Source organism: Streptomyces sp. NPDC127119 (assembly GCF_042677425.1).
Classification (GTDB): domain Bacteria; phylum Actinomycetota; class Actinomycetes; order Streptomycetales; family Streptomycetaceae; genus Streptomyces.
Window position 1 is genome coordinate 1 of the sequence record NZ_JBHXTO010000037.1, and the last position, 57,671, is coordinate 57,671.

A 57,671-nucleotide genomic window follows, 5' to 3' on the forward strand; every position below is an offset into this window, starting at 1 on the left:
CGAACTCAGGGGCTCCGCCCCCGAACCCCCGGTCCTCAAACGCCGGACGGGCTGAGAACAGCAGGGGCGCAGCCCCGCTGTTCAGGGGCGCGGGGAACTGCGCGGCCAGCCCCCACCGGGGCCGCGGACGAAGCTACGGGTGTGGCGGGGGTCTGGGGGCGCAGCCCCCGGAACGGTGGGGCGGGGCTTCCTCAGACCGTGACGCCTGCCGCCTTCGCCGCGTCGCGGACCGCCCCCGCCACCGCACCCGCGACCTTGTCGTTGAACACGCTGGGGATGATGTAGTTCGCGTTGAGCTCGTCCTCGGTCACGACCTCCGCCAGCGCCGTTGCGGCCGCAAGCATCATCTCGGTGTTGACCGTGCGGGACTGCGCGTCCAGGAGCCCGCGGAAGACGCCCGGGAAGACCAGCACGTTGTTGATCTGGTTCGGGAAGTCGGAGCGGCCGGTGGCCACGACCGCGGCGGTCTGCCGGGCGACACCCGGGTCGACCTCGGGGTCGGGGTTCGCGAGCGCGAAGACGATCGCGTCGTCGGCCATCGCGGCCACGTCGTCGCCGTCGAGCACGTTCGGCGCGGACACGCCGATGAAGACGTCCGCGCCGCGCACGGCCTGCTTGAGCGTGCCCGTGACGCCCTCGGGGTTGGTGTTGTCGGCGATCCACCGCAGCGGCGAGTCCTCGGCGGCCTTGACCAGGTCCTCGCGGCCCGCGTGCACGACACCGTGGATGTCCGCCACGACGGCGTGCTTGACGCCCGCGGCGAGCAGCAGTTTCAGGATGGCCGTACCGGCCGCGCCCGCGCCCGACATGACGACGCGGATGTCGCCGATCGACTTGCCGGTCACGCGCAGCGCGTTCGTGAGCGAGGCGAGGACGACGATCGCCGTGCCGTGCTGGTCGTCGTGGAAGACGGGGATGTCGAGGGCCTCGCGCAGGCGGGCCTCGATCTCGAAGCAGCGCGGGGCGGAGATGTCCTCCAGGTTGATGCCCGCGAAACCGGGGGCGATCGCCTTGACGATCTCCACGATCGCGTCGGTGTCCTGGGTGTCCAGGCACAGCGGCCAGGCGTCGATCCCGGCGAACCGCTTGAAGAGCGCGGCCTTGCCCTCCATCACCGGCAGGGCGGCCTTGGGGCCGATGTTGCCGAGGCCCAGCACCGCGGAGCCGTCGGTGACGACGGCGACGGAGTTGCGCTTGATGGTCAGGCGGCGGGCGTCCTCGGGGTTCTCGGCGATCGCCATGCAGACCCGGGCCACACCGGGCGTGTAGATCATCGAGAGGTCGTCACGGTTGCGGATGGGGTGCTTGGACGCCATCTCGATCTTGCCGCCGAGGTGCATCAGGAACGTACGGTCGGAGACCTTGCCGAGCGTGACGTCCTCGATGCCGCGGAGCTGCTCGACGATCTCTTCCGAGTGCTTCGTGGAGGACGCCGCGATGGTGACGTCGATACGGAGCTTCTCGTGGCCGGAGGCCGTCACGTCGAGGCCGGTCACCGAGCCTCCGCTGGACTCCACGGCGGTGGTGATCTGGGAGACCGCGGTTCCGCTCGCGGGCACCTCCAACCGGACCGTGATCGAGTAGGAGACGCTGGGCGCCGTTGCCATGGCCGACTTCCTCTGCTTTCACCGAAGTACTGCTAGTGCTGCGAGTACTGCTGGTTCGCGGGTTTGCCGTCCGATCGTCGCACCTACCGCGGAGTACGTGGTAGCCGCCCCGGATTGCGAACCTTTTGTTCACCACGAAAGAGGTCCACGTCACCGGGTGACGTGGACCTCTTTCGTGCGACTGCTGCTGTCGCTCACGTTCAATGACACCGACCCGCCATGCTCGCCTCGCGGCAAGTGGTCGCTCGTAGCGACGAAGGTTGGGCCCGGGGGCTTGGATCGGGCCGGTGTCACGTCAAAGGTAACAAACGATCCCCGTAAGGCAATTCCCGCACCGTGGGTTCACAGGGAAGCTTTACGCGGACGGGCCCCGCGGTTCACCGGGGCGGGCCCCGCGATTCACGGGACCCGCCCCACCCGGGCCGACCGCGCCCGGTCCAGGACCGCTCCGCTCAGTCCCGCAGCAGGTCCGGCACCCCGTCCGCGTCCGGCTCGTCCCGGGCCGCCGAGACGATGGTGAGCTGCTGGGTCGCCCGGGTCAGGGCCACGTACAGGACCCGCAGCCCGGCCGGTGACTCGTCGGCGATCTCCGCGGGTGAGACGACCACCGTGGCGTCGTACTCCAGGCCCTTGGCCTCCAGGCTGCCGAGGGCCACCACACGGTCCCCGAGCCCGGCGAGCCAGCGTGCGGCCTCGCCGCGCCGGTTCATGGCGACGACGACGCCGACCGTGCCGTCGACCTGGTCGAGCAGCCGGGCGGCCTCCTCCCGGACGGTCCTCGACAGGGCCTCCCGCGCGCCGCCTGAGCCCTGGCCACCGGAGCCCTGACCGCCCGCAGCGCCGCCCGCGGGCACCGCCGTGACGAAGCGGGGCTGCACGCCCGTCGAGCGGACCGCGCGCGGCGACTCGGAGCCGGGCATGGCGAGGGCCAGCACCTTCGCGGCGAGCGCGGCGATCTCGGCCGGGTTGCGGTAGTTCACGGTGAGCGTGAATCGGCGGCGCGGACGGCTGCCGAGGGCCTCGTCACGGGCCTCGGCGGCCTCGTCCGGATGCGACCAGGACGACTGGGCGGGGTCGCCGACCACGGTCCAGGTGGCGTGCCGGCCGCGGCGGCCGATCATGCGCCACTGCATGGGCGTGAGGTCCTGCGCCTCGTCGACGATGACGTGCGCGTACTCCGTACGCTCCTGGGCCAGCCGTTCGGCCCGCTCGCGCTGCGTCTCCTCACGCTGGGGCATGAGCTCTTCCAGGCCCGTCAGCTGGTCGAGGGGGTCGAAGTCGCGCTTCTTGCGGGGGCGGGTCGGGGTGCCGACGATCGCCTCCAGCTCGTCGAGCATGGCCACGTCGTGCACGGAGAGCCCGTCCCGCTTGAGGGAGCGGGCGACCCGGCGCACCTCGCCGGGGTTGAGGATCCGCCGTGCCCAGCGCCCGAGGCGCCGCTCGTCGGCCATCGCCGCCAGGACGGCCCGCGGGGTCAGTTCGGGCCACCAGGCGTCGAGGAAGGCGATGAAGGCGTCCTCGGAGCTGACGTCCTCGTCGAACGACGAGCGCAGTTCAGCGGCCAGCTCGGGGTCGGTGTGCCGGGAGCCCGCGCCGGAGCGCGACCAGAGGGCGTCGAGCAGCAGCTTGCGGGCGCGCGGGCGCAGCAGGTTGACGGGCGCGGTCCCGGAGAGCGCGTTGTTGCGGATGCGGTCCAGCTCGGGCGCCTCCAGTTCCAGCCGGCGCCCGAAGGCGACGACCCGGAGCCGGGTGGGCGTGGCGGCGGGGGCCCGCGTGGCGGTCTCGTCGTCCTCCTCGCCCTCGTCGCCGAACGAGAGCTGCCCGGCGGAGAGCTGTCCGGCCGGGGCGGTGGCGCTGTTCCCGCCGGGCGCGCCCGGCGTCTCCAGTGCCCCGCGCGCCGCCTGCCGCAGCACCTTGAGCATCCGGTAGGAGCCCTTGGCGCGGGCGACGGCGGGTGCGTCGTACTGGGTGGCCTCGGCGCCGTCGACCAGGGAGCCGACCGCGCGGATGGCGACCTGGCCCTCCTCGCCGAGGGACGGCAGGACGCCTTCGGTGTACGCGACGAGCAGGGGCGTGGGCGAGACGATCAGGATGCCGCCCGCGTACCTTCTGCGGTCCTGGTAGAGCAGGTAGGCGGCCCGGTGCAGGGCCACCGCGGTCTTCCCGGTGCCGGGGCCGCCCTCCACGTACGTGACGGACGCGGCGGGGGCCCTGATGACGAGGTCCTGCTCGGCCTGGATGGAGGCGACGATGTCCCGCATGGTGTGGCTGCGGGCCTGGCCGAGGGCGGCCATCAGGGCGCCGTCGCCGATCACCGGGAGTTCGTTCCCGGCGAGGGTGGCCGTGAGTTCCGGGCGCATCAGGTCGTCCTCGACCCCGAGGACCTTGCGGCCCTTGGAGCGGATGACCCGACGGCGTACGACCCGGCCGGGGTCGACCGGGGTGGAGCGGTAGAACGGCGCGGCCGCGGGGGCCCGCCAGTCGATCACCAGCGGCGCGTACTCGGCGTCGAGGACGCCGATCCGGCCGATGTGGAGGGTCTCCGCGATGTCGGCGGTGTTGTCGGGGCGGACGGCTCCCTCGGCGGGTTCGACCGCCGTGTACGCGCCGTCCGGGCCCTTCTTGCCGTCCTTGCCCTGGAGGAGGTCGATCCTTCCGAAGAGGAAGTCCTCGAACTCGTTGTTGAGGCGGTTGAGATGGATCCCCGCCCGGAACACCTGCGCGTCGCGCTCCGCGAGTGCCCCGGGCGTGCCGACCTGGCCGCGCTGGGCGGCGTCGTTCATCAGGAACTCCGCCTCGTGGATCTTTTCCTCAAGACGCTGGTACACCCGGTCGAGGTGTTCCTGTTCGACGCCGATCTCCCGGTCGCGTACGGAGTCGCCTACCGGATCGAGCGCCATTTCCTGCTGAACCTGAGCGGCCACCGGGCCCCCTTCTGACGTGCATGGCAGCCGTCAACCGTACGCGAAGGGGAGCCCGTCAGGCTACGTTTCCGCTCTTGATCCACTTACCGGTCGACTTCGCGCCGGCTTTCCCGCCGGCCCGCGCGTGACCTCGTAGGCCGGTTCACGCGTCGACCTCGACCAGTTTGTCGCCGTCGAAGGTGACGACCTCGAAGTGGTCGATGTCGGCGTCGCTCATCGCCACGGCGCCCTGGAGGTAGAGCGGATTCCTGGCCAGCTCGGTGGCGGCGCCCTTGATTCCGTAGCCCCACTTCGGGACGGTCCAGGTGGTCGCCGTCTCCCGCTCGCCGCTCTTGCTGACGGCGACCAGGGAGCACTTCTGCGGGCCCTTGACGTTCTTCAGCTGGAGGGCGATACCCGTGCCGTAGGGCTTGCTCTCCATGCCGACCGCGGCGTTGACCTGGGTGCTCGCGTCGGTGGCCTCGACCTTGTCCTTCATCCCCGTGAACACCTGCTTGGCGGGGCTGACGGACGCCAGAGGCTTGGCCTCCTGCGCGGTGTCGCCGCCGGCGGTGGCCGCGATCGCGGCGATCGGGCCGCCGATGATCAGCGAGGCCGCGAGCCCGAAGAACAGGCGCCTGCTCTTCTTGGCCTTGACGCGCCGCTCGACCACTTCGCCGACCAGCCGGTCGGAGAGCTGTGGGCTCGGGCGGACGGCCAGTGTCTCGCCGATGGCCGGTGTGCCCCGTGTGCCCGGCAGATCCGCGAGGGCGGCGAGCATCGGCTCCATGCCCGCGAGTTCGTCGAGCTGCTGCCCGCACCACTCGCAGGTGGCGAGATGCGCCTCGAACTCGGTCGCCTCGGCGTCGTCGAGGATGCCCAGCGCGTAGGCCCCTACCGTCTCGTGCAGATCTCCCTGCCCTTGCGAACTTTGCATGGGTCCAGGACTACCCGTTCCGTATCCCCCGTATGTGCTCATGCCGTCACCCCCCGCTCCTCCAGTGCGAGCTTCATCGAACGCAGGGCATAGAACACCCGTGAGCGCACCGTGCCGCTGGGTATCCCCAGGGTTTCGGCGGCTTCGTTTACGGTACGCCCCTTGAAGTACGTCTCGACCAGTACCTCCCGGTGCGCGGGGGTCAGGTCGTCGAGCGCGTCAGAGAGTGTCATCAGCCACAACGCCTTGTCGATCTCGTCCTCCGCGGGAATGACCTCCAGCGGCGACGGGTCCACCTCCTGCGGCCGGGCCTGCCGGCTGCGGTGCCCGTCGATGACGATGCGCCGAGCGACCGTCACCAGCCAGGGGCGTACCGAACCGGTCGCTCGGTTGAGCTGACCGGCGTTCTTCCACGCGCGGATGAGCGTCTCCTGCACGACGTCCTCCGCCCGCTGCCGGTCCCCGGCGACCAGCCGCAGCACATAGGCGAGCAGGGGCCCCGCGTGTTCCCGGTACAGCGCACGCATCAGCTCCTCGTCGGGTTCCGAGGGCTGGGACATGCGATGTCGGGCCCTCGGCGATCGTTCATCGGCCACGGCGGAATCCTTGCGCACGCCTACCTCCGGTGTCCGGGGGATCCCCCAGTCGGTCGCTCATCTCCGGATACGGGTGCGGGCGTTGCGCTGTTCAAAGTGAATGGAATTCTTTGTGAGGAGCGTGAGGATTTCCCCTCCTCATCTGCTCCACAAGTGCTTCACGGGGGATCCACGGCAGATCCTAAGCCCGTGCGAGGGCTGCTCTGCGCCGGTGCCTGGCCACCCGCTCACGGTTTCCGCACACCTCACTGGAGCACCACCTGCGACGACGCCCTCTGGACGTATCCAGGTAGACGATGGGGCAGTTGTCTCCCTCACACTGCCGGATGCTCGCGCGGGCGGCCTGATCCGTGAGGAGCTCCACCGTGTCACGGGCGACCGCCGCGAGGAGCGCCGCGCAGGTCGGCGGAGCGCACAGGGCGCGTACGAGCGAGCCGCCCGCGTCCCACACCGCCAAGGGTACGGGCGGTGCGGCGCGGGCGAGTTCGTTGACCCGGGCCAGCGCGACGACGAAGGACCGCGAGTCCCTGGACGGCTCCTGACGCACCAACTGTCCTATATGGCCGCGCAGTTCACGAAAGCCCACGATCCAGGAGGAGTCGGCCGACGCGAGGGGCGTACCCGCCGGGACGAGTCCGGATCCGGTGATCCAGGCCCGCAGCGGCTCGGCCGAATCGAGCCGTTCCTCGGGGTGCGTGGTCGCCAGGAGATCGAGACAGATCCGCCCGGAGTCGAACCGCAGCTCGTACGGGGCCGTGGCCGTGCCCAGTGCCATGTGCCTGTCACCGCCTTGGGGTTGCCGCCAGGAGGGGCCGGTGAGGGATCGTGGGAGGTGCGTGGAAGGTGCCGTGGGAGGTCGTGGGGTGGGGGTCCGCCAGAGGGCCGCGCGTGGCCCTTGAGGGGGCCGCGCAGGGCTCGTACCCCTACAGTGCCTTCCCCCGCGCGCGGCGGGAAGCCCCACGCCGCCCCGTACCCGCCCGCGCCGTCCGGCCACCGGCCCCGCGCCGGCCGGGCGGTGGACGTCCGCTTATGCCGGTGCGCGTCCGAACCATGTCGTCCGGGTCCCGCCCGGCGCTTGACTCGACGGCATGACGACCGACACGGGGAACAAGACGGTGGAGAGCGGCGGGAAACGGGGCGGGTCCGCCGGAGGTGTGCTGATCGCGGCCACGGTGGCCATGGGCCTGATCGCCGGGCTGTTCTACGCGTTCGCGTGCAGCGTCATGCCGGCGCTGGCCCGCAGCGACGACCGTGTGTACGTCGAGGTCATGCAGAACATCAACGACGTCATCCAGAACCCGGTGTTCTTCCTGAGCTTCCTCGGCGCGCTGCTGCTGACGGCGGTCTCGGCCTGGCAGCTGCGCGGCTCACCGCGGGTGCGCGGGTGGGTGTTCGGGGCGCTCGTCGCGTACGGGCTGGCGTTCCTGCTCACCGTGGTCGTGAACATCCCGCTGAACGACGGCCTCATGGACGCCGGGGATCCGGCGACGATGACCGACCCGGCGGCCGTGCGCGAGGAGTTCGAGGACCCGTGGGTGGCCTGGAACGCCGTACGGGCCGTGCTGTGCACGCTCGCGCTGGCCCTGCTGACACGAGCGCTGACGCTGTACGGCCACCACGTCCGCCCCGGACGCCGGGCATAGGCGTATGCGCCGGACGCAGGCGTACGCGTCAGACGCAGAGGTACGCGTCAGACGCAGGCGTACGCGTCAGACGTCGGCGTATTTGGAGTCGGCGGCCGGGTCCAGGGCCAGCCGGTAGCCGCGCTTGACGACGGTCTGGATGAGTTTGGGTGTGCCCAGTGCCGTGCGCAGCCGGGCCATCGCGGTCTCCACGGCGTGCTCGTCCTTGCCGGCGCCTGGCAGCGCCCGCAGCAGTTCGGCGCGGGCCACCACCCAGCCGGGCCGCCGGGACAGGGCGCGCATCAACGACATCCCGGCGGGCGGTACGGGCCGCAGGGCGTCGTCCACCAGCACGGCGTGCCCGCGGATCTCCACCCGGTGCCCGGCGACCGGCAGGGTCCGCGCCCGGGAGGGCAGTTCCTTGCACAGCACCTGGACGAGGGGGCCGAGCCGAAAGCGTTCCGGCTGGACCGTGTCGATACCCCTGGCCTGCAGCGGCAGCGCGGTGACCGGGCCGACGCAGGCGGACAGCACGTCGTGGTTGAGGGCGGCGAGCAGTTCGGGCAGCAGCCCGCGGTCCTCGGCGCGGTTCAGCAGGGAGGCGGCGGCCGGGGCGCTGGTGAAGGTCAGCGCGTCCAGGCCGCGGCCGACCGTGGCGTCGAGCAGCCGGTCCAGGGGGCCGATGTCCTCGGGGGCCATCCACCGGTACACGGGAACGCCGACGACCTCGGCGCCCGCGGCCCGCAGCGACTCGACGAAGCCGGGCAGGGGTTCGCCGTGCAGCTGGACCGCGATCCGGCGCCCGTCCACTCCTTCGTCGAGGAGCCGGTCGAGCACTTCGGCCATGGATTCGGAGGACGGGGACCATTCCTCGGTCAGCCCCTGGGCGCGTACCGCACCTTTGACCTTGGGTCCGCGGGCGAGGAGCTCGACGTTGCGGAGCACGTCGAGCAGTTGCTCCCCGAGCCCCCAGCCGTCGGCGGCCTCGACCCAGCCGCGGAACCCGATCGCGGTGGTCGCGACGACGATGTCCGGCGCCTGGTCGAGGAGCTGCTTGGTCGCCGCCAGCAGTTCGCTGTCGTCGGCGAGGGGCACGATGCGCAGGGCGGGGGCGTGCAGAACGGCGGCTCCGCGCCGCTGGAGCAGGGCGCCGAGTTCGTCGGCGCGGCGGGCGGCGGTGACACCGACGGTGAATCCGGCGAGCGGCCCGTGGTCCTGCTGGTCGGTCCGGCCGGGTTGCTGCTGTGTCCGGTCCGGCTGCTGCGGTTCCTCGTACATGGATGGCATGGATGGCTCTCGTCCCGCTGGAGTGGTGTTCGTCCGCGTCACCCGCTGGGTTGGGGCGCCCCGCCTGCCCGCCTCACGGCGGACGACCGAGCCTGTCAATCATGCGTGACAGGCTCGGTTCCGCTTGATGTCGCCCGTGTTACGTCACGTGTCGGGCCAGGTGCCGGGTCACACCTCGGCGTAGCTGAGCTGCGTCTTCGTCTCCGACGCGGTCGTGGCGGTCGCCCCGGAGGTGGCGGGGCGGCGAAGGTATACGGCCCAGGTGACCGCGAAGCAGGCGCCGTAGAAGGCGAGGAAGGCGACGAAGGCTCCGGTGCCGGAACCGACGCTGAGGAAGGACTGCCGGAAGGCGAGGTTGATACCGAGCCCGCCGACCGCGCCCACGGCCCCGATCAGCCCCATGGAGGCACCCGACAGCCGCCGCCCGTACGACGCGGCTTCCTCCCCGGTCAGCCCTTTGGCGGCGGCCTTGGCCTGGAAGATGCCGGGGATCATCTTGTACGTGGAGCCGTTGCCGAGCCCGCTGAGCACGAACAGCACGATGAACGCGGTGGTGAACAGGGCGAGGGACTTCTCCATGGAGGCGACCACGATGACGGCGGTCGCGGCGCCCATGCCGACGAAGTTCCACAGGGTGATGCGGGCGCCGCCGTACTTGTCGGCGAGCCAGCCGCCGACGGGCCGGATCAGCGAGCCGAGGAGCGGCCCGATGAAGGTGACGTACGCCGACTCCAGCGGCGTACGCCCGAACTGTGTCTGGAGCACGAGGCCGAAGGCGAAGCTGTAGCCGATGAACGAGCCGAACGTGCCGATGTAGAGGAAGGACATGATCCAGGTGTGCGGGTCCTTCACGGCCTCCCTGGCGGCGCCGGTGTCGTTCTTCACGGACGTGATGTTGTCCATGTGGAGGGCGCCGAGGACGGCGGCGACGACGATGAGCGGGATGTAGATCCCGAGCAGCAGCCGCGGTCCTCCGTTGGCCCCGATGACGGCGAGCCCGATGAGCTGCACGACGGGCACGCCGATGTTGCCGCCGCCGGCGTTGAGCCCGAGCGCCCAGCCCTTCTTCCGCAGCGGGAAGAAGGAGTTGATGTTGGTCATGGAGGAGGCGAAGTTGCCTCCGCCGACCCCGGCGAGCATGGCGCACACGAGGAAGGTGCCGAAGGACGTCCCGGGCTCCATCACCACGAAGGCGGCGATCGTCGGGACGAGCAGCATGCTCGCCGCGATGATGGTCCAGTTCCGGCCACCGAAGCGGGCGACGGCGAAGGTGTAGGGCACCCGGACGATGGCGCCGACCAGGGTGGCCATCGAGATGATGAAGAACTTGTCGGCGGGGGTCAGCCCGTACTCGGGCCCCATGAAGAGCACCATGACCGACCAGAGGGTCCAGATCGAGAACCCGATGTGCTCGGAGAGTACGGAGAAGAAGAGGTTCCGGTGGGCGACCTTCTCCCCCGTCTCCTTCCAGAACGTCTCGTCCTCCGGGTCCCACTGCTCGATCCAGCGGCCCCCCTTGCGCGTCGTGATGCTGCTGCTCGGGGCTGTCATCTCACGCCTCCACGATTTCTCCGGGTGGTGTTCCCGAAGGTAGGGAGGTCGCGTTTCCGCGCTGTGCCTGTGAGTGACCACGGGGGAACGTTGCTCTCACCCTCGGGCGGGGGGCGTGGTGAGGGTTTTCGGGCGAGGCCGTCTTCGGGCGAGGCCGTCTTCGGGCGAGGCCGTCTTCGGGCGAGGCCGTCTTCGGGCGAGGCCGTCTTCGGGCGAGGCCGTCTTCGGGTCGGCGTCTCAGACCTCGAACCAGAGCAGCTTCCCGGCGCCGCGTCCGAGCAGACCGCTCCCCAGGGACCAGCCGCCCCACGAGGTCGCGCACTGCCGTACGAGGAGGAGCCCGCGCCCGCTCTCTGCGTCGACGGAGGCCGGCGCGACCGGGGTGCTTTTCGCGCCCCGGCCCCCGGGAGGCTCGTCGAAGGGCGCCGGGACGTGGGGGCTGCTGTCCCACACGCCCACGCGCAGGCGCCCGTCGCCCAGCGCGGTCAGCCGCAGGGAGGCGGGCCCTCTGGTGTGCCGGTAGGCGTTGGTGACGAGTTCGGACGTCAACAGCTCGACGACATCGAGGGTTTCGGCCATCCCGTGCCCGTGGAGGGCGGCCCGCACGGTCATGCGTGCGACGCGGGCGGCACGGGGGTCATGGGGCAGGCGAAGGGCGTACGTCCAGGTGTCGGGCGGGGCTACGGTGACCATGGGTGCCTCCGAAAAGAGAGGGGTTGGGTGCACTTCCGCTGGCGATGCAGGACCACCGTAGAGCAGGCGGTTAGATGGATCTAACCTTTCTATCCAGAAGCATCCATGCTTCACTCGTGTGAGGGAGAAGGACCCGTGCCACGGCCAGATAAGGAAGCGCTTTGCCGCCCACCAGTAATCCGACGCTGAGACAGCGAAGGTTCGGTGCCGAGCTGCGCAAACTTCGCGAACGGGCCGGATTGACCGCCACCGGTGCCGCCGAACTGCTCGGCGTCAACCAGGCGCGCGTCAGCATGATCGAGACCGGCCGTACACCCGTCAGCGCCGACAAGGTCCGCTCCATGGCCCGCGCGTACGCCTGCGCCGACGACCGGCTCGTCGACGCCCTGGCCGCGATGACCGGGCGCCGCACCCGCGGATGGTGGGAGGAATACTGCGAGCACCTGACCGCCGCGCTGATCGACCTGGCAGAACTTGAGCACCACGCGGCCGGTCTGCGGGTGGCGCTGATCATCCACATTCCCGCCCTGCTGCAGACGACGGACCACGCACGATCGCTGTTCCAACAAGTGGCCCCGCCCATGCGGCAGTACGAGGTCGAGCACCGCCTCACGTTCCGCATCAAGCGGCAGGGCATCCTGCACCGGGAGAACCCGCCCCCGTACGCGGCGATCATCCACGAGTCGGCGCTTCGCATGGGCTTCGGCGGTCCCGCGGTTGCCCGCGCCCAGCTCAAGCACCTGATCGAGATGAGCGAACTGGCCCATGTCACCCTCGGGGTGATCCCCTTCGGCACGGACCGCTTCCCGACCACGGGGCAGTCGTTCGACTACCTCGACGGCCCTGTTCCGCAGCTCGACACCATCCAGTTGGACTCACACCACGGTGCCTGCGAATTCCTCGACGGCGAGGCACAACTGAGCAAGTACCGCGCCGTCCTGGACCGGATGGAGTCGTGCGCCCTGAGTCCCGCCGAGTCACGGGATTTCATCCACCGCCTCATCCAGGACACCTGAGAGGGACCAACTGTGCATGCCATCGACTGGCAGAAGTCCACGTACAGCGGCGACGGATCGAACTGCGTCAACGTCGCGGCCACCCCCGGTGGAACCGTCGCCCTCCGGGAGAGCGACACGCCCGACACCACCCTCATAACCACCCGCGCCCGCCTGGGCGAACTGATACGCGCCCTGAAGGCACAGCAGCCCACTCCCTAAGATCACGGACACAGGCACAGACACAGACGCAGTTCTGACGTCAGGGAGTTCGGATGAGCGAGAGCGACCGGCCGGAGCCAGGGTTCTCGCCCGAGAGACTGGCCTTCTTCACGGACGCGATCTTCGCGATCGCGATGACACTGCTGGCCGTCGAACTGGAACGCCCCGACGAACAGGAACTGGCGTCGGCCCGCGAGCTGGGCAGCTTCCTCGTGCACCAACGGGACTCCTACCTGGCGTTCGCGCTGGCGTTCATCCTGCTCTGGTCGGTGTGGCGCCGTCATCACAAGCTGATGGACAGGATCGGCAGGCTGTCGAGCGCCTTCACGGGCTGGCACGCCCCGTTCCTGCTGCTGGTCGCGTTCCTCCCGTTCCCGACGGCGGTCATCGGCGCCTCGGCGACCAACCCGCTGGCGGACACGCTGTTCGCCGGAACCATGGCGGCGATGGTCTGCTGCGAGGCCGTCATCAGGGAGATCTCGCACAGGACGGGTCTGACGACGGGCGATCCGGCGGACACCCGGCACCAGGCGGACGGTTCCTGGGCGGTCGGCCTCTGGTTCATCCTCAGCGGCGCCCTCGCCTGGCTGCTCCCGTACGCGTTCGTCCTGTGGTTCTTCGCCCCGCTGGCCTCCCCGTACGGCGGAGCGCTGATCTCGCGCCTGCGCAGGCCGCACACGGAGCCGCTGGACGTGAACGCTCCACGGCCCTAGGGGAGCCGGCGCGGCGCACCCCGGCGTGCGGCCGATGTCAACCGATGGCGACGCCCGACCCGTTGGAGGGGCAGCACGGCCCTCGGCACATATCCCGTGTTTGCCTTGGCAATTGACAGCGGCATGAGAACTACTTGGGTACGAGGCCGAGGCAGAGGCCGCCGGCGCATCGCGGTCGCGACCGCGGCCGTGGCGGTGCTGTGCGGAGCCGGCCTCACGCAGGGCGGGACCGTCCACGCGCAGGGCGGGGTGGCGGAGACACCGTGGGTGGTGTCGCTGGGCGACAGCTTCATCTCCGGGGAAGCGGGTCGCTGGGCGGGCAACAGCAACGACAGCGCCGGCGGCTACTCCGGTACGGACCGGGCCTTCGACCCCGCCACCCGTTCGACGGACCAGCACCGGGTGTACGGCGCGTCCTACGACAACGGCTGCAACCGCTCCGACAGCGCCGAGGTCAATTCCTCGCCCGCACCGGCCGGGGCCCGCCGGCTCAACCTGGCCTGTTCGGGGGCGACGTCGACCGCGATCCTGCTGCCCGAGAACGGCGGGAGCCCGTTCAAGTCCGAGCCGTCCCAGGCCGAGCAGCTCCAGAAGGCGGTCACCGGCCGTCCCGTACGGGCGGTCGTCGTCTCCGTAGGCGGCAACGACCTCGGCTTCGAGGACGTGATCGTCGCCTGCGCCAAGGGCTTCGTCACTCCCATCGGGGCGTCGCCCTGCGCTCCCGCCCAGGCGCCGGAGGTCAAGAAACGGCTGCCCATGATGCGCACCGCGGCCGTCGCCTCCCTCGCCGACATCACCACGGCCATGAAGCGGGCGGGCCACCCGGCGGGCAGCTACCGCCTGATCCTCCAGTCCTACCCGTCACCGCTGCCCGACGGCGGGCGGATCCGCTACCCCGGGAACAAGTACGACCGCCTGACCGAAGGCGGCTGTCCCTTCTTCGACCAGGACCTCACCTGGGCCCACGACCGACTGGTCCCCGAGATCAGCACCACGCTGGCCTCGGCGGCCCGTGAGTCCGGCGCGGAGTTCCTCGACCTGTCGCGATCCTTCGACGGCCGGGAGGTCTGCTCCACGACCACGGTCCAGGCGGGCCCCGACCAACTGCCCTCGGGCCGTACGAGCGAATGGGTCCGCTTCGTGACCACGGGCGCGGGCCAGGGCCAACGCCAGGAGTCCCTGCACCCCAACCACTACGGCCAACTGGCCCTGGGCACCTGCCTCAGCCTCCACCTCACCGAAACCCCGGCGAACCACCGCTGCACGAACACCCCAGGAGAAGGCCCCCGCGCGATGCGCCTGGGCCCGGCCCTCACGAACTGACGACCGATCGCCGTGTCCCGTAGTTGTCATACGGGACACGGCGGGGCCCGCAGCATGCGATCACTTCAGGGCTGACACGCAGCACTCCCGCTCTGAGAGGTGATCTCGTGAATCACCCAGACACCCTTGTCATTCTTCTTGAGTGACGTCTGATAAGCGACGTAACTCCGCGCGGTGACCTCGGTCTTCTTGACCCGCTTGCCCTTGAGGTACATGACGAACGCCTTGCCCTGATCCTCGCAATAACTGAACGAGGCCGTCCCGTCACCGCGAACGTTCACCTTCGGGTCGTAGAAACGATAGGCACCCGTGGTCCGAGCCTTGTTCTCCACATACTCCTGAATGAACTGCTCGGTCCCCGCGGCAGCCTCTCCCTCGTAATAGAAGAGGTACGGCTCGTCCAAGGCATCCTGATGGGCGATGGCCAGATCAACCGCTTTGATGGACTGCGCACTGTCCTTGAGAACCGCGTCCTTCTCCTCGTCCCCGGTCTTCGGCCACTCGAAGGTGTAGCTCAGATCGGACGGCAGCTCGATCTTCGGCCGGCCGGCGTCAGCTGACTCGGACGCGCTCGGCGAAGCGGACTTCTCGGTGCCGGTGTCGGTATCGGCAGCCGCAACCTTGTCGTCGGCGCTGTCACCACCGCAGGCGGACAGCGTCAGGGCTGCTGCGGCCAGCGTGATCGCTGCGAGCAGGGTGGGACGGCGGGTCACGAGCAGCTCCTGGTGAAGGCGATATCAGAACAACAGAACGGCCTGCACGTCGTCGGTGACGTCGTGCAGGCCGCTCCGGGTCAGCGGTTGATCGACTGGATCTCCTGGACGATCACGTCCTGGCCAGCGCCGAACTCGCCGTTCGGGAGAGGCTGTTCACCGGCCACGCCCGTGCCGGTCCAGTGGATCCGCCAGGTGATCGTGGCCTGCAGCTGGTACGAGCCGTCGCCCGACGAGCGCAGGTACTTCACGCCGCACGGCGGGGTCTCGTTCGCCTTGCCCTTGGCGTAAGCCTCGCCGATCTGTTTGCCGTTCAGTTCGCACACACCCGAGGCGGGATACGTCGTCGCGTCGGCCGTACCCGGCTCGATCTTCAGCGACAGCGGTTCGGCCGTGGTCGTCGCCTGAACGTTCAGGAGCGGGACGGATGCCGTGACGGAGACAGGCTTGAAGTCCGCCGCGTCCAGCCATGCCCAGGTCGGCAGGTTCACCTTCGTGGTGCCCTCCGGAGCCAGCTCGACCTTGGTCGAGGGCACGCGGATCTCGGCGTACGCCAGTTGCGCCAGCATTTCAGGAGTGATCGCCTGCGGGATGTCCGGCGGAGGGGGAGCGCCGTTGTCCACCCAGAAGATGTCCTTCGTGCAGTCCAGAGCCCCGGGGTCGCCTTCCCTACCCTCGGTTACATAGGAATCCCAGAAGTAACCCTTGCCGGTTTTCTCCTTGTTGAAGTCCTTGTACTCACCGCCGTTGACATACTTCTCGCGCTGCTTGGCATCCCACTCGTACCCCGTCGACCCCGCCTCCCAAATCGGCTCCAGATACTCCTGAAGCTGCTCCGGGGTGTACCTCGGGGCGTAATAGCAGGCGGGCGGAGTCCAGTTCGAGGCACTGGACGTCACCGGTCCGGCCGACTTCCCGGAACCGTTCTTGGAACGGTCGAACACCACAGCGCCCGCCGTGGAGGAGACCGTTCCTTTGCCGTCGCTGTTGCCGGAAGCCTGCGTGTTGTCGCTTCCCTGACCGTCACCCGGTCCGTATGCCACAGCGGTACCCGGCAATACGGAAACCGCGACGGCCGTAGCCGCGCTCAGGGCCAGTATGTGGCCCATCCCTCTCATCCAGCGCACGTTTTGTCCCCCCGCTTCGAGATCAGAACAGTGGCCTGCCACACACCCTTCTCGCTCTTCTCCAGGCGTGTGTTGTACAGCACGTACGGGCTTTCGTCCGACGGCGTCCGGTCGACCTTGCCGGTCTTGCGGTTCTTGTTGAAGCCTTTACTCTCGTCCGCGCAGTAGACGACCGCCGCCGAAGTGCTGCCGCGCAGGGTGACCTTCGGGTCGAAGTAGCGAGTGGTACCGGTGAACGACAGATTGGCGTCCTGGTACTCCTGCACCCACTCCACCGCACCGGTCAATGCCTTGTCCCGGTAGTAGAAAGGAAGTCCCGGAGCACTCGCGTCGCCTCTGACGATGGCGTCGTTCGTGGCGTCGATGCGACCCGCGGTGTCGGTCAGGACGGCGTCCTTCGCATCGTCGCCGGTCTTCCAGTCCTCGTACTTGTCGATGACGTCCGACGGCAGCTTGACCGTCGGCCGGTCGGTCGCCGGCGAAGCGGAAGCGCCTGGAGTCTTCGACGCCTCCTTGCCGGTGTCGGCGCCCGCGATCTTGTCGTTGGGCTTGTCCTTGGAGTCGCTGTCGCCACCGCAGGCGGACAGCGTCAAGGCCGCAGCGGCGGTCAGCGTGATCGCTGCGAGCAGAGTGGGACGGCGGTTCACAGATGTCTCCCGTGAGGCGAAGGCGGCTTGAGGGCGCCACGCTACCGAGGGCACGGGAGGCGACACCAGTGCGAACTCCAGCAAAGCGAAGCTCGTGGCGAAACTGAGACGACCGGGTTGCGCGGGTCGGACGGGTGGGGAAACGCGCCGGGCCGGTGACGCTCGTTCAGGGCCGACACTTCGCGCTTCCCCTCTGGGAGGCAAGCTTTTCGACCACCCAGGCACCCTCTTCGCTCTTGCTCAGCCGGGCGCTGTAGAGCACGTAACTGTTCTTGGTCACAGCCGTCTTGTTGATCTTTTTCGGCTTCAGGTACATGTCGTACCCCTTGCTCTGGTCCTCGCAGTACACGAGCGAGGCACTGTCGGCGTCACTCACGTTGACGGCCTCGCCGTAGTAGCGGTACGCGCCGGTGGTCCGCGCCTTGGCCTTCACGTACGCCTCGATGTACTGCTGCGTCTGGGCAGCGGCCTCACCCTCGTAGAAGTAGAGGTACGCCTTGTCCAGCGGGTCCTGATGGGCGATGGCCAGGTCCACCGCCTTGATGGACTGCTCCCTGTCTGCCAGGACCGCGTCCTTCTCCTTGTCCCCGGTCTTCTTCCACTCGAAGGTGTACGTCAGATCAGACGGCAGCTCGATCTTCGGGCGCCCCGCGGCAGTCGAAGCGGACGCGCCAGGCGAAGCGGACTTCTTCTTGCCGGTGTCGGCGCCCGCGGTCTTGTCGTCGGCCTTGGCGTCGGCCTTGCCCTCGGAGCTGTCGCCGCCGCAGGCGGACAGCGTCAAGGCCGCAGCGGCGGTCAGCGTGATCGCTGCGAGCAGAGTGGGACGGCGGTTCACGGACGGCTCCCGGTGGGGCGAGGGGGTCATGAGCGCAGCCACGCTACCGAGGGGAGAGCCCACAGCGAAGCGCGGGCCAAGCAGAGAGCTTGGCCCGCGCAAACATCGCCGGAAGTGTGCCCGTCCGTCCGGCTGTCCCTAGCGCGCCCGCGCCCGGGAGCGAGGGCGGGAGTGGGAGTGGGACGGCGGGCCCGCGCCTGGGCGTGGGGGTGGTTTCTTCGTGCCTGTCGGCCACAGGCGCGGGCTCCGTTTCGCCGCCAGGTCCTCGATCCAGCCGACGCACACGATCGCGAGGCCTATCAGGGGCCAGACCAGGACGAACATCCACAGCGCGTACGTGGTGTCCAGCAGGCTCACCATCCCGTCGTTCATGAAGGGAAGGTCGTAGAGCTGGTCGATGATCGGGACCGTCGCCATGATCAGGAGGTTGTGCCACAGGTAGATCGTCATGGCACGGCTGTTGGAGAGGGTGACCAGTTTGTCCCAGCGCTTGAGGCGGCCGGGGAGGTCCTGCCAGGACGGGGAGTACTGGAGCAGGATGACCACGAACCCGAAGGACCAGGTGGCCTGCGCCAGCGGGATGTCGTTCAGGTCCCAGCCGTCGGGGCCCAGATGGCCCGACGCCCACCACAGGCCGAACGCCATCAGCAGGGTCGAGCAGGACACCGCCACATAGCGCGGGATCTGCTGCAGCATGCCCTCGTAGTGGGCGAACCCGAGGACCCAGCAGCCGCCGTAGACCGCGAAGTCCGAGACCGCGTTGCCCGTTTCACCGGGGATGTTGACGATGCCCGTGCCGACCACGGCCGTCAGCCCGAGCGGGGCCAGCAGCGTCGGCCACGGGGCCCTGCGGAACGCCCACAGGAGCAGCGGCGACGCGAGTACGAACCAGAGGTACGCCCGCAGGTACCAGAGCACGCCCGCCGACTGGACCGCCCAGGTCTGCTCCAGGAGGCCCGACTTGTCGCCGATGCTCCAGGGGAACGGCGGGGCGCCGATCGGGACGATGTAGTTGAAGAGCTCGATCATCCCCCAGGTGCCGCCGTTGTCGGGGTCCTCGGAGATGTTCCAGCCCGCGGCGAACATCATGGCGAGCATGACGGCGCTGAAGATCCACAGGGGTGGCAGGAGCCGCCGGATACGGCCGCGGATCACGCCCAGGGCCGGGCGCTTCAGCGAGCGCGCCATCAGGGAACCGGCGAGCGCGAACATCACGCCCATGGACGGGAAGAGGACCGTCAGCCAGGCCCAGCCGAACAGGTGGTACATGACCACGCGGATCAGCGCCAGCGTGCGCAGCAGGTCCAGGTAGCGGTCACGGCCGCTCGCCTTCTTCGGCGCGGAAGAAGCCGAAGAAGGCGAAGAAGCCGAGGGAGTGGCGGGAGTGGTGGGGGCGGGGACGGACGGTGCCCGGGACGCGGCGGACGCGGACGGGGCCTCGAACGGGGACCCCGGATTCTCCGCCGGAACCCGCGTGCCGAACCCGCCCGACCCGTCGGACCCGATGGATGCGTTAAATGAGCTGGATGCGTCGGACGCAGAAGACGTGTCCGTCGTGTCGAACGGGGACATCACCCAGCCCGCGTCGTACCGCGGCTCCTCCGGGTGGCCGCCCGGGTCGGTGTTCTGGCCATGCGTCATCCCACAGGCCTCCGATCGTTTCCGCTGCCGCTCTCCGCTCGCTGGCGGGGCATGGGGGCGGGGGCGCCCGCCGCTCCGGGGGCCGAGCCGACCACGCCGGTGCGGCGCAGTTTCTGCCAGCGCAGCCGACCGCCGGTGAGGGCGGTGATCCAGGACTGGAGCAGGACGACGTACATGAGCTGCCGGTAGAGGATCTGCTGCAGGGGCAGCGAGATGAGGTGGGTCATGCGTTCCTTGTCGAGCCGGAAGGCGTACGCGGCGCAGATCGCCTGGATGGCGAGGACGCCCAGCCAGGCGCCGATCGTCTTCTCGGTGGGGCCGAACACGATCCCGTACAGCAGGAACACGTCGATCAGGGGGGCCAGGAGCGGGGCCAGGACCATGAAGAAGGAGATCAGGGGCAGGCCGACGCGGCCGAAGCGGCCCGAGGGGCCCCGTTCGACGAGCGCCTTGCGGTGCTTCCAGATCGCCTGCATGGTGCCGTACGACCAGCGGTAGCGCTGGGACCACAGCTGCTGGACGGACTCGGGGGCCTCGGTCCACGCGCGGGCGTTCTCCGCGTAGACGACGCGCCAGCCGTCGCGGTGCATGGCCATCGTGATGTCGGTGTCCTCGGCGAGGGTGTCCTCGCTCATGCCGCCGACGCGTTCCAGGGCCGAGCGGCGGAAGGCTCCGACGGCTCCGGGGATCGTCGGCATGCAGCGCAGCATGTCGTACATGCGGCGGTCCAGGTTGAAGCCCATCACGTACTCGATGTGCTGCCAGGCGCCGATCAGCGAGTCGCGGTTGCCGACCTTGGCGTTGCCCGCGACGGCGCCCACGCTCGGGTCGCCGAAGGGCTGCACCAGTTCGCGCACGGTGGCGGGCTCGAAGACGGTGTCGCCGTCCATCATCACGATGAGGTCGTGCTTGGCGTTGGCTATGCCCCGGTTGAGGGCGGCGGGCTTGCCCGCGTTGAGCTGGCGCACGACGCGTACGTCCGGCAGCCGCAGGTCCTCCACGATGCGGGCGGTGCCGTCGCTCGAACCGTCGTCGATGACGACGACCTCGATGGGCTGTTCGCTCGCCACCAGCGAACGCACGGTGGCCTCGATGCACTTGGCCTCGTTGTACGCCGGCACCAGCACCGAGACCGGTTCGGTGACCGGCGGTCCCCAGCGGAAGTTCTTCCGGCGTACGCGGCGGGCGTGGGCGATCGAGAGGACGAGCATCAGGCCGAAACGGGTGATGACCAGCGTGCCGATGACCGCGAGACAGACGACGAGGACGTCGGTGCTCTTCTCGGAGAACTGCACCGCCCAGGTCCAGGCCTTGCCCTTCCACAGGTCGAGTCCGGTGACCTGGGTGTGGGCGCTGGGGGCACCGAGCGCTCCGGTCAGGTTGTCGAACTCGTACCCCTCCTTCTGCATCTCGGGCAGGAAGCGGTCGAGTGCCTGCACGGTCTGGTGGCGGTCGCCGCCGGAGTCGTGCATGAGGACGATGGCGCCCTTGCCGCCCTTGGGGGTGGCGTTGCGGATGATCGTCTCGACGCCGGGCTTCTTCCAGTCCTCGCTGTCGGTGTTGTTGACGACGGTGAGGTAGCCGCGGCTGCCGATGTACTCGGTGACCGGCCACGACTTGTCGTCCATGGCGTCGGCGAACGAGGAGTACGGCGGCCGGAAGAGCGACGTACGGATGCCGGCCGCGCCCGCGAGCGCCAGCTGGTTCTGGGACAGTTCCCAGTCGATACGGCTCTTCGACTGGTAGGAGAGGTCGGGGTGGTTGAAGGTGTGCAGCCCGATCTCGTGGCCCTCGTCGACCATGCGCTGGACGAGCGCCGGGTAGCGCGAGGCCATCGTGCCGGTGACGAAGAACACCGCGTGCGCGTTGTGCTTCTTGAGGACGTCGAGGACCTTGGGGGTCCACTCGGGGTCCGGGCCGTCGTCGAAGGTGAGGACGAGATGGTGCTTCGGCACGCTGAGGCTGCTGGTGCGGCCGCCTCGGGTGTCGATGACGGGACCGCCGTCCAGGATCTTCTCCGGTACGCGGTCGGTGGCGGCCTCGGGCTGGATGCGGTGGTCCGCGAGTATCTCGCTGTGTACGTACCCGCGCAGCATCAGCATCGCCATGAGGGCGATGAGGATGAGCGAGGGCAACAGGTAGCGCATGGGCAGGCGTCGGCGCCGGACGGCGCCCCGGCCTGCGCCGCGCTTGCTGGTGCGGCGTGCCATCAGAGGATGTTCTCCGGGGAGGACGGGGTGGGGGGGCTCGGCTCGATGGGAGTCGGCACCGCCGTGAGCGGGGCGTCGGCAACGTCGTTGGTGCCGCTTCCGGCGGGGGCCTCGGTGGTGGGCCCGTCCGTGACGCCGGTGTCGGTCGGTTCCGGTTCGGGATCCGGTGACGCGGGGACTTCGTCGGTGGGGTCCGCCCCGGGGTCGGGCGAGTTGTTGCTGCCCGTGCCCGGCTTGGTGGTGCTGGCGGAGGGCTTGGGGTCGGCCGAGGTGTCGGGCGCCTTCGCGCTGGCCGAGGCATCGGCCGAGAGGCTGGCGCCGGGTGACGGCGTCGTGCCTTCGGTGCCGGAGACGCTCGCCTCGGGCGAGGCGCTCGCGGAGCCGGACGGATCGGCGGATTCGGTGGGCGCCGCCGAGGGCTCGACCTGGCCGGCCGGTGAGTCTCCCTGCTGGTCCTTGATGGGGAGCCAGGGGGCGTTCGAGTTGCCGGATATGAGGGTGATGAGGATGGCCACCGCGTAGACCGCGCAGGCCAGGCCCACCGCCATGCCTATCCGGCGGTATCTGCGGCTGCGGCGGCCCGTCTCGTCGACGAAGACCGGGCCGTCCGAGCCCTCCTGGGTGCTGGGCGCACCCTTGGCCTGCTGGACGAGCCAGTCCTCCAGCTGCCGTCCCACACCGTCGAGCTGGACCGTGACCTCGTGCGGGTCATGGGTGTGCTCGGGGTGCTCGGACTCCTGCCAGGAGTCGTGGCCGACGGCGGAACCGGGGCCCTGCGCGGCGGCGGGGTCGTACCCGGCACCGGCGGTACTGCCGCCCACCGCGCTTCCGCTGCCGCTCATCGCGCTGCCGTTGCCGCTCATCGCGCTGCCGTTGCCGCTCATCGCGCTTCCAGGGAAGCGGGCCGTGTCCTGGGTGCCGGGGAAACGGTCGGTGTTCCGGCCCTCCGGGAAACGGGCGGTGTCCTGGCCGTCGTCTCTCTGCCGCGGCACCGCCGCGGCGGCCTCACGGCGGAACCAGCCGTCGGACGCGCCCGGCGCACCGGACGTACCGGACACCCCCGAAGCGCCTATGACCTCGGTCGCGTCCGTGCCGCCCGCATGGCCGGAAACGTTACGGAAGGGCTGATCAGGACCATTTCGAAGCGCCCGGTCGGCCTCGTCCCGGGCCGAGCGGTTGTCACCGCCGGCACCAGGCTGATCGGAATCATTCCGACCCGGTTGAGCGTCTTCTGGCCAACTTTTCACGCGCACGTACATCCCCCCACGGGAATCGTTCTGGGGTGGCGTGTGCGACCCGGATACTCGCACGTCATCGTCCGGAACCGGACCCCCACCCGGTCCGAGCGCCCCCTTTATCACACTGCACCCGGGCCACGAATGTATCGCACGTAGCCATGAGTGAGGGTTCTGTGTCAGATCCGACTCATCATGATGCGTGTATCTGTGGCCGGAATCCACCCCTCGGAAGGGCGCTCCAGCCACCCCTCGTCCGCCGCGAGCCGTGCCGCAGCAGCCCTCAATGCCGCAACTCCACGATGCACCAGTCCCTTCCGCCACACCAAAGACACCGGTGACAACGGGACGGGGTCGACGAGGGGTCGAAGCGTTGAACCCGGCATGGCCGGAAAGTCCACCACGGCCAGAACAGGGGTTCGTGTCTTGGCCATGATCCTCCGGAACTCCTCGGTACCGACGGCGAGCGGCGCGGGCGGAGCCACCTCGATCCCGCGTCCCTCGAAAAGCTGACGGGCCAGATCGGTCCATTCAAGCGTCCGGGGGTTCCCGGCACCCGCGTACACCCGCTCCCCCGCCAGCGCGTCGAGCGGTACGGCGTCCAGCGCGGCCAGGTGATGGCCCTCGGGCAGGACGACGGCCATCCGCTCGTACCGCACGGGCTGCTGCTCCAGGCGGGCGCGCACGGCCGGGTCGAGGCCCGCGAACCGGCCGAAGGACGCGTCGAGCCGGCCGGCCAGCAGCTCGGCCGCCGCGCCGGTGAGGCCGCTCTCGAAGCGGGCCATCAGTTCGCAGTCGGGGGCCAGTTCGCGGGCCAGGTCCAGGATCCGTCCGGAGACGAGGCCCGGACTGTTCACGTCCACGAGCAGGGGGCGCTCGGCGCCCGCCCCGCCGTACGGGCCCGTCCGCCCGAAGGCCGCGAGCAGGTCGTCCTGCGCCTCCAGGGCCCGCCGCGCGTGGGGCAGCAGCCGCTCGCCGTCCGGGGTGAGCGTCACCTGCCGGGTGGTGCGTACGAAGAGGTCGGCGCCCAGTTCCCGTTCCAGGCGGCGGATGTCGCGGCTGAGGGCCTGCTGGGCGACGTACAGGCGGGCCGCCGCGCGTGTGAAGTGCAGGTCCTCGGCGACGGCGAGGAAGGCGCGCAGCAGGCGGGGGTCCAGGTGGGAGCGGTGCGCGGAGTGGGCGGAGTACGGGGGACGGGCGGGCATCGGGCGAACTTACAACGTGAGTGCGTGAATCGGTACGGAGCAGGTGTTGGACCCCGTGCGCAGGGGCGGGCGACCGTTGATCCATGCCGCCGCGCCCGTCCTCACCGCCCTCGTCCACGTCTGCGCCGTCGCCCTCCCGGAATCCCTACCGTCGACTTTTCGCCATTCCTGGTACTCGGGCGTTCACGATCGGGAATCTGATCGCCCGGCTTCCCATGGGCATGTTCAGCGTGAGCGCCGTGATCATGATCGCCGGAACGCGGGGCTCGTACGCGCTCGCCGGTGCCGTCACCGCGACCGGGCTGGCGGCGACGGCGGTCGTCGCGCCCTGGACGGCGCGGCTCGTCGACCGGCACGGGCAGGCCCGGGTCGCCGTTCCCGCCACCGCGGTCGCCGCGCTCGGCTCGCTCGCACTGCTGCTCTGCGTCCGCCTCGGGACGCCGGACTGGACACTGTTCGCGGCGTACGCGGCCACGGCGACCACACCCAACACGGGAGGCATGTCGCGGGCACGCTGGGCCCACCTCCTCGAAGGGGACCCGGTCCGGCTGCACACCGCGAACTCCTTCGAACAGGCCGTGGACGAGCTGTGCTTCATGTTCGGGCCCGTGCTCGCCGCGCTGCTGTGCGGGGCGCTGTTCCCGGAGGCGGGCACCCTCGTCGCGGTCGTCCTGCTGCTGACCGGCGTGCTGGTGTTCAGCGCCCAGCGCTCGACGGAACCGCCCGCGCGGGGCCGTACCGGCGCCGGGTCCACGTCCCCGCTCCGGGCGCCCGGAATCCCTCCGCTGCTGATCGGGTTCCTCGCCACGGGGGCCGTGTTCGGGTCCATGGAGGTGGTGACGATCGCGTTCGCGGACGCACAGGGGCACCGGGCGGCGGCCGGGGTCGTACTCGCCCTGCAGGCGGCCGGATCGTGCGCGGCGGGACTGCTGTACGGGGTACTGCGGCCGGGCGGGTCCGTGGAACGGCGGTTCCTGCTCAGTGTCGGAGCGATGGCTCCGCTGATGTCCCTGCCGCTGCTGGCCGCGACGCTCGGGGGCGGCGGGCTCGTCACGCTCGGCCTCGCCCTGCTGATCGCGGGCATGGCGACGGCGCCGACGATGGTCACGGCGATGACGCTGCTGCAGCACCGGACGCCGGAAGGGCGGCTGAACGAGGGCATGACGTGGGCGGTGACGGGGCTGCTGGGCGGGATCGCGTGCGGGGCCGCGGTGGGTGGGGTCGTGGTGGAGCACGGGTCGGCTGCGACGGGTTACGCGGTGCCGGTCGGGGCGGCGGCGACGGCGCTGCTCATCGCGCTCGCGACGGCCCGCACAGGACGGCCGTCCGCCACCTGACCGCCCGGTGGGGGCTGGTCGCGCCGTTCCCCGCGCCCTAAAAACAGGCCGCATGCCACCTGACCGCCCGGTGGAGGCTGGTCGCGCAGTTCCCCGCGCCCCTAAAAACAGGCCGCATGCCACCTGACCGGCCGGTGGAGGTTGCTCGCGCCGTTCCCCGCGCCCCTAAAAGCAGGCCGTCCGCCACGTGACCGGCCGACTTGGGTCACCCGCGCCGTTCCCCGCGCCCCTGACGGGGCCCCGGAGCGGCGCAGCCGCTTTCAGGGGCGCGGGGAACTGCGCGACCAGCCCCCACCGACCCGCACCGGACGAACCGACCCCTGCGGCGCAGCCGCTTCAAGGGGCGCGGGGAACTGCGCGGGTGACCCCCACCGACCCGCACCCGACAACCCCCGGTCGACCCACCGAACGCCCGCCCCAATTCGCGCGCACCCCATTGACTCCCCCCGAGCCCCCACATACGTTCCCCCGTCGAAGCGCTTCGACGGCTCGCGTCGAATCGATTCGATGCGCGCCGCGCAAGCGGAGCACAAGCGGAGCGCAATGCTCCGATACCCGTCCGACTCCCCCGGAGGCACAGGATGTTGACGGCACGAAGGCGTGTGATGGCGGCGGCGGCCGCGGTGGTGAGCACCACCCTGCTGCTGGCCTCCTGCGGTGACTCGGACAGCGGGTCCTCCGACGGGAAGACCCTGAAGCTGTGGCACTACGAGAGCCCGGACAGCGCGATGGCGGTCGCCTGGAACGCGGCCATCAAGGAGTTCGAGAAGACCCACCCCGGCGTCAAGGTGAAGTTCGAGGAGAAGGGCTTCGAGCAGATCCAGAAGACCGCCCCGATGGTCCTCAACTCCAATGACGCGCCGGACCTCATGGAGTACAACAAGGGCAACGCGACGGCCGGCCACCTCTCCCAGCAGGGCCTGCTCACCGACCTGTCCGCGGAGGTGACGAAGCACGGCTGGGACAAGAAGCTCAGCGCGGGCGTGCGCACCACCAGCCAGTACGACGCCAAGGGCGTGATGGGCTCGGGCAAGTGGTTCGGGATACCCAACTACGCCGAGTACACGATGGTGTTCTACAACAAGGACCTCTTCAAGAAGTACGACATCGCCGAGCCGAAGACGTTCGGCGAACTGACCGCCGCCATGGACACGTTCGTCGCCAAGGGCGTCACCCCGCTGGCCAACGCGGGCGCCGAGTACGTGGCCCACCAGTACCTCTACCAGCTCGCGCTGTCGAAGGCCGACCGCGCCTGGGTGGACTCGTACCAGCTCTACAAGGGGAAGCCGGACTTCCACGACGCCGCCTGGACGTACGCGGCCGAGACCTTCGCGGACTGGGTGAAGAAGGGCTACATCAGCAAGAAGACCACCAGCGCGAAGGCCGAGGACGCGGGGCTGTCGTTCATGCAGGGCAAGAGCCCGATCCTGTTCTCCGGCAGCTGGTGGTTCGGCCGGTTCGCCGCGGAGAACAAGTTCGACTGGGGCACGTTCCTGTGGCCGGACTCGAATCTGACCCTCGGCTCGGGCGGCAACCTGTGGGTGGTCCCCAAGGGCGCGAAGAACAAGCAACTGGCGTACGACTTCATCGACATCACCATGTCGAAGAAGATCCAGAACCTGCTCGGCAACAAGGGCGGCGTCCCGGTGGCCGCCGATCCCGCCGCCATCACGGACCCGCGCTCCAAGGGCCTCATCGCCAACTTCAACACCCTCTCCGAGCGCGACGGCCTGGCGTTCTACCCGGACTGGCCGGCGCCCGGTTTCTACGACGTCCTCGTCTCCGAGACGCAGAAGCTGATCACGGGGAGCGCGAAGCCGGACGCCTACCTGGACGCGGTGAAGGCGGCGTACGACAAGGGCGTACAGGCCCCATGACGTTCACCGTCGACGAGCGGGGCGGGCACGAGGGCGCGGTCGTCGAAGCGCGTCACCACGCGAAGAGCAGGAAGAACAGCCCTCGGCCCCGCGACTCCTACGCCCTCTTCCTGCTTCCCGGCGCCCTCGCCTTCCTCGTGATCGTCGTCGTGCCGTTCCTGATGAACACGGGCGTGAGCTTCACCGAGTGGCAGGGCGTCGGCAGCCCGAAGTGGACGGGGCTCGCCAACTACCGTGAGCTGATGGACGACGCCGAGTTCTGGGCGTCGTTCCGGCACAGCCTGTTCATGGTCGTCGCGATGGCGGTCGTCCCGACCGTCCTCGGGCTCGTCCTGGCCGCCGCCCTGTTCGACTTCGTCGGCAAGCACTTCGGCAGCAGGACGGCCGCCGTGCTGCGGGCCTGTTTCTATCTGCCGCAGGTGCTGCCCATCGCGGTGGCGGGCATCGTGTGGAGCTGGATCCTCGCGCCCGAGAACGGCTCGCTGAACGAACTCCTGAAGGCGGTCGGGCTCGGGAGTCTCCAGCAGGACTGGCTCGGCGACCCCGACCTCGCGCTGTACAGCGTCATGGGCGTGATGGTCTGGGTGCAGCTCGGCTTCCCGCTCGTGATCTTCATGGCGGGCCTGCAGCGTGTCGACCCGCAGCTGTACGAGGCCGCCGAACTGGACGGCGCCGGCTGGTGGCGCCGGTTCTGGCACGTCACGTTGCCGCAGATCAGGCCGGAGATCTATGTCGTGCTGCTCTGGTGCACGATCGCCGCGCTCAAGGTGTTCGGCGCGGTGTACGTGCTCACCAAGGGCGGACCCGGCGGGGCCACCGACGTGCCCTCGTACTTCTCGTTCACCACGTTCTTCGAGAAGACGCAGGTCGGGTACGGCGCCGCGATCTCGACCGTCCTGACCGTGATCGTCCTGCTGCTCGCCGTGGTCGGCCTGAAGCTCCAGACCCGTGCCGAGGACGCCGAACAGGGAGTCGTGCGATGAGCAGCACCGAACGAGGAGTAGGTGCCTCATGACCGCCCTCCGCCGCTACCCCGTCCTCCTCGCCCTGATCATCGGGGCCCTGTTCATGGTCCTGCCGTTCCTGATCGTCACCCTCAACGCGGTGAAGTCGCCCGCCGAGTACTCGGCTAACGGCCCGCTGAGCCTGCCCGAGGGCGTCTACCTCGACGGGCTGAAGGACTTCTGGGAACGCGTCGACTTCGGACAGAAGCTCGTCAACTCGGTGATCATCAGCGGGTCCGTCGCCCTCGGTGCCGTCGTTCTCTCCGTCCTCAACGCGTACGCGATCGGCATCGGGCGGATCAGAGGGCGCACCTGGGTCCTCGCCTTCTTCGTGCTGGCGAACATGCTGCCGCAGGAGGCCCTGGTCTACCCGGTCTACTACCTGAGCAAGGAAGCCGGCCTGTACGACACCAGGCTGAGCGTGATCATCGTCTTCACCGTGATCCAGGCCGCGTTCGGCACGTATCTGCTCGCCTCGGTCCTCGGTCAGTTCCCGCGCGAGATCATCGAGGCCGCCCGGATCGACGGCGCGAACAAGTGGCAGGTGCTCTGGCAGATCGTAGTGCCCGTCAGCCGGCCCACCATCGGCGTGCTCCTGGTCTTCTTCTTCATCTGGACCTGGAACGAGTTCCTGCTCCCTCTCGTGATGCTGATCTCCAACGACAACCAGACCGTGTCGGTGGCGCTCGGCGTCCTCCAGGGCCAGCGCCTGATGGACGCCACGATGACGAACGCCGCCGCCCTTCTGGGCGTCCTGCCCGCCATCGTCTTCTTCCTCGTCTTCCAGCGGACGCTCACCCGCGGCATCGCCGTGGGTGCCGTCAAGTAAGGGGTGTGCGCGTGAAGTTCACCGACGGCTACTGGCTGCTGCGCGAGGGCGTGACGGCCGCCCACCCGGTCGAGGTCCTCGATGTGAGCGCCGGGTCCGGGGCCCTGGAGATCCACGCGCCGACCCAGCCCATCCGTCACCGCGGCGATCTGCTGAAGGGACCGGTCGTGACCATCGGCGCGCACGCCCCGATGCCCGACGTCATCGGCGTCACGTTCACCCACTTCGAGGGCGAGGAGCCCCGGGGGCCGCGGTTCGAACTGAACCGGCTCGGCAAGGAGGAGTTCCAGGCGCACGCCGAGTACGACGACGACTCCGCGACCCTCACCGCGGGCGCCCTGTCGGTACGCGTGAGCCGCACCGGCCCCTGGCACGTGGACTTCCTCGCCGACGGCCGCACCCTCACCAGCAGCGGCCCCAAGGGCATGGGCATCATGCGCGACACCGGCAGCGGCGGCCACTACCTGCGGGAGCAGCTGAACCTCGGCGTCGGCACGCACGTCTTCGGGCTCGGCGAGCGGTTCGGGCCGCTGGTCAAGAACGGCCAGGTCGTCGACATGTGGAACGCCGACGGGGGCACGGCCACCGAACAGGCGTACAAGAACGTGCCGTTCTATCTGACGGACGCGGGGTACGGCGTCTTCGTCGACCATCCGGGCCGGGTGTCGTTCGAGGTCGGCTCGGAGGCGGTGTCACGGGTCCAGTTCAGCGCCGAGACCCAGCAGCTGACGTACTACGTGATCTACGGGCCCACCCCGAAGGACATCATCCGCAAGTACACGGCCCTCACCGGCCGCCCGGCCCTGCCGCCCGCCTGGTCGTTCGGGCTGTGGCTGTCGACGTCCTTCACCACCTCGTACGACGAGGCCACCGTCAGCTCCTTCATCGACGGCATGAGGGAGCGTGAACTCCCGCTCTCCGTCTTCCACTTCGACTGCTTCTGGATGCGCGAGTTCAACTGGTGCGACTTCGAGTGGGATCCCCGGGTCTTCCCGGACCCGCAGGGCATGCTGGCCCGCCTCAAGGAGCGCGGGCTGCACATCAGCGTGTGGATCAACCCGTACATCGCGCAGCGCTCCCCGCTCTTCGCCGAGGGCAAGGCGCTCGGGCATCTGCTGCGGCGGCCGGACGGCAGTGTCTGGCAGTGGGACCTGTGGCAGCCGGGCATGGCGCTCGTCGACTTCACCAGCCCGGCCGCCCGCGAGTGGTACGCGGCGAAGCTGGAGGCGCTGCTCGCGCAGGGCGTCGACTGCTTCAAGACCGACTTCGGGGAGCGGGTCCCGCTCGACGTGGCGTACGCGGACGGCGGCGACCCCGAGCGGATGCACAACTACTACACGTACCTCTACAACCGGACCGTCTTCGACGTGCTGCGCAAGCACCGCGGGGAGGGCGAGGCGGTCGTCTTCGCCCGCTCGGCGACCGCGGGCAGCCAGAAGTTCCCGGTGCACTGGGGCGGCGACTGCGAGGCCACGTACGCGTCGATGGCGGAGTCGCTGCGCGGCGGACTCTCCCTCGGCCTCTCCGGGTTCGGCTACTGGAGCCACGACATCGGCGGCTTCGAGGGCACCCCGACCCCCGCCCTCTTCAAGCGCTGGCTCGCCTTCGGGCTCCTCTCCTCGCACAGCCGCCTGCACGGCAGCTCCTCGTACCGCGTGCCGTGGCTCTTCGACGAGGAGTCCGTGGACGTCCTGCGCCTGTTCACCCGCCTGAAGCTGCGCCTCATGCCGTACCTGTACGAGGCCGCCCGCACCGCGCACGCGCAGGGGGTGCCGATGATGCGCGCGATGGTGCTCGAATTCCCGGACGATCCCGGGTGCGCGCATCTGGAACGGCAGTACATGCTCGGCTCCGACCTGCTGGTCGCGCCGGTGTTCTCCGACGACGGTGACGTGTCGTACTACGTGCCCGAGGGCACCTGGACGCACTTCCTGACCGGGCGGACGGTGACCGGGCCGCGCTGGGTGCGCGAGACGCACGGCTTCTCCAGTGTGCCGCTCCTCGTCCGGCCGGGCGCGGTGATCCCGGTGGGTTCCGTCGAGGACCGCCCCGACTATCCGTACGCGGACGGGGTCACCCTCCACGCGTACGCTCCGGCGCGCGGCGCGCAGGTCACGGCGGTCGTGGACGGGGTGACCTTCACCGTCGTACGGGAGGGCGACACCCTGCGGGCCTCGTCGAGCGACCCGAAGGCGCCCTGGGCGCTGGCGGTGGGCGACCGGACCGCGCGGGCGGCGGCCGGGACCGGGTTCCTGTCCCTGGAACTTGAACCGGCCTCCGGGAGCGCGCCGGACCTGGAGCGGGGCTGAGCATGGTGAAGATCACCGATGTGGCCCGGCACGCGGGGGTCTCCCCCAGCACGGTCTCGTACGCGCTGAGCGGCAAGCGGCCGATCTCCGAGGAGACCCGGCAGCGCGTCGAGGACAGCATCCGCGAGCTGGGCTACCGGCCGCACGCGGGCGCCCGCGCCCTCGCGAGCAGCAGATCGAACGTGCTGGCGCTCGTGGTCCCGCTGCGGGCCGGCATCCACGTGCCGGTGGTGATGCAGTTCGCGGTGTCCGTGGTGACGGCCGCCCGCCGCCACGACCACGACGTGCTGCTGCTCACGCAGGAGGAGGGCGAGGAGGGGCTGCGGCGGGTCGCGGACAGCGCCCTCGTGGACGCGCTGATCGTGATGGACGTCCAGCTCCACGACGCGCGCCTGCCGTTGCTGCGCGGCCTGGACCGGCCGTCGGTCCTCATCGGCTTCCCGGCCGAGCCCGCCGGGCTGACCTGCATCGACCTGGACTTCAAGGCGGCGGGCGAACTGTGCGTCGAGCATCTGGCGGGGCTCGGCCACCGGGTGATCGGCCTGGTGGGCTCACCGCCCGAGGTGTACGTGCGCGAGACCGGGTTCGCCCAGCGGGTGGTCCAGGGCTTCACCGCCGCGGCCGACCGCAACGGCCTCTCCTCCTCGGTCCACCCGTGCGAGGCCGACCCCGCGGCGGCCCGGCAGGTCGCCGAACAGCTCCTGCGCGAACGCCCCGCGCTGACGGGTGTCGTGGTCCACAACGAGCCGGTCCTGGAACCGCTGATCGACGCGTTCGAAGCCCTCGGACTACGGGTCCCCGGCGATCTGTCGGTCACCGCGATCTGCCCGGACGAACTGGCCGGCCGCGTCCGCGTGCCCGTCACCTCCATCGCCATACCGGCCGCCGAGGTGGGCGCCGGATCGGTGGAGCTGCTGATGAAGAAGCTGGGCGGTGCGCCGGTACCGCAGGCCACGCTGCTGCCGCCCCGGCTGACGGTGCGGGCGAGCACGCAGCCGCGCCCTTGATCCGTGCCCGACGTCCATTCGTGCAAGGCCCTAGTCGAAGGAGCCGTGACATGAAAGGCAAGAGAAGCAGGAGAAGACCGAGAACCGCGCTCGTCCTGGCGCTCACGCTGATCGGCGGCCTCGGCGCCGCCGTACCGGCCGCCACCGTGTCGGCCGCGGCCGACGCCCCCGCGTACCCCTTCCGCGACCCCCGCCTCCCCGTCGACCGCCGTGTCGACGACCTTCTCTCCCGGCTCACCCTCGACGAGAAGGTCTCCCTGCTCCACCAGTGGCAGCCCGCGATCCCCCGCCTGGGCATCCAGGCGTTCAAGACCGGTACCGAGGCACTGCACGGGGTCGCCTGGCTCGGCGAGGCCACCGTCTTCCCGCAGGCCGTGGGGCTCGCCTCGACCTGGGACCCCGCACTGATCCGCCGGGTCGGCTCGGCTGTCGGCGACGAGACCCGCGGCTTCCAGCAGGAACGCCCCACCGGCTGGGGCCTCAACCTGTGGGCGCCCGTGGTCAATCCGCTCCGCGACCCGCGCTGGGGCCGCAACGAGGAGGGCTACTCGGAGGACCCCTACCTCACCGGCTCGATGGCGACCGCGTACGGCACCGGTCTGACCGGCGGTGATCCCGAGCACCTGAAGACGGCCCCCACGCTGAAGCACTTCCTCGGCAACAACAACGAGGCCGACCGCACGACCACCTCCTCCGACCTGCGCCCACGGGTGCTGAAGGAGTACGAGGAGCAGGCGTTCCGGCCGGCGATCGAGGCGGACGCGGCGACGGGCGTGATGTCCTCGTACAACCTCGTCAACGGCCGTCCCGCCACGGTGAATCCGGCGCTCGACGACGACGTGCGCACCTGGACCTCGCAGGACCTGCTGAACGTGACCGACGCCTACGCGCCCAACAACCTGACCGGCACCGGCAGTCAGAAGTACTACGGCACCCTCGCCGAGGGGAACGCGGCGGCGCTGAAGGCCGGAATCGACAGCTTCACGACGGACGACACGAACTCCGTACCGACGACCACGGCCGTCGAGTCGGCGCTGTCCGACGGCCTGCTGAAGGAGTCGGACGTCGACACGGCGGCCGGGCACGTCCTCGACATCCGGGTGCGGCTCGGCGAGTTCGACCCGGGCGGCGGCAGGTACGGGGCCATCGACAAGTCGGTCGTGAACAGCCCGGCGCACCAGAGGCTCGCGCGGCAGGCGGCGGCCGACGCGGCGGTCCTGCTGAAGAACTCGGGCGGCGCCCTGCCGCTGAAGGCCTCCGCGAAGGACGTGGCCGTCGTCGGCCCGCTCGCCGACACCCTCTACACCGACTGGTACTCGGGCACGCTCCCGTACGCGGTCACCCCGAAGGCGGGCATCGCCGCGCGGCTCGGCTCCCCCGTGGCCGGCAGCGAGGGCGTCGACCGGATCTCGCTGCGGAACACGGCGAGCGGCGCGTACGTCACGGCGGGCACGGACGCCGACGGTGAGGCGCTCAAGGAGAGCGCGGGCGGCGGGACGGCCGCGCAGTTCGACGTGTTCGACTGGGGCGCCGGGATCGTGACCCTGCGCTCGGCCGCGAACGGCAAGTACGTCGGCTACAACTGGTCGGACTTCGTCAACGACCAGGTCCAGCCGAACGGTTGGTTCGTCCAGCAGCAGTTCGCGCCGGAGGAGCAGGCCGACGGTACGTACCTGCTGCGGTACGCGGGCTACGAGACCCGCGAACCCTGGTGGTCGAACCCGGTCTACCTCGGCCCCACCGGCTCCGACGGCACCCTCGGCCTGGTCACGAAGTCCGAGGCCGCGCACTACGCCAAGGACGTCGTCCGCAGCGGCACCGAGGAGGCCGTGGCAGCGGTGAAGGGCAAGAGCGCGGCGGTCGTCGTGGTCGGGTCCATGCCCGCGATCAACGGGCGCGAGAACGACGACCGCGAGGACATGGGCCTCGCCCCGTCCCAGGAAGCCCTGGTCGAGGCGGTACGCGAGGCCAACCCGCACACCGTCGTGGTCGTCGAGAACAGCTACCCGACCACCCTCGGCGCCCTCCAGGAGAAGGTCCCGGCGCTCCTGTGGACCACCCACGCGGGCCAGGAGACCGGCAACGCTCTCGCCGACGTCCTCTTCGGCGACGTGAACCCGGCCGGCCGGCTCACCCAGACCTGGTACCGCTCGGAGGCGGACCTGCCGTCCGTCCTGGAGTACGACACCATCAAATACGACCGCACGTACCAGTACTTCAAGGGCGATCCGCTCTACGCGTTCGGCTACGGGCTCTCGTACTCCTCCTTCCGTTACGGGCAGTTGAGGCGTGTCGACGGCGGTTACGAGGTCGCGGTGACGAACACCGGCAGCCGCGCCGGCGACGAGGTCGTACAGCTCTACACCCACCAGCGCACCTCGCGCGACAAACAGCCCCTGAAGCAGCTGAAGGCCTTCGAACGGGTCTCGCTGAAGCCCGGCGAGACGAGGACGGTACGGCTGAAGCTGCGGGAGAAGGACCTCGCGCACTGGGACGTCACCCGGTCGAAGTGGGTGGTGGAGAGCGGCACGTACGACGTCGTCGTGGGCGCGTCCTCCGAGGACATCCGCTCCCGTACGTCCCTGAAGGTGACGGGCGAGACGATTCCGGCCCGGGACCTCTCCCGGACCACCCGGGCGGAGAACTTCGACGACTACGAGGGGGTGCGGCTGGTGGACGAGTCCAAGGCGCGGGGCACCGCCGTGGAGGCCTCGCGCGACGGCGCCTGGCTGAAGTTCGCCGACTCCCGGCCGGGCGTGGGTCCGGCTCCGGGTGCCGGGGAGTTCAGGGCGCGCGTGGCCGGGGCGGCCGGGAAGGTGGAGGTGCGGCTCGGCTCGCCCGCCGGGACGCTCCTCGGCACGGCGACCGTGTCCGGCACGGGGTCCGTGTACACGTACGCCGAGGTGAGTGCCCCGCTGTCGGCCGCCGTCGCTTCGAAGGGCCGCCAGGACGTGTATCTGGTGCTGGGGGACGGCATGCGACTGTCGACGTTCACGCTCCGCTGAGCTGTGGTGATGCGGTGGGGGTGGCGGCGAAAGGCCGCCGCCCCCACCGCGGCTCACTCCCTCAGCACTTCACCGGCTTGCGCCACGAGCACTCCAGGTCCGTGTTCCGCTCGGCCGACCGCGCGCTCGGGTTCGTCGGCTTCACCGTCACGGTCGTGTCCGCCGTGGACCGGGCGAGCGTCACCACGATCGCGTCCTCCAGCGGCTTCACGGACGCGGCCAGGTAGTTGTTGAGCACGATGCTGTAGACGAGTTCGCGCCCGTCCGCGTCCTTCACGTACCCGGAGAGGGCGGACGCGCCGGTCAACGAGCCGGTCTTGCCGACCGCGTTGAGGGCCGCGGGGGTTCCGCACATCCTGGTGCGCAGGGTGCCGCCCACGAAACGTTCGGGGGCGCAGGCGACCGGCAGCGACGTGCGCCAGTCGGCGTACCAGGGCTCGGCCCGTACCGCGAGCAGCAGCTTGGCGAACTGCCCCGCGGTGAGGTTGTTCATCCGGGAGAGCCCGGAGCCGTCGACCTGCCGCAGCTTGCCCGTGTCGACGCCGACGCCCTTGAGATAGCCGCTCACGGCGGCGAGCCCCGCGCTCCAGCTGCCCTCGCCGGAGACCTTCAGGCCCATGGTCTTGGTGAGGATCTCGGCGTGCATGTTGTTCGACAGCTTCATGAACGGGATCAGCAGGTCCTTCAGCGGCATGGAGGCGTGCGAGGCGAGGCGCCGGGCCGTCGCGGGGGTGGCGCGGCCGAGCCGGGTCGCCCCGGTGACCTTCACCCCGTGCGCGGCGAGGGCGTCCCGGAACACGGCTGCCGCGTATCCGGTGGGTTCCCACACGCTGACCCACTCCTGGGCGCCGGAGCCGCCGACCGGTGTCGTACCGCTGACGACGATCGTGTTGGTGCCGTGCTCGCGCTCCACGGTGAGGTCGTTCGCCCCGCCCGCGGCGACGGTCGTGGCCCGTACGTCGAAGTCCACGTACGTCGTCTTCGGGGTGACGGTGACCTTGGGCTTGTCCCCGGCGGCGGCGCCCGGTGCGACCGTCACGATCACCGAGCCGGTGTCGTAGTCGGTGTCCGGGGCGACGCTCAGCGCGCTGATCTGCGCCGAGTAGTACGAGGACTCGTCGTCGGCGGCCCAGGCGCGGCCGAGGCGGTTGCCGTCGAAGCGGGTGTCGTCGGCGAGGAGCCGTCCGTCGACGCGGGTGACGCCCGCCGCGGCGACCTGGGCGGCCAGGGTGTCGTAGTCGGCGGCCAGGGCCGTCGGGTCGCCGGTGCCGCGCAGATACAGGTCGCCGGTCAGCGTGGAGCCGTGCCGGCGGCCGGTCGCGAGGACGTCCGTGGTGAACGTGTGGTCGGGGCCGAGGATCTCCATCGCCGCGGCCGAGGTGGGCAGCTTGGTGTTGGAGGCGGGCATCAGGCGCGAGGTGGGCGACCGCTGGTACAGCAGGTCCCCGCTCGCCGCCTCGGCGACCACGACACTCGCCGCCCCGCCCTCCATCCGGCTGTCCCCGAGGATGGTGTCGATGGCCTCCGGGAGCCCGCTGGTGCCCGGGTCTGCTCCGGCGGGTGCGCTCCAGCCGAGCCCGGCCACCAGGACGCCGAGCACCACGGCCCAGGTCCGGGCCCGGCCACGGGGCTGGTGAGATCTCTTGTTCTCTCCGGTCTCTCCGGTTTCCGCGAGTCGTCTCATGCGACAGCAGCATCCACGACGAAGGCCCCGCTGCCTATGGCAGCGGGGCCTTCGCTTCTGGATCTGAACATGGGAAAGTGGAGATGGCGGGAATCGAACCCGCGTCCAACGGTGCAGAATCAGGGCTTCTCCGAGCGCAGTTCGCTTAGATTTTCTCAGCCCCGGAGATCACGCGAACAAGTCTCCGACGGGCTCAGTCACTGTTTGATTTCCCGTCTCACCCCGTGACCGGGTCAGACGGTTTAGTCCCCTTGATTATGCCAGGATCCGGGTCGGGAACACCCCCGGGCTGACACCCATTTAGGGTCCTTCAGTCACTGGTTATTAAGCAGCGAGGGCGAAGGACTGGGAATCGCTCTTGGAATTGGCGATTATTGGTTGCGACATATGGTTAACGAGATCATTGCCGCTTCCTCGGCTCGCTTCCCCTGCTTCGACAGCCGCTGTCGAAACCGATCATCCCCATGTTGTTTTTTCAAAACCCTCCGGAGAGGGCCCTCCGAGGAGGGTGTGTGCACCCGCTGTGAGGTGCGTTGCCATCGTACGTGACCAACGCACGTCGATGCCACTGTATTCCCGGCGGCCCCCTCGCGGCGGGTGTGCCGGGCCTGCCGTCCTACTCGCCGCGCTCCCTGCGCTTCACCGCCGCGATCACCCGGTCCGACTCACGCCGGTCCTGCTTCTCGCGCAGCGTCTGGCGCTTGTCGTATTCCTTCTTGCCCCGGGCGAGCGCGATCTCGGCCTTCGCGCGGCCGTCCTTGAAGTACAGGACGAGGGGCACGATGGTGTGGCCCGTCTCCTCCGACTTCGAGGCCAGCTTGTCGATCTCCTCGCGGTGCAGGAGCAGCTTGCGCTTGCGGCGCGCGGAGTGGTTGGTCCAGCTGCCCTGGCTGTACTCGGGGATGTGGGCGTTGTGCAGCCACGCCTCGTTCCCGTCGATCTGCACGAAGCCGTCGGCGAGCGAGGCGCGCCCCTGGCGCAGCGACTTCACCTCGGTGCCGGTGAGCACGAGTCCGGCCTCGTAGACATCGATGATCGCGTAGTCGTGCCGGGCCTTCTTGTTCTGCGCGACGATCTTGCGCTTGCCGTCCTTGACGGCGGCCTTGGCGCCACCTCCCTGCTTCGGCTGGGATTCCTTCGGTACGTACATGCCCTTGCTCATAGTGCTGGCCATTTTCGCACTAGAGGGGGGCCGGAGGGAAAGCCGATTACGCGAAGTACGGGCCGGCCGCCGCGGGGGCCGTGCACGGGCCGGTCACTCGGCGTCCCCGAGCCCGCTCAGGACGGTCTCGGCGCGCTCCAGCGCGCCCGCGTCGGCCTCCAGGTCGGGGGTGATGCCCCGGGCGTCCACCGTGCGCCCGGAGGGGGTGCGGTAATGGCCGACCGTCAGCTCGGCGACCGAGCCGTCCGGCAGCCGGCTCGGCATCTGGACCGAGCCCTTCCCGAAGGTCCTGGAGCCCACGACGACCGCGCGGCCACGGTCCTGCAGACCGCCGGTGAGGAGCTCGGCCGCGCTCATCGTGCCACCGTCGACGAGCGCGACCAGCGGTCTGGTGGTGTCGCCTCCGGGATCGGCGTGCAGGGCCTTCTGATCGCCGTTCACGTCGTACGTGGCCACCAGGCCGCCGTCGAGGAAGGCGGAGGCGGCGGTGACGGCCTCGGTGACCAGGCCGCCGGAGTTGCCCCGCAGATCGAGGACGATCCCCTCGTCCACGGGCGCGCCGGCCACCGCGGTCCGTACGAGGTCTCCGGAGCCCTTGGTGAAGGCGGCGACCTTGATCACGGTGACGCCGCCGGGGAGTTCGCGCACGCTCACGGAGTCGGTGGACAGCCGCGCCCGGTGCAGGGTCTCGCTCCACGCGCGCGTGCCGCGCTGCAGTCCGAGGTCGACGGCGGTGCCCGCGTCGGCGTCGGTGGCGTCACCCCTCAGTAAGGCGACGACCTCGGTGACGGGCCTGCCGTCGACGCGGTGGCCGTCGATGCTGCGCAGCCGGTCGCCCTTGCGGATGCCCGCGGTCGCGGCCGGCGAGCCCGACCGGACCCGGGTCACCTCGATGCGTCCGCCGCGCTCGCGCCGGGCCCAGAGGCCGACGCCGGTGTACTGGCCGCCGAGGGCTTCCTCGAACTCCTCGTACTCGCCCTGGGAGTAGACGGCGCCCCAGCGGTCGCCGCTGCGGCTGACGGCCCGCTCGGCGGCCTCCACGGGCGACTTGCCGTCGGCCATCGCCTCGGCGGCGGCGTCGGCGACGTCGTCCTGGTGTCCGGACTGTGCGGTACGGGCCGCGGGGGAGACGGATTTCCGGCCGGGGGTGTCGAACGCGCCGGTCGCGGCGCCCGCGGCGAGGACGCTCGCGAAGACCAACGTCAGGGCCGCCCCGCGGCGGATGCGGCGGGGCTGACAGAACAGGTCACGGCCTGACATGCGGGTGAGTCTAGGACAACGAGAAGGGCCGTACCGGCGGTTGCCGGTACGGCCCTCTTGGCATGTGTCACACCTTCAAGTACTTGCGCAACGCGAAGAACGCGGCCAGCGCGGGCATCAGAAGGCTCGTGGCGAGGATCAGCGGCAGCTTCGTGAGAACGGCGTCCCAGCCGATGAAGTTGATCAGGTTCAGCTTCTCGGACAGGGCGAGACCGTGGTCGATGATGAAGTACCGCGCGATCACCAGGAAGGCGCAGGCGACACCACCGCCGATCAGTCCGGCGACGGCGGCCTCCATGATGAACGGGGCCTGGATGTAGAAGCCGGAGGCGCCCACCAGGCGCATGATCCCGGTCTCACGCCGACGGCTGAACGCGGAGACGCGCACGGTGTTGACGATCAGCATCAGCGCGACGACGAGCATCATCGCCATCACCGCCCTGGCCGCCCAGTTCATGCCGTTGAGCAGCCCGAAGAGGTTGTCGAGGATGCCCTTCTGGTCCTGCACGGACTGCACGCCGTCACGGCCGTCGAAGGCGGTCGCGATGACCTGGTACTTCTCCGGGTCCGTCAGCTTGACGCGGAAGGACTCCTGCATCTGGTCCGGGGTCAGCGAGGCCGCCAGCGGGGAGTCGCCGAACTGCTCCTTGTAGTGCTTGTACGCCTCGTCGCTCGACTCGTGCGTGACGTTGTCGACGACGGCCATCTTGCCGAGGTCGGTCTCGATCTGCTTCTTCTGCTCGCTGGTGACCGCCCCCTTGGCGCAGTTGGGGTCGGACTCCGCGTCGGACTTGTTGCAGAGGAAGATCGAGACGTTGACCTTGTCGTACCAGTACCCCTTCATCGTGCTCACCTGGTCGCTCATCAGGAGCGAGCCGCCGAACAGGGCGAGGGACAGGGCGACGGAGACGACGACCGCGAAGGTCATCGTGAGATTGCGGCGGAGACCGACACCGATCTCCGACAGAACGAACTGGGCGCGCATGGCGTCTTCTCAGGCCTTTCCGTGGACGGACGCGTGGGACTCGCGGTCAGTGCTGATAGCCGTAGACGCCGCGCGCCTGGTCGCGGACGAGGCGACCCTTCTCCAGCTCGATGACGCGCTTGCGCATCTGGTCCACGATGTTCTGGTCGTGCGTCGCCATCACGACGGTGGTCCCGGTCCGGTTGATCCGGTCCAGCAGCTTCATGATGCCGACGGAGGTCTGCGGGTCCAGGTTTCCGGTGGGCTCGTCCGCGATCAGCAGCTTGGGCCGGTTCACGAACGCTCTCGCGATGGCCACGCGTTGCTGCTCACCGCCGGACAGCTCGCCGGGCATCCGGTCCTCCTTGCCGCCGAGGCCGACGAGGTCGAGCACCTGGGGCACGGACTTGCGGATCTCGCCCTTGGACTTGCCGATCACTTCCTGCGCGAAGGCGACGTTCTCGGCGACCGTCTTGTTGGGCAGGAGGCGGAAGTCCTGGAACACGGTCCCCAGCTGGCGGCGCATCTGCGGCACCTTCCAGTTGGAGATGCGCGCGAGGTCCTTGCCCAGCACGTGCACCTGACCGTGGCTGGCCCGCTCTTCGCGCAGGATCAGCCGCAGGAAGGTGGACTTTCCGGAGCCGGATGACCCCACCAGGAACACGAACTCACCGCGCTCCACCTCCAGAGAGACATCCCGGAGAGCGGGGTGGGTCTGCTTGGCGTAGACCTTGGAGACGTTGTCGAATCGGATCACGGATGCACCACAGGCCGTCGGGGGTTGGGGGCAGGTCCTGTCGTCACATTCCCGTCGTCCGCCCGGAGGGCGGGCCGGGCGGCGTCTGGTGCGTGCTCTCGCCGTGCCGGGCGCAGGTCCGCGTACTGGACGTACTTGGGCCTGCGCCCGGTGCGGCGAGAGTGCGTGCCAGGCGTCGCCCGGCAGACGGGAATGTGACGACAGGACCTAGATGAGCGTGACCTTACGCGACCCGGGTAGGGGCGCGCAGGCGCGGAGACGGGTTGCACAAGGGTTGTGCGCATTTGTACCGGGCACATAAGAGAAGAGGCTTCTTCGGGAAGGGCTCCGCCCCTCAGGGGCGCGGGGAACTGCGCGACGAGCCCCCACCGCCCCGCAGCCGCGATACGACCCGCAGCCCCCTCCCGAGGCGCCCACAGAGCCCCCTGCACAGGAACCCGCGCACCTTCCGGAGGAACCTGGCACAGTGGAGTGGGAACGTATCCGTCCCCGAGAGCGTTGTGTCCGTGGAACCGGTGCAAGGAGGGCGAGCGCATGACGTACGACCGGCTGGTGTGCGCGAACTGCGCCGCGCCTGTGAACGAGGGCCGCTGCCCCGTGTGCCGAGCGAACCGCGCACGCCTGCAGAACGAGGGCCCGCTGGGCGGTGGGCTCAACCCCATGACCCTGATCGCGCTGCTCGCCATCCTGATCGCGGCGGTGGCCCTGCTGGCCCACCAGACCGCGTAGGAGACACGCGTCACAAGGAAGGGCCCGGAGCCGATGGCTCCGGGCCCTTCCCGCGTCGTACGTCGTGCGTCAGGCAGCCGCGCCGCGGCCGCTCATGACGCGCGGCAGCATACGGAAGCCGATGCCACCGGCGATCATCGTCGCGGCGCCGATCAGCAGGTACGTGATGTTCTCGGCGGCGCCGGTCTCGGCCAGCTCGCCACCGGTGCCCTGCGCGGAGGTGTCCGAACCGGTGTCGGTCAGGCTCTCCTTGCCGGCACCCTGCTCGACGACGTTGGAGCTGCCGTCGGCGCTGTCGGCGCTGTCGGCGCTGTTGTCGTTGCCACCGCCGCCGTTGCCGCCGCCGGTGCCGTTCTCGTTCCCGTTCCCGTTGCCGGGAGTGGTCGGGTCATCGGTGGGGTCCTGGGTGGGCTCCTCCGTGGGCTCGGTGGGCTCCTCGGTGGGCTCCGTGGGCTCCTCGGTGGGCTCCTCGGTGGGCTCCGTCGGGATCTCCGTCGGCTCCTCGGTGGTGGGAGGCGGGGTGGTCGGGTCGTCGTCGTCAGCGGAAATACCGACGGCGACACCGCTCTGGTCGACGCTGGCGCCCACGTTCAGGCCCGCCACGTCGACACCGACGTCGAGCGCCGAGGCGGCACCGGCGGCGGTCAGAGAAGCACCGGCGGCGATCACCGCACCGGCGGCTATCCGCGCGATCCGGATCCGCGTCTTCTTGGTCATCTGGTTGCTACCCCCAGTAGCTCATCGTCAATGGTGCAGCGCCCGGGGCCGCGACCTCGGGGATGGCCCAGTGGGGCCCCCGGTTCACACGCGCCCCAGAAATACGCATGCCACGCGTCAGCTTTCCCATCTTTCAAGACATCGTCAAGGTCGTTGCGACCGCGATGTCCAGATCAAGGTCTTTTGACCGGCACAGCGTCATGTGAGTGTGATGTAAAACCCACACATCACTCACCAGAGCGCAGCAGAAAGGGCAACTGCCGTCCTACGGACCGCAGTTGCCCTGTCGACAAAACGATGTACGAAAAAGTCGCTTACTTCTCCTGCTGCTTGCGCCAGCGAATTCCGGCCTCCAGGAAACCGTCGATCTCACCGTTGAAAACGGCCTCGGGGTTTCCGACTTCGCATTCCGTGCGCAGGTCCTTGACCATCTGGTACGGGTGCAGGACGTACGAACGCATCTGGTTGCCCCAGGAGTTGCCGCCGTCGCCCTTGAGCGCGTTCATCTTGGCCTGCTCCTCCTGGCGGCGGCGCTCAAGGAGCTTGGCCTGGAGGACGTTCATCGCGGACGCCTTGTTCTGGATCTGCGAGCGCTCGTTCTGGCAGGAGACGACGATGCCGGTGGGGAGGTGGGTCAGCCGGACCGCGGAGTCGGTCGTGTTGACGCCCTGGCCGCCCGGCCCTGACGACCGGTACACGTCCACGCGCAGCTCGGACTCGTCGATCTCGATGTGGTCGGTCTGCTCGACCACGGGCAGGATCTCGACACCGGCGAAGGAGGTCTGGCGGCGGCCCTGGTTGTCGAACGGAGAGATCCGCACCAGCCGGTGCGTGCCCTGCTCGACGGAGAGCGTCCCGTACGCGTACGGGACGTGGACGGCGAAGGTGGTCGACTTGATGCCGGCCTCCTCCGCGTACGAGGTCTCGTAGAGCTCCGTCTTGTAGCCGTGGCGCTCGGCCCAGCGCAGGTACATGCGCTGGAGCTTCTCGGCGAAGTCGGAGGCGTCGACGCCACCGGCCTCGGCACGGATGGTGACGACGGCCTCACGGGCGTCGTACTCCCCGGACAGGAGCGTGCGGACCTCCATCTCGTCCAGCGCCTTCTTGACGGACGTGAGCTCGGTCTCGGCCTCGGCACGGGTGTCCGGGTCGTCCTCCTCCTCGGCCATCTCGAACAGCACGCCGAGATCGTCGATGCGTCCGCGGAGGGTCTCGGCCTTGCGCACCTCCGCCTGGAGGTGGCTCAGCTTGCTGGTGATCTTCTGCGCCTCATCGGGGTCGTCCCACAGGGACGGCGCCGCCGCCTGCTCCTCAAGCGCGGCGATGTCCGCCCTCAGCTTGTCGAGGTCCAGGACGGCCTCGATCGACTCCATGGTCGAGGAGAGGGACTTGAGCTCTTCGGAAACATCGACGACTGCCACGCCCCCCAGCGTAACGGCTCCGCCAAGTCGGGCAGCCCTGGCTCGGACCGGAGCGCCTCGTCCGCGGCCCGGTGGGGGCTGGTCGCGCAGTTCCCCGCGCCCCTGAGGGTGTCAGCCCGTCCGGCGTCTGAGGACGAGCGCGGAGCGCGATCAGGGGGGCGAGGGGGCGCAGCCCCCATGCAGTGACGGGAAGGGTAGGGGCGGCGGGGGCGAGGAAAAGACAGGTCCGGTCAGGGCGCCGCCGGGGACGACCTCTCCGTGTCGTGGGGAGGCTCCGCGTCGTCCCCCGACGTGGCCAGCCACGCACCGCCCCCTATCGCCGCGACGAGCGCCACCCCCGCCACCCCCAACGTGATCCGCCGCCGCCGAGCGGAAGCGCGATGCCGCGCGGACCCGGGCCGCGGCGCCCCCGCCGCCCGAGGCGCCCGCGCGGTACCCAGCGCGCCCCCCGCCAGCTCGTCCGGCCCCGGCACCCGCATGGACGTGTGCGTGTCCCGGTTGGAGTCCGGCTTGGCCCCCGGCACGAGCGGAACGGCCCCGCGCCGCACCCGCTCCCGCGGAACCTCCGGCTCGGCGGGCGCCGCGTCCTCGTAGGGGCCCTCGGCCTCCCCGTCGGGCTCGTCGACGTCCAGCGGCGGCATCCCGGCGAGCAGGGGCAGCTGCTCGCGCAGCCGCTCCCCCAGTTCGGACGCCCGCAGCCGTGACGCCGGCGCCTTCGCCAGACACTGCACGAGCAGCTGCCACAGTTCCTCGGGGATGCCGGGCAGCGGGACGACGGTCTCGGTGACGTGCCGGCGCAGGACGGCTCCCGGATGCCCGCCGCCGAAGGGGGTGAAGCCCGCGAGCAGCTCGTACAGGACGGTCGCCAGCGCGTAGATGTCGACGGCCGCCCGCGGGGGCAGGCCCTCGATGATCTCGGGCGCCAGATAGTCCGGTGTGCCGATGATCTTCGTCGCGCGGGTCCGCCGCGGTGAGTCGATGAGTTTGGCGACGCCGAAGTCCGTGAGCAGCGCGGGGTGCGAACCGCCGGGTCCGAGCGGACCCTGCATGTCGAGCAGCACGTTCTCGGGCTTCACGTCCCGGTGGACGACTCCGGCCGCGTGCGCGGCGGCGAGCCCGTCGGCGACGTCGGCGACGATCGCGACGGCCGACTCGGGCGCGAGGCGCCGCTCCCGGTCGAGCCTGGTCCGCAGGTCCGTACCGCGGACGAGGTCCATGACCAGGGCGAGGTCGGTGCCGTCGACGACCAGGTCCCGCACGGAGACGACGTGCGGATGGTCCAGGCCCAGCAGGGCCGTCCTCTCCTGCACGAACCGTCCCACCAGCTCCTGGTCGGACGCCAGGTCCTCGCGCAGCAGCTTGATGGCGACGGGCCCCTCGGGGCCCTCGCCCAGCCACACCGTGCCGGCGCTGCCCCGTCCCAGGATCTGGTGCGCGGTGTACCGGCTGCCGATCTTCCGTACCAAGGCTGCTCCTACGGGCGCGTGTTGGCGACAAAACTACGCGCCCGGAGCACCAACCTTCACTTCCGGGACGGAAATCACCCCACAGGTGTCGACAAATCCCCAGCACCGCGGCGCGGTTCCGGGGATTTGGAGGGAGCAAGCTCGCAGAACGCCGGCTTCGGGAACCTCAGTTGAGTCTTCCGACCCACTCGGAGACCTTGTCGTACCAGTCCCCCAGCTGCTCCCAGTAGCCCTTCGACGTCCCGACCCAGTCCTGGAGCGGGCTGAACTCCCAGATCGCCCACCCGGCCGCGAACAGGATGACGATCGTGAACAGGCACCCCTTGAGGCAGCCGAGTCCGGGGATCTTCATCGGGTTGGCGCTGCGCTGCCGGGGCTCGCGCTGCGGACGCGGCGCGGGCTGCTGGGGCTGCTGCGGCGGCGCGGAGTACCGCTGGGGCTGCGGGGCCTGCTGCTGGGGTGCGTACCCCTGCTGCTGTCCGCCCTGCTGGGGGTAGCCGTACCCCTGCTGGTTCTGCGGCGGCGGCTGGTTGCGCTGCCTGCGCTGTCCGCGCTGCTGCGGCTGCTGGGACGGCGGCTGCTGCGGCTGCTGCTGGGGCGGCCGGGCGACCTGCCGCTGCGGGCGGCGGCGCAGCGGGTCCTCGTTCGGGTCGAGGTACGACTGCGCCTGCGTCGGTTCGTTGCGGTCGCGGGCCGCGCGCAGCTGGTTCTGCCAGGGGTGCGGGTCCTCGGGGCCCGCCCCGGGCTGGTTCGGCGGCACCGGCGGCATCACGGCCGTCGGGTCGGCCGCGCCGCGGTGGGGCAGGACGGCGGTGGGGTCGGCCGCGCCCGCGCCGGTGTGCGGCAGGACGCTGGTCGCGCCGTTCGGGTCGTACGAGGCGGCGCCCTGCGGGAGCACCTGGGTGGGGTCGGCGGCGCCGAACTCGCCCGGTACGGCGGCGGGGGCCGGGTCCGGGGCGAGGAGCACGCCCACGGCCTCGGCGGCGGCGATCTGCGCGGAGTTCGCGTGCACCCCGATGCCCTGGGCGACCGTACGCAGGCCGCGGGCGAGGTTCTCGGCGCTGGGCCGCTCGTCGGGGTTCTTGCGCAGGCAGCGCTCTATGACGGTCCACAGCGGGTCGGGGACGGTGGAGGGCCTGCGGGGCTCGGCGCTGAGGTGCTGGTGGAGGACTTCGAGAGCGGAGCCGCCGCCGAACGGCGGACGGCCGGTGACCAGCTCGTACAGCATGATCCCGGCGCCGTAGATGTCGACGGCGGAGGTCTGCGGGCGACCCTCGGCCGACTCGGGCGCCACGTACGCGGGCGTGCCGACGAACTCGTGGGTGCGGGTCAGCCCCGGGGAGTCGGCGAGACGGGCGATGCCGAAGTCCGTCAGCAGCGGGTGCATCTGGCCGTTGAGCTGCTGGAGCAGCACGTTCGCCGGTTTGAGGTCGCGGTGCACGACGCCGTCGGCGTGGCTGGCGGCGAGCGCGTCGGCGACCTGGGCGGTGAGGAGGGCCGCGGCGACCGGCGAGAACGGGCCGTTGTCGCGCAGGTAGTGGTGCAGGTCGGGACCTTCGATCAGGTCCATGACCAGCGCCAGCAGATCGCCCTCGACCACGAGGTCCCGTACGCGCACGATGTTCGGATGCGTCAGCCGGAGGAGCACGGAGCGCTCCCGCAGGAACCGCATCACGATGTCGGGATCGCTGGCGAGCTCCTCCTTGAGGACCTTGATCGCCACGGTCTCGCCGGGCTGACCGGCCACGGCCGCCTCGGCGCCCGCCGCCTCGCGCTGGCTGGCCCGCCAGACGGTGCCCGTGGCGCCGCGTCCGAGCGGCTCCTCCAGGAGGTACTTGCTGCCTACCGGCCGCACGTCATGCGCTCCCTGCTGCTTGCTTGGCTGGTCCGTCCACCGTGCTACGGGTGGTTCCGACCCACTGTAATGCCGCCGAACACGGCTCCGGGGTGTCGTCGCGCTGCGGTTTTCTCAGTCCCGCCCACTCATGCATTACGTGGGGCTTTCCCGTATGTGTTCGATGAAAAGACGCTCGGTTCGGGTGCTTTGGTTGCCGGATCTTGACGTGACCGATCTCAACCGGGCATTGGTCAGGCACTTTTGCGGGCAGAGCCGACCAATCAAGATCACTTGCTTGCGGAGTGCGGGCGTGTTGTCAGTATCAAGTGCGAGGATGCTTTCCGTACTGGCCGACGTGCCCGTGCGCGGTGGGGGAATCTGCGGTGGGGACCGCGGCAGAGCCCCGTCGCGGGCGCCCGCGACAGAAGGGACCGCTGACGGCGATGCAGATCCGGCTGACCGTCGTAGACCCGCTGGGGACGCGCCCCGACGGACGCCCCGCGTCCTGCGACGTGCTGGTCACAGCACCCGCCGGGACCGCGCTCGCGGCGGTGGCCTCCGGCCTCGCCTCGGCGGTCGGGGGCGAGGGCCCCGGGGTGCTGTACGCGGAGGCGGAGCGGCTCGACGCACAGCGCTGCACGCTGGGTGAGCCTCCCCTGATGGACGGCGCCGTGCTGTCCCTGGGATCCCCCGCGCAGCCCGGCCCCGATGTCGATCCCGCGGCGGCACAGCTGCGCGTGGTCGCCGGGCCCGACGCCGGGGGCGTCCATCTGCTGCACGGCGGCCGGATCGAGATCGGCCGCTCCGCCGACGCGGACGTACCGCTGGACGACCCGGACGTCTCCCGGCTGCACTGCGCCGTGACGGTCGCGGCGGACGGTCATGTCTCGGTGGCGGACCTGGGCTCCACGAACGGCACGGTGCTGGACGGCAGGCGTGTGGGCGAGCGCCCGGTGCGCTTCGCGCCGGGCGCGCTGCTGCGGGTGGGCGAGTCGGCCCTGCTGCTGGCCCCGGCGGGCGAACGGGCCGACGTCCTGGAGACCGCGCCGGACGGCGAGGGACATGTACGTGTGGTGCCGGCGGGGGCCGGGGGGCCTGGCCGGGAACAGTCGGGACAGCCGGGTCAGGCAGGTCAGGAGGGTCGTTCGGGTCAGGCGTCGGGCGCTCACGGGGGCGCCGGATATTCGGCGGCTTCGGACCGCTCCGGAGCGGCACACGGACAGAGGCAGGCGCAAGGACAGGGACAGGGACAGGAGCAGGTACGGGGCGAGGGGACGGGCGCGGGGCGGGATCAGGGGCGAAATCCGGCCGTTTCCGGTGGGGCGGCGGAGGCCGGATCCGGACCTGCCTCCCGGACCGGATCGCGGTCCGCGTCCCGGTCCGACGCGGGCGCCGGAGGCGCGAGGGTGCCGCGTGCGCGTGGCGAGGACTCCGCCCCCGGCTCCAGGGGCGAGGGCTCGGGGGACGCCCGGAGCACCGGCGGTTCCCGCTCGGGCGTCGAGCGGCCGACCTCCGAGACCCATCACGGTTACGGCACGGCCGGGTGGGGCTCCGCCGGTGGCGGGGTCCCCGGCAGCCAGGAGCACCTGCCGGCGGGACCGCAGGTGGTGCCGGGCCAGGGCGGGGCACCCCGGATCGAGCACAGGGACGCCGGAGACCGCGGCGCGTACGGGGACCCCGGGGAGCAGTACGAGGACGACCCAGGCACCGACGTCCAGGGACCGGGCGAGGGCAAGCGGAAGGGCACTCCCCTCCGGGGGACACCCGTGCCGCGCAACGCGCGCAAGCGCGGCCTCTCGGCCTGGGCCCGCCGGCTGGCGGGGTCCCGGAGCGAGGACCAGTACGGCGACGAGGGGGAGTACGACCCGTACGACTCGTACGAGGCGCCCTTCGCCGAGCCCGTCGCCCTGGGCGTGCCCTCGCCCGAGCGGTGGCCCGATCCGGCCGCGCTGCTGCTGGCGGCGCTCGGACCGGGACCGCGGCTGTGGGAGCGCGAACCGGGACACCAGGAGACCCTCACGGTCCGGCTGGGCACGGCGGACCGGAGCACCCCCGACGGCTCCGGACTGCTGTCCGCGGTCCCGGTGACCGCCGGGCTCCGCGAGGTCGGGGCGCTGGGTCTGGCCGGACCGCGCGAGCGTCTGTCGGGGCTCTCACGCGCGGTGGTGGCGCAGCTCGCCGCACTGCACTCCCCCGACTCGCTGGAGATCACCCTCCTCAGCACGGACCGCTCGCGTTCCCTGGAGGAGCGCACCGCCGAGTGGTCGTGGCTCGGCTGGCTGCCCCACCTGCGCCCCACCCACGGCCAGGACTGCCGCCTCCTGCTCGCCTACGACCGCGAACAGGCGACGGCGCGCACGGAGGAGCTGGTCCGGCGCCTGGAGGACCACCTGACGGAGACGGGACGGGCCGCCGAGCGGGGTCACGGGCCCCGCCTCGGCGCGGGCTCTCCGGACGACAGCGGGGCCTTCGCGCCGCGCCCGAGGCACCCGGCCGACGCCGGGACGGCACCCGGCCAGGACGCCGCCGGCCTGCCCGCCCCCGGGAGCCGTCCCCTCGCCCGCGACCCCCACGTCACCCACCTCGGACTCCCCCGCAGCGGCACCCAGGGCGCTGAGGCGCGGGAAAGGGCCGGACAGCCCTCCTGGGCCCGGTCGGACGACCCGGCCCAGACCGGCTGGTCCGGTCCCCACACCGTCGTCGTGGTGGACGGGGACCCCGGGTCGGCCGGAGTGCGGGACGCCGTGTCGCGGCTCGCGGCCGAAGGCCCCCAGGTAGGCATCCATGTCATCTGTCTCGCCGAGACACCGGCCGCGTCGCCCTCCTCGCCCGTGATCGACACGTACGAGGCGGCCTGTGCGGTGTCGCCCGCGTTCCGCGACTGCGGGGCCGTCGCGCTGCTCAGCGGTGACGTGGCGACGGCCCTGCGGCTGCTGCGCGTCGCGCCCGCGACACAGCCCCACGGCCCATCGGGTTCTTCTGCTTCTTCTTCGGGTTCTTTGGGCGGGCCCGTCGGACATGGCACGGTCGCCGCGGTGGACGCCGTCTCCATGGCGTGGGCCGAGCGCTTCGCCCGGGCCCTGGCGCCGCTGCGCGCGGAGGGCGGGGCCGGTGAGCGGCACACCCGGGTGTCCGCGCCGCTGCCCCACACCGCGCGGCTGCTGGACGAGTTGGGCCTCGCGCGGGCGACCCCGGCGTCCCTGATGGCGCGTTGGGCGGACGCGGCCGACGACCCGGAGGCGTTCGGCGGCCGGGCCACGGCCGTGCTCGGCGCCGGGCCGCGCGGTCCCGTCGGGGCGGACCTCGTGGGCGAGGGCCCGCATCTGCTGATCGAGGGCCCGCCGGGCAGCGGGCGTACGGAGCTGCTGCGTTCCGTCGCCGCGTCGCTCGCCGCCGCGGAGCGGCCCGACCGGCTCGGGATCGTGCTGGTCGACGGACGGGACGGCACGGGTACCGGTGGTTCGGCGGCGCGCGGGGACGGGCTCCAGGTCTGTACGGATCTGCCGCACGTCACGACGCATCTGGGCGCCCACGATCCCGTACGCATGCGGGAGTTCGCGCAGTCGCTGTCCGCCGAGCTGAAACGGCGGGCGGAACTGCTCGGGCGTCTCGACTTCACCGAGTGGCACGCCGGCCGGGAGGGGCCGCGCCGGGTCGTCGCACAGCGGTCGGCGGGGTCCGCGTCCGGTTCGACCGGTGCTTCCGGCGCGTCCGGTGCCGGGGACATCGACACGATGTCCAGTTCGACGCTGCGGCTGCGGCCCGCCGCGGCTCGGCCCCGTCCGGACGCGGGGCCGCCGCTGCCCCGGCTCGTCGTGGTCGTCGACGACCTGGACGCGCTGCTGTCCCCCGCGCTGGGGTCCCCCGGGCGTCCGGCCGCCGGGTCCGTCGTACGGGCCCTGGAAGGGGTTGCCCGGGACGGTGAGCGGCTCGGGGTGCATCTGGTGGCGGCCACCGGGGGCGGGGCCCGTACGGACGAGACGGAGCTGGCTCGGCGGGCCGGGCTGCGGGTGCTGCTCGAAGCGCCGGGGGTGGGGGCGGAGGAGCCGTCTCCCGGGCGCGGCAGGCTCGGTGCGGCGGGGCCGGGCGGTCGGTCCGTGCCGTTCCAGGGCGGGCGGGTCACGGGGCGTATCCCCCGTACGGCGACGCTGCGGCCCACGGTCGTGCCGCTTGAGTGGGCGCGGATGGGGGATCCGCCCGCGCGGCGGCCCGTACGCGAACTCGGCAACGGTCCGACGGACTTGGCCCTGCTGGCCAGCGCCCTGGAACGAGCGTCCCGCTCGGTCTCGGCGGCAGAGGTCCCCTCGCTGCTGTAACCCCACTCGGGGGCTGCGCCCCCACCCCCCATCGCGCTGAACGCGCTCGTCCTCAATCGCCGGACAGGCTAAAACACCCAGGGGCGCGAGGAACTGCGCGACAAGCCCCCACCGGCGCGCACCCAACAACACACCACTCGGGCCAAGGGGCGCAGCCCCGCCCGTCAGGGGCGCGGGGAACTGCGCGGCACGCCCCCACCGGCGCGCGCCCGACAATGCACCCCCGCGGGTCCCAGGACGCACCCCCCGCGGGCCCCGGGGCGCAGCCCCGTGGTGGGTGCCGCTCACAGCCCAACGGCCCAACGGCCCACGTCACGACGCGGTCACGATCACACCCTTGACAGCGCAGGCGCCCTTGCCGACGCCAAGCGCACGGGCGTAGACCAAGAGCGCACGGGCAGGACCTCGGACGTTCGACGGAGAACGGGGCACACCATGCGCAGCAGCACTCTTCGGATCAGCAGGTCGCACAGGAGCAGCGGTGCCGCGAAGGCCGCGGCCGCCGTCGTCGCGGGGGCGATGGCACTCACGCTCACGGCGTGCGGCGGTGACGACGACAAGAAGGACGACGGCGGCGACAACGGGAGCGGAGCCGCCTCCAGCGTGCAACTCCCCAAGCTCGACGGGCAGAAGCTTGAGGTCGCGGCCGTGTGGACCGGGCCCGAGCAGGACAACTTCACCAAGGTCCTGGACGAGTTCGAGAAGCGGACGGGCGCGGAGGTCGCCTACGTACCGACCGGCAACAACACGTCGACGTTCCTCGGCACGAAGATCGAGGGCGGCAAGCCGCCGAACGTGGCGTTCCTCCCGCAGGTCGGTGTGCTCCACCAGTTCGCGGAGAAGGGCTGGGTCAAGCCGCTGGGCGCCGAGGCGAAGGCGGAGCTCGACAAGAACTTCTCGAAGGGCTGGCAGGACCTGGGGTCGTACGAGGGCGAGCAGTACGGCGTCTACGCGAAGGCCGCCAACAAGTCGCTGGTCTGGTACAACACGGCGGCGTTCGAGGCGGCCGGCATCACGGCGGAGCCGAAGACCTGGGACGAGTTCCTGAAGACCGCGCAGACCCTGTCGGACGCGGGTTCGCCCGCGGTGTCGATCGGCGGGCAGGACGGCTGGACCCTCACCGACTGGTTCGAGAACGTCTATCTCTCGCAGGCGGGCCCGGAGAAGTACGACCAGCTGGCCAAGCACGAGATCAAGTGGACGGATCCGTCCGTGAAGGAGGCGCTGACCACGCTGGCCCAACTGTGGGGCAAGAACGACCTGATCGCGGGCGGCAACGCCGGAGCGCTGCGCACCGAGTTCCCGAAGTCGGTGACGAACACCTTCTCCGGTGACACTCCGGCGGGGATGGTCTTCGAGGGTGACTTCGTCGCGGCGAACATCAACGCCGACACGAAGGCGGAAGTGGGCACGGACGCCAAGGTGTTCCCGTTCCCGGCGGTCGGGGACGCGTCGCCGGTGGTCAGCGGCGGTGACGTGGCGGTGGCGCTGAAGGACGACAAGGGTTCGCAGGCCCTGCTGACCTTCCTGGCCTCCACCGACGCGGCCGAGATCTGGGCGGCGCAGGGCGGCTTCATCTCCCCCAACAAGGAGATGAACGCGGACAAGTACAAGGACGACGTGGCGCGGGACATCGGCAAGGCCCTGCTGAAGGCCAAGGACTCCTTCCGCTTCGACATGTCCGACCAGGCCCCGGCCGCCTTCGGCGGTACGGAGGGCACGGGCGAGTGGAAGGCGCTGCAGGACTTCCTGAAGACCCCCTCGGACGTGGCGGGCGCCCAGCAGCAGCTGGAGACGGCCGCCGCCAAGGCGTACAAGGGCTGACGGCCTCCGATGTCGTCACAGCTCGCGACGGCGGGGGGCCCGGCGAACCCGGTGCCTCCCGTCGGCAAACGCAAGAGTGTGATCGGTACGCGGTGGTGGGTGGCGGGGCTGTTCCTGCTGCCAGCGATCGTGCTGCTCGGCGCGCTCGTGGTCTACCCGATCGGGTACTCGGTCTGGCGCAGTCTGTACGACGCCGACGGTTCGGGCTTCGTGGGTCTCGGGAACTACGGGGACCTGTTCAGCGACGACGCCACGTTCACCGCGGTCAAGAACACCGCGATCTGGGTCGCGGTCGCCCCCGCGCTGGTGACCGGGCTGGGTCTGATCTTCGCCGTGCTGACCGAACGGGTGCGCTGGTCCACGGCGTTCAAGCTCATCATCTTCATGCCGATGGCGATCTCCATGCTCGCCGCGGGCATCATCTTCCGGCTCGTGTACGAGGCGGACCCCGACCAGGGCGTGGCGAACGCCGTGCTGGTGGGCGTGCACGACACGTTCGCCGACTCGTCGGTGTATCCGAAGGCGCGGCCGTCCACCGAGAGCGACCTCAAGGCGTCCGGCGGGGGCGCGTTCACCTCCGCGGGCACGCTGGAGGCGGGCTCCCCGGCCCTGGTCCCGCTGGTCGGCATCGCCCCGGACAAGGTGCCGGGCGACCCCGGGGACGCGAAGGCCGCGAAGAGCTCCGGCGACGGCGTGTCCGGCACGGTCTGGCTGGACTTCAAGCTGGGCGGCGGCGGTACGAAGGGCGCCGTCGACGCGGGTGAGAAGGCGCTGCCGGGCATCAAGGTGGAGGCGGTGAAGGACGGCGAGGTGGTGGCCTCCGCGAAGGCCGGCGACGACGGTACGTTCACGCTGCCGGCGTCCGCCGCGGGCGCGCAACTGCGGCTGCCGTCCTCGAACTTCGCGGAGCCCTACAACGGCGTCGACTGGCTGGGCCCGAGCCTGGTCACCCCGGCCATCATCGGCTCGTACGCCTGGATGTGGGCGGGTTTCGCGATGGTGCTCATCGCGGCCGGTCTCGCGGGGGTGGACCGCAATCTGCTGGAGGCGGCCCGGGTCGACGGGGCCAACGAGTGGCAGGTGTTCCGCCGGATCACGGTCCCGCTGCTCGCGCCGGTCCTCGTCGTCGTCCTGATCACCCTGATGATCAACGTGATGAAGATCTTCGACCTGGTCTTCATCATCGCCCCGCAGCCCAGCAAGGACGAGGCCAACGTGCTGGCCCTGCAACTGGTCAACGCGTCCTTCGGCGGCGGCAACAACCAGGGGCTCGGCAGCGCGATCGGCATCGTCCTGCTGCTCCTGGTGATGCCGGTGATGATCGTCAACATCCGCCGACTGCGAAGGGAGCGCCGACGGTGACCGCACCCTCCGTACCTCTGAAGGGCCCCGGGGACTCCGGGGGTCCCGGGAGCCCCGGGGAACCGTCCGTGGCCGTGGACGCCTCCGGTCCGCCCGAGCGCTCGCTCGTCTCCCGGATCGCGAGCGCCGCGGGAGGCGGCGCGATGCGGGTCTTCCTGATCCTGGTCGCGCTGCTGTGGGTGACGCCGACGGTGGGGCTGCTCGCCTCGTCGTTCCGGGACCCGACCGACATCGCCGCCTCCGGCTGGTGGGAGGTCTTCAGCAAGCCGTCCCAGCTCACCACCGAGAGCTACTCGACGCTGCTCGGCAAGGAGGAGATCACCGACTCCCTGCTCAACACGGTGTACATCACGGTGCCGGCCACCGTCCTGGTCGTCGTGATCGGCGCCATGGCCGGATACGCCTTCGCCTGGATGGACTTCAAGGGCCGCGACTGGTGGTTCGTGGCCGTGGTGGCGCTGCTGGTGGTGCCCATCCAGATCGCCCTGATCCCGCTGGCGGATCTCTTCGGCGACCTGGGGATCTTCGGCAGCGTCATCGGCGTGGTCCTCTTCCACGTGGGCTTCGGACTGCCGTTCGCGATCTTCCTGCTGCGCAACTTCTTCGCGGAGATCCCCCGTGAACTCCTGGAGGCGGCGCGGCTGGACGGGGCGGGCGAGGCCCGGCTGTTCGCGACGGTGGTCCTGCCGCTGGGGGCGCCCGCGATCGCCTCGCTGGGCATCTTCCAGTTCCTGTGGGTGTGGAACGACATGCTGGTGGCGCTGATCTTCTCGGACTCCGGTTCCCGGCCGCTGACGGTCGCGCTGACGGAGCAGACCCGGCAGTTCTCCGGCAACATCGAGACGCTCGCGCCCGGCGCGTTCATCTCGATGGTGATCCCGCTGGCCGTGTTCTTCGCGTTCCAGCGGCAGTTCGTGTCCGGAGTGATGGCGGGGGCGGTGAAGTAGCCGCCACAGCAGGCAAGTTGAGGGGCGGGCCGGTTCCGGTCCGCCCCCTCGCGTCACCCGGGGGGTCCCCCACATGCCGCATTCGGCGTAACCCCGTAACCCCTTCGGCCGTTGCCGGGCAATACGGCCGCGCCGACCCATGGATGTCCCTTGCCCCGGTTCAGTGTCATTGTCCCCGCGTACCAGGTCCAGGCGTATCTGCACGAGTGCATGGCATCGGTCCTGGAACAGTCGTTCACCGACCTTGAGCTGATCGCTGTCGACGACTGCTCGCCGGATGCCTGCGGTGCGATCGCCGACGAGTTCGCGGCCCGTGATCCGCGGGTGCGGGCCGTGCACCTCAAGGAGAACGTGGGCCTCGGCCGGGCCCGCAACGCGGGGATGCGGGCCGCCACCGGCGACTACCTGATCTTCCTGGACGGCGACGACAGCCTCACCCCGCACGCCCTGCGGGACATCGCCGACCGCGTCAAGGAGACCGGCGACCCGGACGTCCTGGTCTACGACTACGCGCGCACCTTCTGGTCGGGCGAGACGGTCCGCAACGTCCGGGCGGGGCAGCTCCACGAGGAGGGTCCGGCGCCGTTCCGCCTCGACGACCGGCCGGGTCTGCTGGACGTCCTCATGGTCGTGTGGAACAAGGCGTACCGCCGGGAGTTCGTCGAGCGGGAGAAGTTCGCGTTCCCGCCCGGCTACTACGAGGACACGCCCTGGACGTACCCGGTCCTGATGGCCGCCGAGACCATCGCGACGCTCGACCGGGTCTGCGTCCACTACCGGCAGCGGCGGCAGGGCAACATCCTCGGCACGACCAGCGGCCGGCACTTCGACATCTTCGACCAGTACGACCGGGTCTTCGCGCATCTCGACGCGCACCCCGAACTGGCGCGCTGGCGGCCGGTCCTGTTCCAGCGGATGGTCGACCATCTGTCGGCCGTGTTCCTCAAGCGCGACCGGCTGCCGCGGGGCTCCCGCGCCGCGTTCCTGCGCAAGGCCCGCGCCCACTACGGCCGTTACCGCGTACGCGACGCCGGCGTCCCGTCCCGCAACCGGCTGCGGCACGCCCTCGTACGGTTCGGCAGCCATCGCACCTACCGCGCGCTGTGGACGGCGACACGGCTGAAGCGACGGGCCGTGCGGCTCGCCGGGGCGCTGGCGCGCGGGGTCCGGACGGCCTCGCTGCGGCTGCACTACGGCGTCCAGCGCCTGCTGCCCGTACGGGCCGACCGCGCCGTGTTCGCGGGCGACGCGGGACGCGGTCACGGCTGCAACCCGGGGGCGCTGGAGGCCGCGTTCCGCACGCACGCCCCGGGGATGCGCACCGCGTGGGTCGCGGCGTCCGGCTTCCACCACACGATCCCGACGGGCACGCGCAGGCTGACGCCCGGTTCCGCCGCGTACTGGACGGCGCTGGCCCGGTCCAAGTACGTCGTCGGCAACGCCGCTTTCGACCGCCGACTGGTCAAGCGGCCCGGCCAGATCCTCGTCCAGACGCAGGCCGGCACCCCGCTCAAGCACATGGGCCTCGACCTCCAGGACCGTCCGGCGGCGGCACGGGACACCGACTTCGCCGAGGTGCTGCGCGACGCCGACCGGTGGGACTACTGCCTGTCCGGCAACCGCCACTCCACGCTCGTCTGGGAGCGCGTCTTCCCGGCCGCGTACACGATGCTGGAGTACGGCCAGCCCCGTAACGACGTCTTCCAGAAGGCCACTTCGGCGGAGGTGGCCCGGCTGCGCGAGTCGCTCGGCATCCCGGAGGGCACGGTCGCGGTGCTGTACGCGCCGACGCACC

General features: G+C 70.5%; 43 protein-coding genes and 1 other RNA gene (1 of these 44 running past the window's edge). 18 read left to right on the forward strand and 26 right to left on the reverse strand.

The genetic code is table 11. The features are described from left to right. Positions 1–191 precede the first annotated feature (191 nt). From ACFVH5_RS18410 to ACFVH5_RS18430, 5 genes are all read right to left on the reverse strand, one after another. Positions 192–1,607 (reverse strand): NAD-dependent malic enzyme, encoded by a 1,416-nt coding sequence (locus tag ACFVH5_RS18410; protein WP_267028814.1) that lies wholly within the window; start codon positions 1,605–1,607, stop codon positions 192–194. Between the two features lie 452 nt (positions 1,608–2,059). Beyond that, on the reverse strand, positions 2,060–4,531 hold the full coding sequence (locus ACFVH5_RS18415; protein WP_385834721.1) for a HelD family protein: 2,472 nt from the start codon (positions 4,529–4,531) through the stop codon (positions 2,060–2,062). Between the two features lie 142 nt (positions 4,532–4,673). Continuing rightward, positions 4,674–5,447: an anti-sigma factor family protein gene (locus tag ACFVH5_RS18420; RefSeq protein WP_384805251.1), complete on the reverse strand. Its 774-nt coding sequence runs from the start codon at positions 5,445–5,447 to the stop codon at positions 4,674–4,676. 38 nt (positions 5,448–5,485) lie between these two features. Next, positions 5,486–6,007, reverse strand: coding sequence for a sigma-70 family RNA polymerase sigma factor (locus ACFVH5_RS18425; protein WP_010039908.1), 522 nt, complete (start codon positions 6,005–6,007; stop codon positions 5,486–5,488). 217 nt (positions 6,008–6,224) lie between these two features. Next, positions 6,225–6,818: a CGNR zinc finger domain-containing protein gene (locus ACFVH5_RS18430; protein ID WP_385834722.1), complete on the reverse strand. Its 594-nt coding sequence runs from the start codon at positions 6,816–6,818 to the stop codon at positions 6,225–6,227. 313 nt (positions 6,819–7,131) lie between these two features. On the opposite strand from ACFVH5_RS18430, the gene ACFVH5_RS18435 reads away from it, so the two are divergent. Then, positions 7,132–7,686 (forward strand): DUF1772 domain-containing protein, encoded by a 555-nt coding sequence (locus tag ACFVH5_RS18435; protein WP_385834723.1) that lies wholly within the window; start codon positions 7,132–7,134, stop codon positions 7,684–7,686. Between the two features lie 66 nt (positions 7,687–7,752). Here ACFVH5_RS18435 and ACFVH5_RS18440 read toward each other — a convergent pair whose 3' ends face one another. The 3 genes from ACFVH5_RS18440 to ACFVH5_RS18450 all read right to left on the reverse strand — a co-directional run bounded on the left by ACFVH5_RS18440 (position 7,753) and on the right by ACFVH5_RS18450 (position 11,196). Further along, positions 7,753–8,943 carry a uroporphyrinogen-III synthase gene (locus tag ACFVH5_RS18440; protein ID WP_385834761.1) on the reverse strand — a complete coding sequence of 397 codons (1,191 nt, stop codon included), beginning with the start codon at positions 8,941–8,943 and terminating at the stop codon, positions 7,753–7,755. Between the two features lie 177 nt (positions 8,944–9,120). Further along, positions 9,121–10,503 carry a nitrate/nitrite transporter gene (locus ACFVH5_RS18445; protein ID WP_385834724.1) on the reverse strand — a complete coding sequence of 461 codons (1,383 nt, stop codon included), beginning with the start codon at positions 10,501–10,503 and terminating at the stop codon, positions 9,121–9,123. A gap of 237 nt (positions 10,504–10,740) precedes the next feature. Further along, entirely contained in the window at positions 10,741–11,196 is a 456-nt protein-coding gene (locus tag ACFVH5_RS18450) for an ATP-binding protein (RefSeq protein WP_385834725.1), read from the reverse strand. 161 nt (positions 11,197–11,357) lie between these two features. On the opposite strand from ACFVH5_RS18450, the gene ACFVH5_RS18455 reads away from it, so the two are divergent. The 4 genes from ACFVH5_RS18455 to ACFVH5_RS18470 all read left to right on the forward strand — a co-directional run bounded on the left by ACFVH5_RS18455 (position 11,358) and on the right by ACFVH5_RS18470 (position 14,449). After that, positions 11,358–12,212: a helix-turn-helix domain-containing protein gene (locus ACFVH5_RS18455; RefSeq protein ID WP_385834726.1), complete on the forward strand. Its 855-nt coding sequence runs from the start codon at positions 11,358–11,360 to the stop codon at positions 12,210–12,212. A 12-nt stretch (positions 12,213–12,224) separates the two neighbouring features. Beyond that, on the forward strand, positions 12,225–12,413 hold the full coding sequence (locus tag ACFVH5_RS18460; protein ID WP_385834728.1) for a DUF397 domain-containing protein: 189 nt from the start codon (positions 12,225–12,227) through the stop codon (positions 12,411–12,413). 53 nt (positions 12,414–12,466) lie between these two features. After that, complete coding sequence (locus ACFVH5_RS18465) at positions 12,467–13,126, forward strand: TMEM175 family protein (protein ID WP_385834729.1); 660 nt, start codon at positions 12,467–12,469, stop codon at positions 13,124–13,126. Positions 13,127–13,249: 123 nt separating this feature from the next. Next, positions 13,250–14,449 (forward strand): hypothetical protein, encoded by a 1,200-nt coding sequence (locus ACFVH5_RS18470; protein ID WP_385834730.1) that lies wholly within the window; start codon positions 13,250–13,252, stop codon positions 14,447–14,449. Between the two features lie 65 nt (positions 14,450–14,514). Here ACFVH5_RS18470 and ACFVH5_RS18475 read toward each other — a convergent pair whose 3' ends face one another. From ACFVH5_RS18475 to ACFVH5_RS18510, 8 genes are all read right to left on the reverse strand, one after another. Next, entirely contained in the window at positions 14,515–15,162 is a 648-nt protein-coding gene (locus ACFVH5_RS18475) for a hypothetical protein (protein WP_385834731.1), read from the reverse strand. Positions 15,163–15,242: 80 nt separating this feature from the next. Continuing rightward, a complete protein-coding gene (locus tag ACFVH5_RS18480; RefSeq protein WP_385834762.1) occupies positions 15,243–16,280 on the reverse strand; it encodes a hypothetical protein in 1,038 nt (345 codons plus the stop codon). Beyond that, positions 16,277–16,936, reverse strand: a complete 660-nt coding sequence (locus tag ACFVH5_RS18485; protein WP_385834732.1) for a hypothetical protein — start codon at positions 16,934–16,936, stop codon at positions 16,277–16,279. The genes ACFVH5_RS18480 and ACFVH5_RS18485 overlap by 4 nt, the downstream gene beginning before the upstream one ends. Before the next feature lie 166 nt (positions 16,937–17,102). Further along, positions 17,103–17,801, reverse strand: a complete 699-nt coding sequence (locus ACFVH5_RS18490) for a hypothetical protein (RefSeq protein ID WP_385834734.1) — start codon at positions 17,799–17,801, stop codon at positions 17,103–17,105. 108 nt (positions 17,802–17,909) lie between these two features. After that, a complete protein-coding gene (locus tag ACFVH5_RS18495; protein ID WP_385834735.1) occupies positions 17,910–19,412 on the reverse strand; it encodes an acyltransferase in 1,503 nt (500 codons plus the stop codon). After that, positions 19,409–21,622, reverse strand: a complete 2,214-nt coding sequence (locus ACFVH5_RS18500; RefSeq protein WP_384805281.1) for a glycosyltransferase — start codon at positions 21,620–21,622, stop codon at positions 19,409–19,411. Before ACFVH5_RS18500 ends, ACFVH5_RS18495 begins: the two co-directional genes overlap by 4 nt. Continuing rightward, positions 21,622–22,680, reverse strand: a complete 1,059-nt coding sequence (locus tag ACFVH5_RS18505; RefSeq protein ID WP_385834736.1) for a hypothetical protein — start codon at positions 22,678–22,680, stop codon at positions 21,622–21,624. The genes ACFVH5_RS18500 and ACFVH5_RS18505 overlap by 1 nt, the downstream gene beginning before the upstream one ends. A gap of 356 nt (positions 22,681–23,036) precedes the next feature. After that, positions 23,037–24,062: a LysR family transcriptional regulator gene (locus ACFVH5_RS18510; protein ID WP_385834737.1), complete on the reverse strand. Its 1,026-nt coding sequence runs from the start codon at positions 24,060–24,062 to the stop codon at positions 23,037–23,039. 221 nt (positions 24,063–24,283) lie between these two features. On the opposite strand from ACFVH5_RS18510, the gene ACFVH5_RS18515 reads away from it, so the two are divergent. The 7 genes from ACFVH5_RS18515 to ACFVH5_RS18545 all read left to right on the forward strand — a co-directional run bounded on the left by ACFVH5_RS18515 (position 24,284) and on the right by ACFVH5_RS18545 (position 35,430). Beyond that, entirely contained in the window at positions 24,284–25,399 is a 1,116-nt protein-coding gene (locus ACFVH5_RS18515; protein WP_385834738.1) for an MFS transporter, read from the forward strand. 581 nt (positions 25,400–25,980) lie between these two features. Further along, the gene (locus tag ACFVH5_RS18520) at positions 25,981–27,276 is read left to right on the forward strand and encodes an ABC transporter substrate-binding protein (protein ID WP_385834739.1); all 1,296 of its coding nucleotides are present in this window, start codon (positions 25,981–25,983) and stop codon (positions 27,274–27,276) included. Next, positions 27,273–28,259, forward strand: a complete 987-nt coding sequence (locus ACFVH5_RS18525; protein ID WP_385834740.1) for a carbohydrate ABC transporter permease — start codon at positions 27,273–27,275, stop codon at positions 28,257–28,259. The genes ACFVH5_RS18520 and ACFVH5_RS18525 overlap by 4 nt, the downstream gene beginning before the upstream one ends. A 28-nt stretch (positions 28,260–28,287) precedes the next feature. Then, entirely contained in the window at positions 28,288–29,109 is an 822-nt protein-coding gene (locus ACFVH5_RS18530; protein WP_385834741.1) for a carbohydrate ABC transporter permease, read from the forward strand. 11 nt (positions 29,110–29,120) lie between these two features. Then, a complete protein-coding gene (yicI, locus tag ACFVH5_RS18535; RefSeq protein ID WP_385834742.1) occupies positions 29,121–31,418 on the forward strand; it encodes an alpha-xylosidase in 2,298 nt (765 codons plus the stop codon). Positions 31,419–31,420: 2 nt separating this feature from the next. Continuing rightward, complete coding sequence (locus tag ACFVH5_RS18540) at positions 31,421–32,425, forward strand: LacI family DNA-binding transcriptional regulator (RefSeq protein ID WP_385834743.1); 1,005 nt, start codon at positions 31,421–31,423, stop codon at positions 32,423–32,425. Positions 32,426–32,475: 50 nt separating this feature from the next. Further along, positions 32,476–35,430: a glycoside hydrolase family 3 C-terminal domain-containing protein gene (locus ACFVH5_RS18545; protein ID WP_385834744.1), complete on the forward strand. Its 2,955-nt coding sequence runs from the start codon at positions 32,476–32,478 to the stop codon at positions 35,428–35,430. A 61-nt stretch (positions 35,431–35,491) separates the two neighbouring features. On the opposite strand, the gene dacB is transcribed toward ACFVH5_RS18545, so the two are convergent. From dacB to ftsE, 6 genes are all read right to left on the reverse strand, one after another. Continuing rightward, positions 35,492–37,114: a D-alanyl-D-alanine carboxypeptidase/D-alanyl-D-alanine-endopeptidase gene (gene dacB / locus ACFVH5_RS18550; protein ID WP_385834745.1), complete on the reverse strand. Its 1,623-nt coding sequence runs from the start codon at positions 37,112–37,114 to the stop codon at positions 35,492–35,494. A gap of 75 nt (positions 37,115–37,189) precedes the next feature. Further along, positions 37,190–37,578: a transfer-messenger RNA gene (gene ssrA / locus ACFVH5_RS18555) on the reverse strand. Between the two features lie 152 nt (positions 37,579–37,730). After that, complete coding sequence (smpB, locus tag ACFVH5_RS18560; protein ID WP_385834763.1) at positions 37,731–38,264, reverse strand: SsrA-binding protein SmpB; 534 nt, start codon at positions 38,262–38,264, stop codon at positions 37,731–37,733. A 105-nt stretch (positions 38,265–38,369) separates the two neighbouring features. Next, the gene (locus tag ACFVH5_RS18565) at positions 38,370–39,536 is read right to left on the reverse strand and encodes a S41 family peptidase (protein WP_385834746.1); all 1,167 of its coding nucleotides are present in this window, start codon (positions 39,534–39,536) and stop codon (positions 38,370–38,372) included. A 67-nt stretch (positions 39,537–39,603) separates the two neighbouring features. Continuing rightward, on the reverse strand, positions 39,604–40,521 hold the full coding sequence (gene ftsX, locus ACFVH5_RS18570) for a permease-like cell division protein FtsX (protein ID WP_267028789.1): 918 nt from the start codon (positions 40,519–40,521) through the stop codon (positions 39,604–39,606). Between the two features lie 46 nt (positions 40,522–40,567). After that, positions 40,568–41,257, reverse strand: coding sequence for a cell division ATP-binding protein FtsE (gene ftsE / locus ACFVH5_RS18575; RefSeq protein ID WP_107015900.1), 690 nt, complete (start codon positions 41,255–41,257; stop codon positions 40,568–40,570). A gap of 534 nt (positions 41,258–41,791) precedes the next feature. Here ftsE and ACFVH5_RS18580 point away from each other — a divergent pair. After that, positions 41,792–41,986, forward strand: coding sequence for a hypothetical protein (locus ACFVH5_RS18580; RefSeq protein ID WP_107015898.1), 195 nt, complete (start codon positions 41,792–41,794; stop codon positions 41,984–41,986). 69 nt (positions 41,987–42,055) lie between these two features. Here the strand turns inward: ACFVH5_RS18580 and ACFVH5_RS18585 are convergent, their stop codons facing one another. From ACFVH5_RS18585 to ACFVH5_RS18600, 4 genes are all read right to left on the reverse strand, one after another. Next, positions 42,056–42,703, reverse strand: coding sequence for an LPXTG cell wall anchor domain-containing protein (locus ACFVH5_RS18585; RefSeq protein ID WP_385834747.1), 648 nt, complete (start codon positions 42,701–42,703; stop codon positions 42,056–42,058). Positions 42,704–43,017: 314 nt separating this feature from the next. Beyond that, positions 43,018–44,124 (reverse strand): peptide chain release factor 2, encoded by a 1,107-nt coding sequence (gene prfB / locus ACFVH5_RS18590; protein WP_384813671.1) that lies wholly within the window; start codon positions 44,122–44,124, stop codon positions 43,018–43,020. 230 nt (positions 44,125–44,354) lie between these two features. Continuing rightward, positions 44,355–45,590, reverse strand: coding sequence for a protein kinase (locus ACFVH5_RS18595; RefSeq protein ID WP_384813668.1), 1,236 nt, complete (start codon positions 45,588–45,590; stop codon positions 44,355–44,357). 166 nt (positions 45,591–45,756) lie between these two features. Further along, positions 45,757–47,445, reverse strand: coding sequence for a serine/threonine-protein kinase (locus ACFVH5_RS18600; protein ID WP_385834749.1), 1,689 nt, complete (start codon positions 47,443–47,445; stop codon positions 45,757–45,759). 425 nt (positions 47,446–47,870) lie between these two features. Here ACFVH5_RS18600 and ACFVH5_RS18605 point away from each other — a divergent pair, with 425 nt between their 5' ends. The 5 genes from ACFVH5_RS18605 to ACFVH5_RS18625 all read left to right on the forward strand — a co-directional run. Further along, on the forward strand, positions 47,871–51,743 hold the full coding sequence (locus ACFVH5_RS18605; protein ID WP_385834750.1) for an FHA domain-containing protein: 3,873 nt from the start codon (positions 47,871–47,873) through the stop codon (positions 51,741–51,743). Between the two features lie 435 nt (positions 51,744–52,178). Beyond that, positions 52,179–53,567 (forward strand): ABC transporter substrate-binding protein, encoded by a 1,389-nt coding sequence (locus ACFVH5_RS18610; RefSeq protein WP_385834751.1) that lies wholly within the window; start codon positions 52,179–52,181, stop codon positions 53,565–53,567. A gap of 9 nt (positions 53,568–53,576) precedes the next feature. Next, positions 53,577–54,929: a carbohydrate ABC transporter permease gene (locus ACFVH5_RS18615; protein ID WP_385834752.1), complete on the forward strand. Its 1,353-nt coding sequence runs from the start codon at positions 53,577–53,579 to the stop codon at positions 54,927–54,929. A 143-nt stretch (positions 54,930–55,072) separates the two neighbouring features. Next, positions 55,073–55,876, forward strand: a complete 804-nt coding sequence (locus tag ACFVH5_RS18620) for a carbohydrate ABC transporter permease (protein ID WP_385834764.1) — start codon at positions 55,073–55,075, stop codon at positions 55,874–55,876. Positions 55,877–56,026: 150 nt separating this feature from the next. Continuing rightward, positions 56,027–57,671: the 5' portion of a CDP-glycerol glycerophosphotransferase family protein gene (locus tag ACFVH5_RS18625; RefSeq protein WP_385834753.1), read on the forward strand. The gene runs 620 nt beyond the window's last position; the window shows 1,645 of its 2,265 coding nt (coding positions 1–1,645); the start codon lies at positions 56,027–56,029; its stop codon lies beyond the right edge, outside the window.

Excerpts from the sequence above, each read along its gene's own strand:
- ACFVH5_RS18480 (WP_385834762.1), bottom strand. The coding sequence starts at position 16,280 with ATGAGAGGGATGGGCCACATACTGGCCCTGAGCGCGGCTACGGCCGTC.
- smpB (WP_385834763.1), bottom strand. The coding sequence starts at position 38,264 with ATGTACGTACCGAAGGAATCCCAGCCGAAGCAGGGAGGTGGCGCCAAG.
- ftsX (WP_267028789.1), bottom strand. The coding sequence starts at position 40,521 with ATGCGCGCCCAGTTCGTTCTGTCGGAGATCGGTGTCGGTCTCCGCCGC.
- ACFVH5_RS18470 (WP_385834730.1), top strand. The coding sequence starts at position 13,250 with ATGAGAACTACTTGGGTACGAGGCCGAGGCAGAGGCCGCCGGCGCATC.
- ACFVH5_RS18615 (WP_385834752.1), top strand. The coding sequence starts at position 53,577 with ATGTCGTCACAGCTCGCGACGGCGGGGGGCCCGGCGAACCCGGTGCCT.
- ACFVH5_RS18440 (WP_385834761.1), bottom strand. The coding sequence starts at position 8,943 with ATGTACGAGGAACCGCAGCAGCCGGACCGGACACAGCAGCAACCCGGC.
- ACFVH5_RS18430 (WP_385834722.1), bottom strand. The coding sequence starts at position 6,818 with ATGGCACTGGGCACGGCCACGGCCCCGTACGAGCTGCGGTTCGACTCC.
- ACFVH5_RS18510 (WP_385834737.1), bottom strand. The coding sequence starts at position 24,062 with ATGCCCGCCCGTCCCCCGTACTCCGCCCACTCCGCGCACCGCTCCCAC.
- ACFVH5_RS18410 (WP_267028814.1), bottom strand. The coding sequence starts at position 1,607 with ATGGCAACGGCGCCCAGCGTCTCCTACTCGATCACGGTCCGGTTGGAG.
- ACFVH5_RS18495 (WP_385834735.1), bottom strand. The coding sequence starts at position 19,412 with ATGACGCATGGCCAGAACACCGACCCGGGCGGCCACCCGGAGGAGCCG.
- ACFVH5_RS18515 (WP_385834738.1), top strand. The coding sequence starts at position 24,284 with ATGTTCAGCGTGAGCGCCGTGATCATGATCGCCGGAACGCGGGGCTCG.
- ACFVH5_RS18565 (WP_385834746.1), bottom strand. The coding sequence starts at position 39,536 with ATGTCAGGCCGTGACCTGTTCTGTCAGCCCCGCCGCATCCGCCGCGGG.
- ACFVH5_RS18450 (WP_385834725.1), bottom strand. The coding sequence starts at position 11,196 with ATGGTCACCGTAGCCCCGCCCGACACCTGGACGTACGCCCTTCGCCTG.
- ACFVH5_RS18520 (WP_385834739.1), top strand. The coding sequence starts at position 25,981 with ATGTTGACGGCACGAAGGCGTGTGATGGCGGCGGCGGCCGCGGTGGTG.
- ACFVH5_RS18435 (WP_385834723.1), top strand. The coding sequence starts at position 7,132 with ATGACGACCGACACGGGGAACAAGACGGTGGAGAGCGGCGGGAAACGG.
- ACFVH5_RS18610 (WP_385834751.1), top strand. The coding sequence starts at position 52,179 with ATGCGCAGCAGCACTCTTCGGATCAGCAGGTCGCACAGGAGCAGCGGT.
- ACFVH5_RS18420 (WP_384805251.1), bottom strand. The coding sequence starts at position 5,447 with ATGCAAAGTTCGCAAGGGCAGGGAGATCTGCACGAGACGGTAGGGGCC.
- ACFVH5_RS18585 (WP_385834747.1), bottom strand. The coding sequence starts at position 42,703 with ATGACCAAGAAGACGCGGATCCGGATCGCGCGGATAGCCGCCGGTGCG.
- ACFVH5_RS18545 (WP_385834744.1), top strand. The coding sequence starts at position 32,476 with ATGAAAGGCAAGAGAAGCAGGAGAAGACCGAGAACCGCGCTCGTCCTG.
- ACFVH5_RS18580 (WP_107015898.1), top strand. The coding sequence starts at position 41,792 with ATGACGTACGACCGGCTGGTGTGCGCGAACTGCGCCGCGCCTGTGAAC.
- ACFVH5_RS18620 (WP_385834764.1), top strand. The coding sequence starts at position 55,073 with ATGCGGGTCTTCCTGATCCTGGTCGCGCTGCTGTGGGTGACGCCGACG.
- ACFVH5_RS18425 (WP_010039908.1), bottom strand. The coding sequence starts at position 6,007 with ATGTCCCAGCCCTCGGAACCCGACGAGGAGCTGATGCGTGCGCTGTAC.
- ACFVH5_RS18490 (WP_385834734.1), bottom strand. The coding sequence starts at position 17,801 with ATGACCCCCTCGCCCCACCGGGAGCCGTCCGTGAACCGCCGTCCCACT.
- dacB (WP_385834745.1), bottom strand. The coding sequence starts at position 37,114 with ATGAGACGACTCGCGGAAACCGGAGAGACCGGAGAGAACAAGAGATCT.
- ACFVH5_RS18465 (WP_385834729.1), top strand. The coding sequence starts at position 12,467 with ATGAGCGAGAGCGACCGGCCGGAGCCAGGGTTCTCGCCCGAGAGACTG.
- ACFVH5_RS18605 (WP_385834750.1), top strand. The coding sequence starts at position 47,871 with ATGCAGATCCGGCTGACCGTCGTAGACCCGCTGGGGACGCGCCCCGAC.
- ACFVH5_RS18500 (WP_384805281.1), bottom strand. The coding sequence starts at position 21,622 with ATGGCACGCCGCACCAGCAAGCGCGGCGCAGGCCGGGGCGCCGTCCGG.
- ACFVH5_RS18525 (WP_385834740.1), top strand. The coding sequence starts at position 27,273 with ATGACGTTCACCGTCGACGAGCGGGGCGGGCACGAGGGCGCGGTCGTC.
- ACFVH5_RS18445 (WP_385834724.1), bottom strand. The coding sequence starts at position 10,503 with ATGACAGCCCCGAGCAGCAGCATCACGACGCGCAAGGGGGGCCGCTGG.
- ACFVH5_RS18530 (WP_385834741.1), top strand. The coding sequence starts at position 28,288 with ATGACCGCCCTCCGCCGCTACCCCGTCCTCCTCGCCCTGATCATCGGG.
- ACFVH5_RS18540 (WP_385834743.1), top strand. The coding sequence starts at position 31,421 with ATGGTGAAGATCACCGATGTGGCCCGGCACGCGGGGGTCTCCCCCAGC.